This window comes from Fibrobacter sp. UWT2 (assembly GCF_900142545.1).
Taxonomy (GTDB): Bacteria; Fibrobacterota; Fibrobacteria; order Fibrobacterales; family Fibrobacteraceae; genus Fibrobacter.
Genome location: NZ_FRBF01000016.1, coordinates 1 through 57,671 on the forward strand (window position 1 = coordinate 1; position 57,671 = coordinate 57,671).

Annotated in this window: 50 protein-coding genes and 1 other RNA gene (1 of these 51 running past the window's edge); 22 read left to right on the forward strand and 29 right to left on the reverse strand. The window is 50.1% G+C overall.

The genetic code is table 11. The features are described 5' to 3' along the window. Positions 1-444 precede the first annotated feature (444 nt). Positions 445-1,536 carry a DNA cytosine methyltransferase gene (locus BUA40_RS10875; RefSeq protein ID WP_072800805.1) on the forward strand — a complete coding sequence of 364 codons (1,092 nt, stop codon included), beginning with the start codon at positions 445-447 and terminating at the stop codon, positions 1,534-1,536. A 90-nt stretch (positions 1,537-1,626) separates the two neighbouring features. After that, positions 1,627-2,472, forward strand: a complete 846-nt coding sequence (locus BUA40_RS10880) for a DUF4928 family protein (protein WP_218588193.1) — start codon at positions 1,627-1,629, stop codon at positions 2,470-2,472. A gap of 220 nt (positions 2,473-2,692) precedes the next feature. Here the strand turns inward: BUA40_RS10880 and BUA40_RS10885 are convergent, their stop codons facing one another. Further along, the gene (locus tag BUA40_RS10885) at positions 2,693-3,070 is read right to left on the reverse strand and encodes a hypothetical protein (RefSeq protein WP_072800807.1); all 378 of its coding nucleotides are present in this window, start codon (positions 3,068-3,070) and stop codon (positions 2,693-2,695) included. 44 nt (positions 3,071-3,114) lie between these two features. Between BUA40_RS10885 and dnaX the strand changes: the two genes are divergently transcribed. The 8 genes from dnaX (at position 3,115) to BUA40_RS10925 (ending at position 15,531) form a co-directional block, all read left to right on the forward strand. Next, on the forward strand, positions 3,115-4,872 hold the full coding sequence (gene dnaX / locus BUA40_RS10890; RefSeq protein ID WP_083585372.1) for a DNA polymerase III subunit gamma/tau: 1,758 nt from the start codon (positions 3,115-3,117) through the stop codon (positions 4,870-4,872). Between the two features lie 44 nt (positions 4,873-4,916). After that, on the forward strand, positions 4,917-5,225 hold the full coding sequence (locus BUA40_RS10895; RefSeq protein WP_072800809.1) for a YbaB/EbfC family nucleoid-associated protein: 309 nt from the start codon (positions 4,917-4,919) through the stop codon (positions 5,223-5,225). Between the two features lie 174 nt (positions 5,226-5,399). Beyond that, positions 5,400-6,809 (forward strand): TolC family protein, encoded by a 1,410-nt coding sequence (locus BUA40_RS10900; RefSeq protein WP_072800810.1) that lies wholly within the window; start codon positions 5,400-5,402, stop codon positions 6,807-6,809. A 20-nt stretch (positions 6,810-6,829) separates the two neighbouring features. Beyond that, positions 6,830-7,873, forward strand: a complete 1,044-nt coding sequence (locus BUA40_RS10905) for an efflux RND transporter periplasmic adaptor subunit (protein WP_072800812.1) — start codon at positions 6,830-6,832, stop codon at positions 7,871-7,873. A 13-nt stretch (positions 7,874-7,886) separates the two neighbouring features. After that, entirely contained in the window at positions 7,887-11,033 is a 3,147-nt protein-coding gene (locus tag BUA40_RS10910; RefSeq protein WP_072800815.1) for an efflux RND transporter permease subunit, read from the forward strand. A gap of 112 nt (positions 11,034-11,145) precedes the next feature. After that, positions 11,146-12,411, forward strand: a complete 1,266-nt coding sequence (locus BUA40_RS10915) for a GspE/PulE family protein (protein ID WP_072800817.1) — start codon at positions 11,146-11,148, stop codon at positions 12,409-12,411. Positions 12,412-12,471: 60 nt separating this feature from the next. Beyond that, a complete protein-coding gene (locus tag BUA40_RS10920) occupies positions 12,472-13,479 on the forward strand; it encodes an MlaD family protein (protein WP_072800819.1) in 1,008 nt (335 codons plus the stop codon). 27 nt (positions 13,480-13,506) lie between these two features. Then, positions 13,507-15,531, forward strand: a complete 2,025-nt coding sequence (locus BUA40_RS10925) for an ATP-dependent DNA helicase RecG (protein WP_255369290.1) — start codon at positions 13,507-13,509, stop codon at positions 15,529-15,531. Position 15,532: 1 nt separating this feature from the next. On the opposite strand, the gene BUA40_RS10930 is transcribed toward BUA40_RS10925, so the two are convergent. Further along, entirely contained in the window at positions 15,533-15,838 is a 306-nt protein-coding gene (locus BUA40_RS10930; RefSeq protein WP_072800823.1) for a hypothetical protein, read from the reverse strand. A gap of 159 nt (positions 15,839-15,997) precedes the next feature. Between BUA40_RS10930 and BUA40_RS10935 the strand changes: the two genes are divergently transcribed. Beyond that, a complete protein-coding gene (locus BUA40_RS10935; RefSeq protein WP_072800825.1) occupies positions 15,998-17,461 on the forward strand; it encodes a hypothetical protein in 1,464 nt (487 codons plus the stop codon). Positions 17,462-17,518: 57 nt separating this feature from the next. Here BUA40_RS10935 and rnpB read toward each other — a convergent pair. From rnpB to BUA40_RS10975, 8 genes are all read right to left on the reverse strand, one after another. Continuing rightward, positions 17,519-17,890: RNase P RNA component class A (gene rnpB, locus BUA40_RS10940), an RNA gene on the reverse strand. Between the two features lie 66 nt (positions 17,891-17,956). After that, positions 17,957-19,288, reverse strand: a complete 1,332-nt coding sequence (locus tag BUA40_RS10945) for a carboxylesterase family protein (RefSeq protein ID WP_072800827.1) — start codon at positions 19,286-19,288, stop codon at positions 17,957-17,959. A gap of 59 nt (positions 19,289-19,347) precedes the next feature. After that, a complete protein-coding gene (locus BUA40_RS10950; RefSeq protein ID WP_072800829.1) occupies positions 19,348-19,665 on the reverse strand; it encodes a hypothetical protein in 318 nt (105 codons plus the stop codon). A gap of 18 nt (positions 19,666-19,683) precedes the next feature. Beyond that, entirely contained in the window at positions 19,684-21,372 is a 1,689-nt protein-coding gene (locus BUA40_RS10955; protein WP_072800831.1) for a pectate lyase family protein, read from the reverse strand. Then, positions 21,365-22,309: a TIGR02147 family protein gene (locus BUA40_RS10960; protein ID WP_083585374.1), complete on the reverse strand. Its 945-nt coding sequence runs from the start codon at positions 22,307-22,309 to the stop codon at positions 21,365-21,367. The genes BUA40_RS10955 and BUA40_RS10960 overlap by 8 nt, the downstream gene beginning before the upstream one ends. A 124-nt stretch (positions 22,310-22,433) precedes the next feature. Continuing rightward, positions 22,434-22,994 (reverse strand): deoxycytidylate deaminase, encoded by a 561-nt coding sequence (locus BUA40_RS10965; RefSeq protein ID WP_072800833.1) that lies wholly within the window; start codon positions 22,992-22,994, stop codon positions 22,434-22,436. Positions 22,995-23,097: 103 nt separating this feature from the next. After that, positions 23,098-24,576: a ketol-acid reductoisomerase gene (gene ilvC / locus BUA40_RS10970; protein ID WP_072800835.1), complete on the reverse strand. Its 1,479-nt coding sequence runs from the start codon at positions 24,574-24,576 to the stop codon at positions 23,098-23,100. Between the two features lie 158 nt (positions 24,577-24,734). Then, the gene (locus BUA40_RS10975) at positions 24,735-25,718 is read right to left on the reverse strand and encodes an FISUMP domain-containing protein (RefSeq protein WP_255369291.1); all 984 of its coding nucleotides are present in this window, start codon (positions 25,716-25,718) and stop codon (positions 24,735-24,737) included. Between the two features lie 392 nt (positions 25,719-26,110). Here BUA40_RS10975 and BUA40_RS10980 point away from each other — a divergent pair, with 392 nt between their 5' ends. Then, positions 26,111-26,620 (forward strand): DUF6169 family protein, encoded by a 510-nt coding sequence (locus tag BUA40_RS10980; protein ID WP_072800839.1) that lies wholly within the window; start codon positions 26,111-26,113, stop codon positions 26,618-26,620. Between the two features lie 65 nt (positions 26,621-26,685). Here the strand turns inward: BUA40_RS10980 and BUA40_RS10985 are convergent, their stop codons facing one another. Further along, complete coding sequence (locus tag BUA40_RS10985; RefSeq protein ID WP_072800842.1) at positions 26,686-28,257, reverse strand: fibrobacter succinogenes major paralogous domain-containing protein; 1,572 nt, start codon at positions 28,255-28,257, stop codon at positions 26,686-26,688. 66 nt (positions 28,258-28,323) lie between these two features. Here BUA40_RS10985 and BUA40_RS10990 point away from each other — a divergent pair, with 66 nt between their 5' ends. Beyond that, positions 28,324-28,866: an N-acetyltransferase gene (locus BUA40_RS10990; RefSeq protein ID WP_072800844.1), complete on the forward strand. Its 543-nt coding sequence runs from the start codon at positions 28,324-28,326 to the stop codon at positions 28,864-28,866. 3 nt (positions 28,867-28,869) lie between these two features. Here the strand turns inward: BUA40_RS10990 and BUA40_RS14240 are convergent, their stop codons facing one another. Next, on the reverse strand, positions 28,870-30,108 hold the full coding sequence (locus tag BUA40_RS14240) for a fibrobacter succinogenes major paralogous domain-containing protein (protein ID WP_083585376.1): 1,239 nt from the start codon (positions 30,106-30,108) through the stop codon (positions 28,870-28,872). A gap of 135 nt (positions 30,109-30,243) precedes the next feature. Between BUA40_RS14240 and BUA40_RS11005 the strand changes: the two genes are divergently transcribed. From BUA40_RS11005 to fliB, 6 genes are all read left to right on the forward strand, one after another. Next, on the forward strand, positions 30,244-31,509 hold the full coding sequence (locus tag BUA40_RS11005) for a hypothetical protein (RefSeq protein ID WP_072800936.1): 1,266 nt from the start codon (positions 30,244-30,246) through the stop codon (positions 31,507-31,509). A 12-nt stretch (positions 31,510-31,521) separates the two neighbouring features. Continuing rightward, positions 31,522-32,121 carry a hypothetical protein gene (locus tag BUA40_RS11010; protein ID WP_143149784.1) on the forward strand — a complete coding sequence of 200 codons (600 nt, stop codon included), beginning with the start codon at positions 31,522-31,524 and terminating at the stop codon, positions 32,119-32,121. A gap of 170 nt (positions 32,122-32,291) precedes the next feature. Next, positions 32,292-33,710: a vWA domain-containing protein gene (locus BUA40_RS11015; protein WP_072800852.1), complete on the forward strand. Its 1,419-nt coding sequence runs from the start codon at positions 32,292-32,294 to the stop codon at positions 33,708-33,710. A gap of 141 nt (positions 33,711-33,851) precedes the next feature. Further along, complete coding sequence (locus tag BUA40_RS11020; RefSeq protein ID WP_072800855.1) at positions 33,852-34,502, forward strand: hypothetical protein; 651 nt, start codon at positions 33,852-33,854, stop codon at positions 34,500-34,502. Between the two features lie 70 nt (positions 34,503-34,572). Further along, positions 34,573-35,328, forward strand: a complete 756-nt coding sequence (locus BUA40_RS11025) for a fibrobacter succinogenes major paralogous domain-containing protein (protein WP_072800857.1) — start codon at positions 34,573-34,575, stop codon at positions 35,326-35,328. Positions 35,329-35,378: 50 nt separating this feature from the next. Further along, on the forward strand, positions 35,379-36,332 hold the full coding sequence (gene fliB / locus BUA40_RS11030; RefSeq protein WP_072800859.1) for a flagellin lysine-N-methylase: 954 nt from the start codon (positions 35,379-35,381) through the stop codon (positions 36,330-36,332). Positions 36,333-36,336: 4 nt separating this feature from the next. Here the strand turns inward: fliB and BUA40_RS11035 are convergent, their stop codons facing one another. Genes BUA40_RS11035 through BUA40_RS11050 form a run of 4 tightly spaced genes read right to left on the reverse strand, consistent with a single transcriptional unit; the run spans position 36,337 to position 40,727 of the window. Continuing rightward, complete coding sequence (locus BUA40_RS11035; RefSeq protein WP_072800862.1) at positions 36,337-37,764, reverse strand: MATE family efflux transporter; 1,428 nt, start codon at positions 37,762-37,764, stop codon at positions 36,337-36,339. A gap of 43 nt (positions 37,765-37,807) precedes the next feature. Continuing rightward, complete coding sequence (locus BUA40_RS11040; protein ID WP_072800864.1) at positions 37,808-38,161, reverse strand: MetQ/NlpA family ABC transporter substrate-binding protein; 354 nt, start codon at positions 38,159-38,161, stop codon at positions 37,808-37,810. Between the two features lie 10 nt (positions 38,162-38,171). Then, positions 38,172-39,353: a hypothetical protein gene (locus tag BUA40_RS11045; RefSeq protein ID WP_072800866.1), complete on the reverse strand. Its 1,182-nt coding sequence runs from the start codon at positions 39,351-39,353 to the stop codon at positions 38,172-38,174. Between the two features lie 33 nt (positions 39,354-39,386). Continuing rightward, the gene (locus tag BUA40_RS11050) at positions 39,387-40,727 is read right to left on the reverse strand and encodes an alpha/beta fold hydrolase (RefSeq protein ID WP_072800868.1); all 1,341 of its coding nucleotides are present in this window, start codon (positions 40,725-40,727) and stop codon (positions 39,387-39,389) included. A gap of 183 nt (positions 40,728-40,910) precedes the next feature. Between BUA40_RS11050 and ffh the strand changes: the two genes are divergently transcribed. Further along, positions 40,911-42,275 carry a signal recognition particle protein gene (gene ffh, locus BUA40_RS11055; RefSeq protein ID WP_072800870.1) on the forward strand — a complete coding sequence of 455 codons (1,365 nt, stop codon included), beginning with the start codon at positions 40,911-40,913 and terminating at the stop codon, positions 42,273-42,275. Positions 42,276-42,318: 43 nt separating this feature from the next. On the opposite strand, the gene BUA40_RS11060 is transcribed toward ffh, so the two are convergent. The 8 genes from BUA40_RS11060 to BUA40_RS11100 form a co-directional block, all read right to left on the reverse strand. After that, positions 42,319-43,158 (reverse strand): hypothetical protein, encoded by an 840-nt coding sequence (locus BUA40_RS11060; protein WP_072800873.1) that lies wholly within the window; start codon positions 43,156-43,158, stop codon positions 42,319-42,321. 109 nt (positions 43,159-43,267) lie between these two features. Next, a complete protein-coding gene (locus BUA40_RS11065) occupies positions 43,268-44,164 on the reverse strand; it encodes an NAD(+)/NADH kinase (RefSeq protein WP_072800875.1) in 897 nt (298 codons plus the stop codon). Between the two features lies 1 nt (position 44,165). Continuing rightward, positions 44,166-45,536, reverse strand: a complete 1,371-nt coding sequence (locus BUA40_RS11070; RefSeq protein WP_072800878.1) for a 3-phosphoshikimate 1-carboxyvinyltransferase — start codon at positions 45,534-45,536, stop codon at positions 44,166-44,168. Beyond that, positions 45,536-46,678: a prephenate dehydrogenase/arogenate dehydrogenase family protein gene (locus BUA40_RS11075; RefSeq protein ID WP_143149785.1), complete on the reverse strand. Its 1,143-nt coding sequence runs from the start codon at positions 46,676-46,678 to the stop codon at positions 45,536-45,538. Before BUA40_RS11075 ends, BUA40_RS11070 begins: the two co-directional genes overlap by 1 nt. Continuing rightward, complete coding sequence (locus BUA40_RS11080) at positions 46,678-46,932, reverse strand: chorismate mutase (RefSeq protein WP_072800883.1); 255 nt, start codon at positions 46,930-46,932, stop codon at positions 46,678-46,680. The genes BUA40_RS11075 and BUA40_RS11080 overlap by 1 nt, the downstream gene beginning before the upstream one ends. Positions 46,933-46,968: 36 nt before the next feature. Further along, positions 46,969-48,534 carry a glycosyl hydrolase 53 family protein gene (locus tag BUA40_RS11085; protein WP_083585377.1) on the reverse strand — a complete coding sequence of 522 codons (1,566 nt, stop codon included), beginning with the start codon at positions 48,532-48,534 and terminating at the stop codon, positions 46,969-46,971. A 156-nt stretch (positions 48,535-48,690) separates the two neighbouring features. Continuing rightward, positions 48,691-49,557, reverse strand: a complete 867-nt coding sequence (locus tag BUA40_RS11095; RefSeq protein WP_072800890.1) for a peptidase associated/transthyretin-like domain-containing protein — start codon at positions 49,555-49,557, stop codon at positions 48,691-48,693. 59 nt (positions 49,558-49,616) lie between these two features. Then, positions 49,617-49,919, reverse strand: coding sequence for a type B 50S ribosomal protein L31 (locus tag BUA40_RS11100; RefSeq protein ID WP_072800891.1), 303 nt, complete (start codon positions 49,917-49,919; stop codon positions 49,617-49,619). A 91-nt stretch (positions 49,920-50,010) separates the two neighbouring features. Here BUA40_RS11100 and BUA40_RS11105 point away from each other — a divergent pair, with 91 nt between their 5' ends. Then, entirely contained in the window at positions 50,011-50,604 is a 594-nt protein-coding gene (locus BUA40_RS11105) for a hypothetical protein (protein ID WP_072800892.1), read from the forward strand. Positions 50,605-50,632: 28 nt separating this feature from the next. Further along, on the forward strand, positions 50,633-52,237 hold the full coding sequence (locus BUA40_RS11110) for an FISUMP domain-containing protein (RefSeq protein ID WP_072800894.1): 1,605 nt from the start codon (positions 50,633-50,635) through the stop codon (positions 52,235-52,237). Positions 52,238-52,315: 78 nt separating this feature from the next. Here BUA40_RS11110 and hisB read toward each other — a convergent pair whose 3' ends face one another. From hisB to BUA40_RS11135, 5 genes are all read right to left on the reverse strand, one after another. Beyond that, on the reverse strand, positions 52,316-52,900 hold the full coding sequence (hisB, locus tag BUA40_RS11115) for an imidazoleglycerol-phosphate dehydratase HisB (RefSeq protein ID WP_072800900.1): 585 nt from the start codon (positions 52,898-52,900) through the stop codon (positions 52,316-52,318). Positions 52,901-52,909: 9 nt separating this feature from the next. Then, positions 52,910-53,920: a helix-turn-helix domain-containing protein gene (locus BUA40_RS11120; protein ID WP_072800902.1), complete on the reverse strand. Its 1,011-nt coding sequence runs from the start codon at positions 53,918-53,920 to the stop codon at positions 52,910-52,912. Next, positions 53,920-54,492 (reverse strand): Maf family protein, encoded by a 573-nt coding sequence (locus BUA40_RS11125; RefSeq protein WP_255369292.1) that lies wholly within the window; start codon positions 54,490-54,492, stop codon positions 53,920-53,922. Before BUA40_RS11125 ends, BUA40_RS11120 begins: the two co-directional genes overlap by 1 nt. A gap of 79 nt (positions 54,493-54,571) precedes the next feature. Next, positions 54,572-56,998: a putative LPS assembly protein LptD gene (locus BUA40_RS11130; protein ID WP_255369293.1), complete on the reverse strand. Its 2,427-nt coding sequence runs from the start codon at positions 56,996-56,998 to the stop codon at positions 54,572-54,574. A 120-nt stretch (positions 56,999-57,118) separates the two neighbouring features. Then, on the reverse strand, positions 57,119-57,671 hold the 3' portion of the coding sequence (locus BUA40_RS11135) for a PDZ domain-containing protein (protein ID WP_072800906.1). It continues 260 nt past the right edge of the window; the window shows 553 of its 813 coding nt (coding positions 261-813); its start codon lies off the right edge, out of view; it ends in the stop codon at positions 57,119-57,121.

Here is a 57,671-nt window from a genome sequence, read left to right on the forward strand (position 1 = left end):
GTCTAGGACCCTCTGCCATTCCTCTTCTGTGTGTATTTTTGTCATGCAAACCTCTAAAGTTGTGTCCAACTTTTGGGGTTTACGTCACGCCTAGGGGCCCGCCCCTAACACCCCGCTTTATATTGCAAAACAATCAGGATTTACACATATGAACTAGTTCCAAAATGGAACTAATTGATTCCATCAACACGTAACACATGAGTCATACACCCTTTCTTTTTTCATTAAAATCTAACATTTCCACCAGATGACATCTTTTGACAGGTGCTTGATTATATATTTAGCGCATTGAATTTACAAATATCCATAACACCTAAAATTCAAAGCACTTCAAAAGCCAGTTCAATCACAAGGAAACGCACCTACAAAAAAAATAGAACCAACATCCAAAGCAGATTTTTTTTCAACAAATAAACCAAGACCAAAAAAATTATATTTAGAAGGATGAAAAAGAAGATGATTCCCGCCTCAAAAAGCACATTCTCTACCCCATGGCAAATGCACGAATTCTTTGCAGGCAGTGGTTTGGTGTCCTATGGATTAAAAGAAATGTTTCATTGCGTTTGGGCAAATGACATTAGCACTCAAAAAGCCGCAGTTTATCAAGCAAATCTTAACCTAAAACATTTTATACTAGGCGACATCAAAGATATTCAGGGAAAATCTCTTCCTAAAGCACATATGTCATGGGCTAGTTTTCCATGTCAAGATCTATCTCTCGCCGGAGCAATGGGAGGAATACATGCATCAAGAAGCGGACTTGTATGGGAATGGCTACGTATCTTAGACGAATTGAAGGAAAAACCCAAAATTTTACTTCTTGAGAACGTAATTGGCCTTTTATCAACAAATCACGGAAACAATTATCGCGCCATACACAAAGCAATTTCTGAGCGCGGTTATAAATGCGGAGCAATAGTTTTAAACGCTTCTTTATTCGTTCCCCAATCTCGACCACGAGTATTCATTATTGCGGTAGATAAAAAAAGTCATATTCCCTCAGAACTTACCGGCAAAGGACCTTGTTGGCTTCACAATTCATCTGCTATAGAACTTGGCAACTCTCTACCAAATTGGATTTGGTGGAAAACGGATCGTCCTTCCAAAAGAACAGTGACTTTAAAAGATATTGTTGATCCCACAGTTCCTTTTGACAAAGACAACGTATTAAAGCTAATTCCACCAAAACATATCGAAAAACTCAATAAATTCGATTTCATTTATGCAACCGGGTATAGACGAACTCGCAACGGGAAACAGCAATTAGAGATTCGCTGCGACGGAACTGCAGGTTGTCTCAGAACACCTGAGGGTGGAAGCAGTAAGCAATACCTCATTCTAAAAAACAAAAATGAAATTCACGCTCGTCTTCTCACCATTCGTGAAACAGCACGTTTGATGGGTGCTCCAGACACATACATTCTTCCTGGATCCTATAACGATGGTTATAAAGCAATGGGAGACGCAGTAGTCATGCCGGTAGCCAAATTTATAGGCGAACGTTTTTTGGCAAAACTTGCAGAGGCGGTATACTAATGAAATATGAACAAAAATTGGGGGCTTTTCAGAAGTCAAAAAACATTATATCTAAAGGGGCTTTGGCTATTGTTATCCAACTAACCGCTGATGTTCGGACAAAAAAAATTTCCTTTAAACCCTGAAAGTTTTAAGACCCCTAAAGGAGGCCAAGTTGCAGGCCTAAGCGGGAAAAAGCTACAAAAAATTCTTCAGAGATACGGAATAAAACAGTCATTAGCTTCAGAAGCCGGACGAACAAGTCGTGGTTCTATACAATTAATGACAGACTATCTCAATTTCCTTAATGAATGGCATTCCAACGAAACTATTGATTTTGACAAGGTAGAACTATTTTGGGCTGAACAGATAAAGAAATTCTTCCAAAGTAAACCACTAACGTTGTCTGCCAACAACTCAAAAACAATAAGTGCAAATTTAAACGAGCTATTTCAACAAGCAAAAAACAGACAAGAGCATATCACCGGAACGCAATACATGGGAACAATTTTACAGCATCTAGTTGCTGCAAAATTAAAAGTCATTATGCCAAATGTTCCATTTGAAATTCATGGAGCATCCGTTGCCGATTCTCCGACTAACCGAGATGGAGACTTTGAAATCAATGACACCATTATCCATTGCACAACAAGTCCTACCGAAGCTTTATTAAATAAATGCGCAGATAACATTGACGCAGGAAAACATCCGATAATCATAACCTTATACGATAGAGTTGAGGTTGCCCAAAAACAGGCCGAAGACAAAGGATTATCTGATAAAATTGATGTATGGAGTGTTCAACAATTTTTATCTACAAATTTATGCGAGCACAGCCTTTTTAAGGCTGCAAACATCAATGATAAGATGGAATCCATTATCAAAGAATACAACAATATTGTAAGCGAACACGAGACTGATCCTAGCCTAAAAATTAATTACCTAGCAAAAAAATAGCCCCATTTCCGCGTTAGGGATAGTGACCCGTAAAGGCGGAGACTTGCGCTAGCAAGGCTCCGCGAGCGAAGCGAGTATAGCCCGACCCGGCGAGGCAAGGGAGATTCCGGGTCAAGCCCGGAATGACAAATGAGGCCGAGCCGGGGAACGTCCAAAAGCACAAAAAAAGCCCTTGCGGGCTTTTTTCATATAGTACTCTACCGCCGCAGGCGGTCTATTCTTATTCCAGCGCTTCTCTAATCTGCTGGATAAAATCCATTTCTTCAGGAGAGACGTTGCTCTGGTTATCGTCTTCGCGAGAGGCATTTGCCACGCGAAGCATGGATTCAAGAACCTTGCTCTTAAATTCGGGAGATTCATTCTTCAATGCCTCGACACAAGCATGGGCGCGGTCTTTAGCCGACTTGAACTTGGCGTAGGTATTGTTGAAATCGTCCCACGAAACATCCGGGGTCAGTTCGTCATGAATCGCATCCAGCGTATCGCTTTCGGCTTCCGTCGCCGAAGAGGAACCCTCTAGGAGTTTATCGGTCTCGTTTTCGTGGAAAAGACAAGCCACCTGCCAAGAAAGAATCAAAAGAGCCAAATTAGGATTCATAGATTACCTCATCGTTATGAAACAAATTTACTATATTCCCGCACATGGCATACGTAGCAATGGCCCGAAAGTGGCGTCCGCAATCTTTTTCCGACATGGTCGGTCAGGAACATATCGCAAAGACCCTTCAAAACGCAATTGAAGGCGGTCGTCTGCACCACGCATTCCTGTTCACCGGAACCCGCGGCGTCGGTAAGACCACCAGTGCCCGTATCCTCGCCCGCACGCTGAACTGCACCGGCGGAGACCCGCTACACCCCTGCGGACAGTGCGAAAGCTGCAAGGACATTTCGGGCGGCAACCCGATGGACGTCTTTGAAATCGACGCAGCCTCCAATACCGGTGTCGACAATATCCGCGACGTGATTGAACGCGTGCAGTACCCGCCTGTCATCGGCAAATACAAGATTTTCATTATCGACGAAGTCCACATGCTTTCGACGGGCGCCTTCAACGCGCTCCTCAAGACGCTCGAAGAACCGCCTGAACATGTGATTTTCATCTTCGCAACGACCGAAGTCAACAAGGTGCCGCAGACCATTTTGAGCCGTGTGCAGCGTTTTGACTTCAAGCGCTTGACCATCGAACAGATTCGTAGCCGCCTCCGCTTTATTTGCGAACAGGAAGGCATCAACGCCTCTGACGAAGCCCTCGACATTTTCGCCGAAAAAGCCGACGGTTCCATGCGCGACGGTCTCACCTACTTCGACCAGGCATATGCCTTTACCGGCAACGAAATGAGCGCCGACGCGGTCCGTAGCGTCCTCGGCATTCCCCCGGTGGAACTGTTCTTTACGCTGATTTCGGCTATCGAAGGCCACGACCTCAAGGGTTGTTTCAAGATGGTGGACGAAGCCTGCAAACGCGGCATCGAATTCACTCCGCTCCTGGACGGATTCGGCAAGTTCCTGCGCAACCTGCTTTACGCCCGTCTCGACGCCTTTACGCCTGACGCCCTGAACATTTCGGAAGAACTTTACACCAAGTACAAGAGTGTGGTTCCCGAGCTCAAGAATGGCGACATTCTGCGCATCAGCAAGCTTTTGATTGACCTGCAAGCAACGCTGCGCTACAGCACGAACCCGCGCTTGCTGGTAGAAACGACGTTTGCCCGCATGGCTTGGCTCGACAGGCTTACCGACTTAAGGCGAGCGCTTGCCGCCATCAACGACCCGAAAAGCGCCTCCGAAGAGGCGTTAAAAAAAAAAGTAACTGAAGTCCAAAATTACATTGACGCCGAGGAAGAAGCCAAGGCGTTACAGCAACGCGAAGAAAACCCCTTCGCGGCTTTGCAAAGTTCCATTGCGGGTCCAAGCAACGGCGAAGTCTACAACCGCTATGAGATTCCTTCCGTCTGGGGCTCCATCAAGTCTAAAATTGCTGATTCCGGCGATTTCGCCTTCTCGGTGGCCCTGAACGACACCGTGCTCGAAACCAGTGACCTGAAGGCCACCCCCTTCCCCATCGCGCTTACCTACCTGGGCGACAACGCCAGCGATGCCTGGGGCGTAAAACAGATGGAAGATCACCCCGAGTACATGGAGCGCGTCAAGCAGATGCTTGAGGACATGCTCCAGACTCCGGTAATCTTGACCCTTAAAACCCGCGCCTTCAACGAATCGGAACTCAAGATCCGCAAACAGGCCCAAATGTCGCCTTACCAGCTGGACCTTGAAAAGGAACCCGGACTCCAAAAACTCAAGGAACTGTTCCAGGCCGAACTGATTTACAGCCACAAGAGTAACCGCACCATGGCCCCGCAGCAAGCCGAAGGCTGCGACGTGGACAGCGACGAAAACTAAGCCCCTTTTTACTATATTACCGCTAAAACAACGAGGAAAATACTATGGATATGAGCAAAATGTTGCGTGACCTTCAGAAAATGCAGAGCAAGATGATGAAGGCCCAGAGCGACCTCAAGGCACAAAGTTTCGAAGCCGAAGCCGGCGGCGGAATGGTGAAGGTCGCCATGAACGGTAAGGGTGTCGTCACCATGATCAAGATCAACCCCGATGCCGTTGACAAGGACGACGTGGAAGCTCTCGAAGACCTGCTCATGGCCGCCATCAACGCAGCCGTCAAGAAGAAAGACGAAGCTACCCAGGAAAGCATCAGCGGCATTACCGGCGGCATGAAAATCCCCGGCCTGATGTAATTTCGGAATTGACACATTATTTTCAAAAAGATGCCTGCACAAACGGGCATCTTTTTAATTTGTAATTTCGTCCTGCAATAAATGCAATTCATCACCTAAAAGCCCCTGTCGCCCTTTTATATAGTGCAAGATTTTTTATATTTGTTGCGCAAAAAAGTGTATATAGGAGTAAGAATGCCCAGGCATTTAGCAGCATTATCGGCTATGGCATTGAGCCTCGTAGCCCCGCAATGGGCGGGTGCTACAACCTACACGCGCGACGAAGCCGTCAAAATAGCCCTTGAAAAGTCCTCGGACGTCAAAACTGCCGAAGAAGAAGTCATTTCGGCAAATTCCCAAGTAGATGCCGGTTACGGCAACGCCCTCCCGTCAATTGACCTTGACGCTACCATCACCCGTATTTTCGGTCTCGATGACGTCAAAAATAAAAAGCCCGTATACAACGCGCTGAACAACACGGTAGCTGAAGATGGTAGTGACCCGTCCGTCTATGACTACGTGAACGCAGGCGCCATCGACGGCCTTATTTACGGCATGTCCAAGCAGGGTTACCGCTGGCAATCTTCTGTGGGACTTACCGCGACCCAGATTCTTTACGCCCAGGGTAAGGTGGGTACCGGCATCGAAATCGCCAAGGCCTATAAGCACGTCAAGGAAGTCAACCTTGAAAACACGAAGGCAAACGTCCGCTACGACGTGGAAAACGCATTCGACCAGCTCATTTTCCTGGATTCATCAATCGTTATCCTGTACCAGTCCAAGGACATGCTTCAGGAAAACCTGAATTTCGTGGAACAGGGTCTCAAGAGCGGCATGATGACCGAACTCGACTTGATTCGCATACAGCTCAAGATGGACCAGCTGACCTCCCAAATCAACAGCACCGAAAAGAAGCGCGTGCTTGCCCGCAATGCCCTACTTAACACCATGGGCCTTGAATGGGATTCCGAAGTCAAGTTCCAGGGGGACCTCCGCGATCCATTGCAGGGCTACGCCTACCCCGATACCACCATGGCGAATGTGAAAAAGCGCCGCAAGGAACTGGTGATGCTCGAAGCAAGCGAAGAAATGCTCCAGAAGAATGTTTCTATCGAAGAAGGTGGCTACAAGCCGACGGTCGTACTCGTGGGTGGCCTCAAGTATGGCAACAACAAGAACCACTTCTACCAGTGGGACGCTCCGGATTGGGACGAAAACATCAGCAAGTACATCGCCTTGAACCTCAAGCTGAACCTCTTCAACGGCATGAAAACCAAGGAAGCGGTCGTTCAGGCAAAGTCCGACTTGCGTAGCACCCAAATCAAGAAAGAAACCGCCGAACGCGGCTTCCGCATGCAGATCGAGTCTTGCGCCAACACGCTCGAAGATGCAAATTCCCAACTTGAAATTGCCAAGCGCCAAATCGACCTGGCTCAAAAGAATTACGACCTGACCAACGACAGTTACAAGCTCGGAAGAGAAACCCAGCTGAACCTTCTCACTGCAGAAAACGACCTTCGTACAGCGAAGATCGGCTACATGCAAGCTATCGTGAATTGGAACCAGGCTTACAACGCCCTCCTTCAGGCCACCGGTGAATATTAATAAGAGAGACGAGGAAAGAAATGAACAAGACAGTTAAAACCCTCCTGACAATCGCTGTCGCATCGCTGATGCTTGTCGCCTGCGACAAGAAAGAAGAAAATGCCGAAAAGAAGGCATCGACTATCGAAGAAATCCAGAAAGAAAAAGGCAAACCCGCCCGCGTAGTCAAGGCTGCCACCTCGAAACTTACCGACGTGCGTAAGTTCAGCGGCACCATCCAGGGTATCAACCAGAACAGCGCCATCTGCAAGATGGGCGACCCGATTGCTAAAATCAACGTGCAGGTGGGATCCTCCGTCCAGAAAGACCAGGTAATCGCCGAATACCTGTTCACGGGCGACAACACCCAGTACCAGGAAGCACAAGAAAAGATTGCCGTTCTTGAAAAAGCAACTGAACGCATGCGTGAACTCCATGCCAAGGGCGGCATTAGCCAGCAGGACATGGATAGCCAGGAAATGCAACTCAAGGTCGCAAAGATGGGACTTGAAACCGCCCGCCGCGCTACCTTGATTCTCGCTCCTGAAGCCGGCGTGGTGACCGAAATCAAGTTCAAGGTTGGCCAGACTCCGGGACAGGGCGCTCAGTTTGCAACCATTGCAAAGCTCAACAAGGTTATCTTGAAGTTGAACATCACCAGCAAGGACATCGGATTCTTCAAGAAGGGGGCATCTGCCAAAGTCACTGTCGCCGACGAAACGTTCACGGGTAAGGTGACTCTGATTCCGCTCGCAGCGGACCCGACAACCCACTTCTTCCCGGTTGAAATTACGTTCGACAACAAGGCCAAGAAGCTCCTGCCCGGCATGTACGTGACCGCAGAACTCGACGCCCGCCAGGTGGAAGGCATCGTGGTTCCTGCCGAAGCAATCGTTTACCGCAACGGCATTAACGTCATCTGGACTGTCGATGCCGAAGGCAAGGCCCTCCGCAAGATCGTGAAGCTTGGCGTGCAAACCAAGAACGATGTGCAGATTACAGAAGGTCTTGAAGGTGGCGAAACCGTGATTGTCGAAGGCCAGTCCAAGATGAACGACGGCGACAAAGTGCTGATCGTTGAATAGGAGATGATTCTGAATGATTAAGGCCAGTATCTATAAACCGATAACCATGCTCATGGTCATTTTGACCGTGGTGGTTTTCGGTCTCTACACCTACAGCATGATGGTGGTGGACCTGATGCCGAAATTCGACGTCCCCGTGGTCACCGGTACCATCATCTATCCGGGTGCAAACCCCGAAGAAATCGAAACGACCATCATCAAGCCTATCGAAGAACAGGTGGAACTGGTGGACGGTATCGACTACGTGCAGTCGATATGCCTTGAAAACTACGGTATCGTGGTCGCCATGTTCAACATGGGTATCAACGTGGACGTGGCAGCAAACGACGTGCGTTCCAAGATTGAACTTGCCGCAGCCGACTTCCCGGATGCCGTGCAGGCCCCGATTATTTCGAAGGTGGACATTAACGGTGCCGCCATCATGTCCATTTCGTTTACCGGACCGCTCAACTCCACGGAACTCCGCCAGAAGGTGGAAGACGAAATCGAACCGCTGTTCACCTCTGTTCCGGGCGTGGCAAGCGTTGACCTTTTCGGTGGTACCACTCGCCAGATTTCCATTGAACTTGACAAGGACAAAATGATTGACCGCAATGTAGACATTGCGACCATCATGGGAGTTTTCGGACAAGCTAACGTCAACAACCCGATTGGTGAAGTCATCGGCAAGCACAAGAATACGACCGTGCGTACCGCAGGTAAGTTCACCAGCCTCGATGAAATGCGCGACCTGGATATTCCGACCCAAACAGGCGTGATCAAGCTTTCTGAAATCGCCGACGTCAAGGACACGATTGAATCGATTACTTCTGCTTCTCGCTTCAACGGAACGAACTCTGTTTCACTCGATATCAAGAAGCGTTCCGACGCTAACGTGGTTGAAGTTTCAAGAGGCGTGCTCAAGCGCATGGCCCAGATTCAGCAAACACTCCCCGAAGGATTCGAACTTCACCTGGTTTACGACAAGTCCGAAGCCGTGAACGAAGCTGTCGATAACGTGATTCAGAATATCGTTATCGCAATCGGCCTTACGGCTGGACTTTTGCTCTTGTTCCTCGGCAAGTTCTCGACCATGTTCATTGCGGCCCTTACGATGCCGATTTCCGTGATTGGTGCATTTACCCTTATGTATTTTGCGGGCTTTGGCATCAACATGATGTCGCTCATGGCTCTGTCGAGTTCCGTGGGTCTGTTGGTGACGAACTCTATCGTGGTGCTTGAAAACATTAACGAAAAATTAAAACTTGGACTTGACCCGAAAGAAGCTGCTTACCGAGGCACCAGTGAAATCATGGTCGCCATCATGGCTTCGACACTCACCAACGTTTGCGTGTTCGTGCCGATTGCCTTCATGAAGTCCATTGCCGGTATCTTCTTTAGAACGTTCGGTCTGACCATGGTGTTTGCAACCTTCGTGTCGCTCTTGGTGACTTTCACCTTGACACCGCTCATGGCAGCCTACTTGTTCAAAGGCAAGAAGAAAGACGAAAACGGAAACATTATCGAAGAAAAGCCCTCGATTCTTGACCGAATTTTGTCCCTTTTCCCTAAGGCCCTGAATGGGATTCGCTTTGTATACCTCAAGACCCTTTCGTTCTGCCTTTCTGTTCCGGGTGTTATATTCCAAGTCGTTGCACTTGGCGCAGGAATTTTCTTTGTGGGTGTTCTTGCGAAGAACTTCTTGACCGTCGAAGTGATGCCGAAACAGGACCAGGGCATGATTTCGGTGAAGCTCGAAATGCCTGTGGGTACTAACATCGAAACCACCGACAGCATAGCACGTATTATCGAAGAGCGAGTCAAGGGTGTTCCCGAAATTGTGCACTACAGCATGAACGTGGGTGGTTCTGACGGTTTTACGACCGTAAACCAGGCTACCATGCGTGTAAAGCTCTTGAAGGACTGGGAAGGCCGTACTCGTAGTACCGACCAAATCGTCGATTCGCTACGCCCTTACCTTGCAAATATTCCTGATGCATTTATTTCGATCAAGTCTACTTCCGCTTCTGAAATGCAGAACAACTCCGCTGGCGACGTGGTGCTCGAAGTGAGCGGTCTGCATGCAGACTCCGTGGTGAAGGCTTCCGAAATCGTGATGGATAAAATCAAGGAAACCATCGAAGGTGTCGTCGACGTGAAGATGAGCTACGAAGCGGGTAAGCCCGAAATTCGACTTCTCCCGAACCGTCAGGCTCTCGCCGATTATGGCATTACGCTCAAGACAGCCGCCAACTACAACTACATTGCAGTGAGCGGTTATGAAGCAGGCCAGTACACCGACGACGGCGAAGAATACGATGTCTATGTGCGTATGATGGAAAAAGACCGTCAGAGCCACGTAGACATCGAAAACCTCCCGATTTTGACCCCCAAGGGTTATGTGAACGCTAACGAACTCTTCTTTATCGAAGACGGTGCAGGCCCGACCCGTATTGACCGTAAGCGCAAGATGAGACGTGTTGACGTTTCGATGAACTTGTTGCCTGGACACACGACTGGTGAAATCATGGGCAAGGTCGGAGCGCTCGCCGCAGAAATGAAGGACCAAGTTCCCGAAGGAATTTCGTTCGGCTTTGGCGGTAACGCAGACATGCAGAATGACATGGTGGACGAATTCAAGACGGCTATCTTGATGGCTATCATCCTCACCTACATTTTGCTGATTGCATTGCTCGAAAGCTTTGCCCAGCCGTTCATTATTATGACGACAATCCCGATGGGTGCTATAGGCGTGATTCTTTCCCTTATCGTTACCGGCAAGGCACTTTCGATGATTGCCTTGATGGCTATCGTGATGCTTATCGGTGTGGTGGTGAACAACGCTATTCTATTGCTTGACGAAGCAAACCGACTGCTACGAAGTGGCGCGATGGGCAGACGATCTGCCATTATGACCGCAGGCGAAACCAAGTTCCAGCCGATTGTACTTGCAACGTTTGCATCTGTGGTGGCTCAGCTTCCGCTTGCGTTCGCTCTCGGTGGTAACGTGGCTGCTATGACCCAGCCGATGGGTATTGCCTCTGTGGGTGGTTTGATTGTGTCTGCAATCCTTACCATGTACCTGGTGCCGACCTTCTTCTGGCTCCCGAACGCCATCTTCCACAAGGCGAAAAAGAAAGCCGGAAACATCAAGAAGAATTTACAGCGCCACAAGGCATAAGATTTAGACAATAGAGAGAGAAGTAAGTCTCGGTCGCACGACCGGGACTTTTTGTTTTTTTTGCAATCACGTGTTTGCACGCTTGAGCGGGAATGTTTTTTATTTTCGCGGTATGGAACCTTTACTTTCTACGAAATGGTGTCGCGAGCACAATGTCGCCTTACTCGGCTACTTGAGCGACTCGCATCAGCCCTTCCCTATTGCAGTCACGGATGACAGCGACGATTTCTTGTTGCAGAAGGTGCGAACGGAGCTTGGCGAGCCTATACAAGCCTGCATCAGGAGCAAGGCCGAAATTCACCAGATTCTTAGCCAGAATACGGACGGCCTAGAAGAGGTTCTTTTGAAGCCCGAGAATGCGCAAAACGCCTCTTGGGAATCCGAACCGATCGTGAATTTGGTCGACAACCTGATAGAGCAGGCCATTGATTTCAAAGCCTCCGATATTCATCTGGAACCCTCCACGGAATCCTTACGAGTACGCTTAAGGCAAGACGGTTTACTGAAAGACCATAAAAGTTTGCCCTTGTGGATTCAAGAACCCATTCTGGTACGACTGAAGATTCTCGCCGACATTGACATTACAGACAAAAGAATTCCCCACGACGGGTCATTCACATTTAACGGCTTTAGGCACAGCGCCAACATTCGTGTGAGCACGCTCCCCGTACAAGGGGGCGAAAAATGCGTTCTTCGAATCCTCCCGACTTCGAGCCATCAAGCACCTAAGTTATCGGCATTGCATTTAAGTCCGGCCAGCGAAGCGTTCTTGAAGAACGTTTTCAACAGTCCGCAGGGATTGTTCTTGGTAACAGGTCCAACAGGCTCCGGAAAGACCACCACGCTCCATGCCGGTTTGCAAGAGATCTTGCACAAGCAGGTGAATGTGACAACGATTGAAGACCCGGTAGAATACCCACTGGATGGTGCCGCCCAGGTGCAGGTGAACGAAAAATGCGGATTCACCTTTGCCGTAGCGCTCCGGGCCATATTGCGCCAGGACCCCGACGTGATCATGGTAGGGGAAATCCGCGACAAGGAAACGGCGCAAATCGCCCTCCGCGCTGCGCAAACCGGTCACTTGGTCGTCTCAACGCTTCACACGAATTCAGCCAAGGCCGGTTTCACCCGCCTCAAAGACTTGGGCGTTTCGCAAACGGCCCTGCAGGAATCACTTCTGGGCGTTATGGCGCAGCGCCTTTTGCGGTGCCGTCCGGCCCAAGGACTTCCTTATTCGGGTCGGAGGGCGGTTGTAGAAATCCTCAAGCCCGACGGAACTTATGTTGACGGGACACTCCGGGAAAACGCCTTGAAGCTAGTTGAAGACGGTTTCACCGACCAAGAAGAAATCCAACGTGTAATTGGCCCTACTCCCTAACCACAGCCCACTTCCTACAGTCTACTTCCTACTGTCTACTATTTTACTATATTCTCGGCCATGAAGATTTCCGACCGTGCATTGGGTTACATTTCACTGATAGCGTTGTTTGGGCTATTTGCCATCATCGCCTATTCTATGTGGGATGCCCATCACGAGGCCACCACCATTATCCAGGTCGATTTCGATGAACTGGGCTCCCTGCAGCCCGAAGACCAGGTAGTGATTCGCGGATACACCGTCGGAACCATCGGCAAAGTCCAATGGCTTGGCGACCGCGCCCGCGTAGAAATCAAGTTCAACCAGCCCATCGTAATTCGCGAAGGCACCCAGTTCAACAACACCAATTACGCCATCATGGGCCAGCGCAGGCTGGAAATCATTCCTTCCAAGACGGGAAAGGTTCTCCCCGACAGCTACATCCATCAGGGTCACTTTGAACCGGGTATTGCCGAAGTTTTGCGCTACATCGAAAACGTGAACGACCAGGTGGAAACCATTCGCCAGATTATCTACCTGGTGACCAACGGAGACTCGGCACACCGTTCCGCCAGCGACCTCGTGGAATACGTCCTCAAGAACGTCGAAGTCACCCTCAGCAATACGGAACGTGCGCTCCAGACTTTACAGCCCGCCCTGAACAATCTCTTTGCCCAGGCCGATGTGGCCAGCAAGAATCTACTCGTGATTACCAAGCAGGCCGATTCCGCCATAGTCACGGTTACCAACACCGTCAACGAAAAATTGGAACTGGCCGAAAACGCCATGCAGAGAATTTCTGAAGGGGCCGAAAAGACCAACGACATTATCAACAGCATCGAAGCAGATCCCTTCTACAGCAAGATCCTTTATTCTTCTGAAACGGTGGACAAGGTGAACGAACTGGTCACCAAGCTCAACGAAATCGTGCGAGCCATCGACACAAAGGGCATCAAGATGCTTGACGAAAACGGCAATCCGGTCAAGCCCTTCGCTTGGAAGAACCTGAACCTTGTCGGAAAGACCGCCCGAGAAAAAGCTCGCGAACGCGCCGAAAAAGCCAACGTCAATAAAGCCCAGAGCGAGTAAGCCATGGACTTAAGCAACCTTCCCAAAATGGGACCGAAAAGCCTTGAGGCTCTCAAGTCTACAGGCATCGTTTCGCTTTCGGATTTTCTGTACAATATTCCGCGCACCTACCTGGACCAGACCAAGGTCAGTTCTATCGGAAACTTGCATGTAGGTGAACGAGCCGTCGTTATCGGTAAGATCATTCGTGGAGGCATCATTCGCGGCCGAGGCAGCCGTTTTGTAGCGACCCTTGCCGACGGAACGGGTGAAATCACCCTGACATTCTTTAAGGGAGCCTCGTACCAGAGCAGACGCCTGCAGCCGGGTTCGCGCTGGCTTGCCACAGGAGTCGTAGGCGAATATCGCGGGCTCCAGATGACGCACCCCGACATGCAGCCCATGGACGAAGACGAACAGTTCAGCGGCCAAATTCTGCCGGTATATTCCATGACCGAAGCAATGGTCAAGGCCCGCATTACGCAGAAGGCGTTACGCAACTGGTATAGCGTCATCTTTCATTTTCCGGCTCTGACGATTTCAGGAATTTGCCCCAAGGAACTGACAGACTATTTGCATTTTAACGCGGTGCTGAACAACCTGCGCGTTCTGCACAAGCCCGCCGATTTTGAATCCATTCGCAAGTCCAAGCGAGAACTAAAAGTTTTGGAGCTGCTCCCCTTCTGCCTGCGCATGGTGAAGCGGCGCGAGAACCAGAAGGTTCGCGGGCACGAAAGGCAAATTGACTTGGGCCAGGTCATGCTCGCCAAGTCGAGGCTTCCCTTTAATTTAACGGGCGGGCAGGACGCGGCGCTGAACCGCATCATCGACGGTCTGAACGGCAAGAAGCAATTCCACGCCTTACTGCAAGGTGACGTAGGCTGCGGCAAGACGGTGGTCGCCCTGCTCGCCATGCTGGCCGTATGCGGCGCTGGCGAGCAATGCGCATTGATGGTGCCGACCGACATCTTGGCACGCCAGCATTTTAAGCAGATGAAACCCTTCTTTGAGGCAGCAGGAATGCGCATTCAACTTTTAGTTGGGGCGACCCCCGCCGCCGAAAAACGCCAAATTCTGGGCGAACTCCAGATGGGACTTTGCCAAGCCGTGATTGGCACTCATGCGCTTTTCTCGAAGGATGTAACTTTTGCGAAGCTCGGCTTCGTCATTATCGATGAACAGCACCGCTTTGGCGTGAACCAGCGCGAAGCATTACTTTCGAAAGGCGAATACCCTGACATGCTCGTCATGAGCGCCACGCCGATTCCCCGAAGCCTCGCCATGACCTTATACGGCGACTTGCAAGTCATTTCGATCAAGGAAAAACCTGCAGGCCGAAAGCCCGTGAAGACTCGCCTCGTCAGCCCCGACAAGCGTAACGACATGAAGAAATTCATCTGCAGCGAGGCGAAGGGCGGAAATCTTTGCTACTGGATTGTAAGCCGCGTCGGTAGCGACGACGAAGGCAATTCCCGCAGCGTCGAAGATGTGGTGAACGAATTGCGCGCTTTTGATTCCAGCGTTGTCGTGGAAGGCATTCACGGCCAAATGGACGAAGAAGAACGCGATGGCATTTTAAAGAGATTCGCCGCCGGAGAAGTCCATATTCTTGTCGCAACGACGGTGATTGAAGTCGGCGTGAACGTCCCCGAAGCAAACATCATGGCGATCGACCAGCCCGACCGTTTCGGGCTGGCGCAGCTGCACCAGTTGCGTGGACGCGTGGGTCGCGGCGATGTGCAGGCCTGGTGTTTCTTGATGATGCCCGATGGCGAAGCTGCCGCAAATTCACTGGAACGCCTGACTCAATTCAGCCACACCGACGACGGTTTCGAAATCGCAGAACTCGACTTGCAGACTCGCGGCGCCGGCAACCTGGAAGGCAACGAACAGAGCGGCAGCTGGGTATTCCGCTGGTTCGACTGGATTGCCGACCAGGAACTCATCGCACAAACCCTGCAAATGGCCGAAGCCATCTTAAAAGACAAGGACTCCTTCGATGAAGAAGCCCGTGAAAGAATCCAGCTGTGGTATAGCGAAAAGAAATCCGCCAACGAAGACGGCGTTCACTAATTTACTCTAGCATCGGGGCCACCGTCAAAATGACAAGCCCGATCAAGACCACGTTCAAGAAGAAAAAGGAACGGCGGACAATTTTATAGAACAGCGGCAACCAGTGAAACACATGGTCGCTAGGCTGCACCAGTTCCTTGAAACCGAGAAATACGCTGATAGCGCCCGTGACAATCATCATCATGGCGCCCACGAAATAGCCCTCGTTCCACACGGCAACCGTAAGGATCGTTCCCATGAGCATGGCGATTACACCAACGGCAGCTTCGATGCGCAGAATCAATTTGTTCAATTTTTCTTTATTCAAGGTTTTCCTCAGCTGTAGAGTTGCAAATATAAAAATTAATCCGGGCCGTAAATTACAATGTTGATACCGATTTGCTACCGTAATAACAACGGAAGTAAAACATAATAACGATTTTTTTACAGTGTTTCTAATTTTGGGTCGCCTCAATTAGGAAACCCTATGAAAGCCCACAAAATATTCGTGATTACGGGAGCAATCGCAGCCAATGTTATGGCCGGCGGTTTAAATACCAACACCAACCAGTCCATCGCCTACCAGCGAAACGTAGCACGCTACGCAACGACAGAAAACGATGCGCCCTATTTCAACCCTGCTGGGACCGCATTCATGAAAGACGGCTGGCACTTATCCCTGAATTCCCAGGCATTCTGGCAAAGCCGCAGCACCGTTACAGAAAGCCCGCTTTTCGATGGCGACGGCGAAAAGAAGTTTGAAGGCAAAGCCCAGATTCCCGCCATGCCCAGCATTCTCGCCACATGGCACCGCGGCAAGCTGGCCATTTCCGGCTATTTTGGCATTCTAGGCGGAGGCGGAAAACTGAACTACACTAAGGGCATTCCCTCCTTCGAAGCAGCAATTGCGCAGATTCCGGGACTGTTGTCCCAAAGCGGGCTCGAAACCTCTGCATACGATGTTGACCTTTCCCTTAAGGGAGCCTCGTACGTGTACGGCATCGGACTAGGCGCCGCCTACCAAATCAACGACATGTTCTCGGCCTACTTGGGCGCCAAATTCTGCTACGCCACCAACCATTACGAAGGCAAGCTCAAGAACGTGCAGCTCAACCCGAAAAATGCACAACTAGGATTGAATGGCGATATGGTCAAGGCCGCCGCCACATTCAACGCCATCTCTGACGGCTTGGCGGAAAAAGCAGAACAAGCCGCAGGGGCCGCCAAGCAATATGCCGCAGCCGGCGACATGCAAACTGCAGCCCAATACGAGGCCCAAGCAAAAGAACTCACCATCAAGTCCAAGACCTTCGAAAGCGTTGCAGAACAGGTCTCCGACCGAGAACTTGACGTGACTCAAACCGGCTGGGGAATCACACCCATCGCAGGCATTGCGTTCAAATACAAGCGCTTGACCGCAGGCATCAAGCTAGAATACAACACCTCTATCGAAATGGAAAACGACACCAAGGTTAACGAAGTCGGCCTTTCCAACTTCGATGACGGCGTCAAAGCCCACAGCGACATTCCCGCCTCGGTTTATATGGGCGTCACCTACGCTGTCCTAGACAATTTCCGCGTCAGCGCCGGATACGGCCACTGGTTTGACTGGTACGCCGATCTGCCCGGCAACCAAGAAGAGCACGCCGATGGAACCGACGAATACTTGGCAGGCATGGAATTTGACTTCCTTTCCCGCTGGACAGTTAGCGGCGGCGTGCAGTATTCCAGATACCATCTGGATGACGACTACCTGAGCGACATGAACATCATGCTGGACAATGTCACCCTCGGCGGCGGCTTCGCCTTCCGCGCCACAGACTGGGTCAAGTTCAACGTCGGCTATTTCCACACCATTTATCAGGACTGGACCGAAAAAGAATCCTACGGCAAGAACACCTACAAGCGCACAAGCCGCGGCATCGGCATCGGCGCCGACCTGGATTTCTAACCCGCTCCGTAAAACTTAATGAAAAGGAGAAGGCTCCCGCGTCTTGCGGGAGCCTTCATTAAAGGGGCAGTTGTAAGCCGGGTTTTGTTCCTTCTTGCGAAGGCGATGGCCATCTCTCTGGACGAATCGTTACCGACCGCCTCAAGCAACCTACCCGAATTCCAGCTGGTGCGGGCCGCCCCAGGTTCACTTGCGTGAACGGAATTCTGCTTGGTCTTGCACCGGATGAGGTTTACCGTGCCACTCCTGTCACCAGGAGCGCGGTGAGCTCTTACCTCGCCATTTCACCCTTACCTGCCTTGCGGCCGGCGGTTTACTTTCTGTTGCACTTTCTGTCGTGTTTCCACGCCTGGACGTTATCCAGCATCCTGCCCTGCGGTGCCCGGACTTTCCTCCAGCATTGCTGCCGGCGGCCATCCGCCACCCCACCCCAAATATAGAAAAACGCCCTTTGAAATGAAAGGGCGCTTTGGAAAGTTTAGAAATTGTCGTTTTTTAGCGAGAAATGCCGAATCGGATGGCTCGTTCACCCTTCACGCGAAGCACATACACACCGCGTTCAAGGCCTGCAAGTTCCACGGTTTCACCCGCAGAAACCACGCCATTCTTCACCATACGGCCACGCAAATCCGTCACGGCGTAAGCGAGATTGCTACCCTTCGACACCGTAAAGCTCAGGTTGCCTTCACCCATTCTGAGTGCCGAGGGCTTGACCAAGGCAAGCACGATGCGTTCGGCAGGCTTCTGAGTCAGGCCATAAAGGAAGGTGAATACCTTTTCCTGCACCTTTACGTCGTAGTCTTCGTAGTCGTAGAATTCGTGAGGCTGGCCATCCACGAAATAGGTTTCGTGTTCCACATTGTTTGCCGTAAGCACGGAGTCAATCACGTAGCTACCGTAAAGAGTCGGAGTCGCCACGTGGAATGCAAGCGCGCCAACCGATGCCGCAGCCGCAGGCATCAAGTTTTCAAGAACGGCGGCAATGTTACTCAGCGGGCGTCCTGTCTTCCAGACGACCGTACTGTCGGCTTTACCATGAACCAAGAGAACCGGCTTTTTCACGTCTTCGATAATTTTCGGATCATGCACAGCGCCCCACAAGGCTGCCACGGCATTGGCCTGGGAATAGGCACCCGCAACGCCATAAGCATCGAGACCACCCAAATCCGGGGACTTCTTGGCGGCTTCAGGAATTTCAGATTCCTTGTCCATGTAGATATTTTCGAGCGAAAGAATGGCGCCGGCACTATTGCCGATCAAGTAAATACGACCCGGATCAATGCCCAATTCATCGGCATGGGCTCTCACGTAACGAACCGCCGCACGGACGTCCTGAATTCCGCGATAAACCGTTCTCGAAAAGTCAAGGCTATCGATGGTCAGGGCCTTATCCTTGATAACGGCCGTAATGCCCAAGCGATACTGCACCGCTGCAGTCACGTAACCACGAGCCGCCAGGGAATCGCAATAGGTAACCGTATGCTGGTCGGTATCGTCCTTTGCACCGGCTGCAAACGCACCGCCATGCATCACCAACACCACCGGGCGATTCTTTTCGGTATCGTTTTTCGGCTTATAAATATCCATCTTCAAGTCGACTTCGGTCAAGTCGATTTCGTTGTCGTAAAGGTAGACCGGCATGCCATCGTTCAAAGCGGCATACGTAATGAGCGCCGTCGAAATGGAATTGAGGGTTTTAAGGTGTTTGACCTTTGATGCATAGGTGACGTTCTTCTTGACTTCGACGTCAAACATGCGGTCTTTGTAACGTTCAGCGGCGCCGGCAAAGGCTACCGCGCAGGCTAAGAAAAGGGCAATTTTCTTCATATAATCTCCTTACGCACAAAATATAGCTAAAGGAGATAATTTTGTCTGCAAAGGGCCTTTTAAGTATTAGGCTTGTTTTCGGAGGCTTTCTTGGCTTCCAGTTCCTTTTGCCTACGCAGGATCTGTTCGCGGGCAAGTTCGGCCTTCGTCTTCTTTTCTGCAAACAAGTTATCCAAGGCAGACACGGCCTTGCCGTCGGCATCCTTGGCACGGGAATTGAAGAATACGGCCAGCAGGAAAAAGACTACCAGATAGCAAGCCACCGCCGACAAAAGCGCCACGATTTCGGAACCCGAGGCCGCCTCTACCTTGAGGTAGAGGACAATCGACAGCGGGATTGCAAGCATGAACAGGAAAGCCGGGAGTTTTTCTTTCATGACCGCTAAAGTAGAAAATTACTGGGCTCCGCTTTGCTTCTTGACTCTTAAAGCAAGCTCTGCATCAGCGGAATCAGCCGTATACTTGTAGTCGGGCTTGTAGCCGCGAGCATCGGTAATGAAATCTTCGCCGCCGGCGGTATGCCAGTTGGATTCCATGTCGGCAAAGCCCACCGTAGAATCCACCGGAGCACCGTCATCGTAATACCAGCGGTATAGCGTCACGGGCATTTCGTTATTGAAGATGTTCTTTTCTATCAGGCAGGTAGCGGAATCTGAACATACCACACCCGACAAATCTAAAGAGTAGAAGAAGTTGTTGTAGGCATGAAGTTTGCCTCCATGTGCAAGAATTCCGTCGCGAGAGAGCCCCTCGAAGTAATTGTGATGCATCGTCAAGCTTTGGGCTGTATCCATAATGATATCGCCGGCAAGTCCGAACAGCACACCCGTCTGAGCATTTTCAAAACGAGACCAAGAAATCGTGACATTATGCGAGCAGCGCTTCACATCGAATTCCACCAGCGGGTATTCCTCGAAGGTGCAATGGTCCACCCACACATGATGCGTACGGTTATGGATCGAAAGGGCGCGGCGAGATGTCGTATCTTGCGCTGTAATAGACGGCGCCGTAAAGGTCAGATTTTCAAAGATCAAGTTGCTTGAAGCATCGGTAAGCACACCCATGCCCGAAATGCGGATATCGCGACCGCGGCCATCGAATGTCTTGTCGGACTTCAAACGGAGCGGAGCCTGCAGGTTATAAGTGCCATCTTTTTCGAACAGCACCCATACCGGGCCTTCCTTATAGGCACATTCACGGAGCGACCCCGGTGCAATCACCGCCGTCGTTGACGCAGAATCCGTACTGGTCGTGTCTTCGACAATAATGTAGTCTTCGGTTGTGGTCACAATACAGACTTCGCCCTTCTGCTTGCTGATATTGCCCGCAGAATCGGTAACGCCCGCAGCACCGAGCACGCCTACAGCATAGCCGTCGGCCAACTTAATCAAGGCATCGTGTTCGTTCCAGTCGGCATCGGGATATTCACTTGCTGCCGTTTCCTTAGGCTTGACCACATTAATGCTTGAAGTGGAATCAGAGCAGTCTACATACAAGGTATCGCCCGTCGTCGACTGCACCTTGGCCGAATAAACCTCTTGCGGGTCGCCGATTTGCACGTCAAAATCGCCCACCGGGAGCGAGTCAATCACAAAGTGACCCGTGCTGTCCGGAATCACGTAGCGGTCAAGGCCCGCAATACGGACCACCGGCATCGAATCACCGAGCATCACGTAGCCTTCGATCGAAGAAAGTTCACCGAGCTTGACCGTATCGATTTTAGCGGCCGACTTTTTCTCCAAGTCTACGCTGCGGATAGCGCCTGTTGCCACTGTTCCATCGACATGGCGAGCCTCCACCATGTAAGAACCCGGTTCCATCGGAATCTTGACAAAGCCCGAATCATTCGTTTCGAGCCAAGGCACCACGCGGTTGCCTTCGGGTAAAAAACCTTCCGGGAGCGCACGCACACGGCTATAAGCGGCTGGCTTACCGCTTGCCAACTGAATCTGCAACGCAATCGTCGATTCGGCTTCGGTACCGCCCGCGACATCGCGACGTTCAGAGCAGCCCACAAAGCTACTGCAAAGCATTCCCGCCACCACGGGAGCCAGAACTGCATATAAAGATTTTCTCTTAAGCATTGTCCGCACCCCCTTCGGCATTTTCACCAGCGATATCATCACCGGCAACTTCTAATTCGTCGCCGTTCGTCATTTCCATACCGCGAATACGGCGCTTGCGACCGCGGCGCTGCGGAGGCGGATACGGGTCCGAAAGCGGAAACAGCTGCATGCCGAGCTGGAATACCCGATTGGGCTTTGCGCACTGCCCCACCTTCGCCAAGACTTCGCGCCTAAAGCGGCGCACCATCTCGACCAGTTCCTTGTAAGTCGGCTCATCACAAGCAAAGGCCAGCGTCGACAAATTGCGTTCGCTGCGGTCAAAGCGGTCCATGGCGTCTTGCGCCACATTCAAGTTCTGCTGGATGTAAGAGTTGACCGCCGTACTGAACGACTCCGAACCGCTCGAAATCAGGCCCTGCGTCTGTTCGTAAAATCCTGTTGCCTCGTTCTTCTTGATCATCGAGAGGCGTTCCAGCAGCGCAATCGAAGACTTAACCTGCGAGGCCGTAATCGGCGGACGCACCATCAAGCCGAGTGCCGCGTCATCACCCACATACGGATAAAAAGTCACCAGTTCACGAATCACCGCATGGTACCAGTGGTCAAAGTATTCGAACTGGTCCTTGGCCACATTTTCGACCTTGCATTCCTTGGTGGCCACCAGCTTTTCCAGGTACTGACGGCTTTCGGAATGGTTCTTCGCCTGGTTGAACGCCACCATGTCGGCAAAGTAGGCCTTTTCGCGGTCATCATTGCAAAAGATATCGGCAAACACCGAAACCAGACGGCTGGTCAAGTTGCGCTTGCCCTGCAGAATCTTGTTGAACATCGACGCATCGAACCCGGCACGGTCGGCAATATAGCGATGGCTAAAACGCCAATCGCCCTTATGGCGCTCTTCATAGGCGTCACGCAAGAATTCGCGGTAGTTCAAGTATTCAAAAAGATTCACCATATTAAAAATCCATAAAAAAAACCGAGCGCAAATTGCTCCCGGTTATCAATATAATAAATATTTCGCCAAAAAGTCTACATTTTGACAAAAATTTATGTCCACACTTTTCGGGGTGTGATAAAAACTACTTTTTCGGCTTCGAAACCACGGGGCGAATGCGCTTACCGCAAAGCGTCACCACGATTCCCGCCTGAGCAAACATGTAGTAGGCCGTGTCGCGGCTGTTGTTCAGCGTAGACTTCGGGTCATAATCGTCCTTGGTCACGAACACTTCGGCAACGCCCGAAAGGCTCACATCCAGGGCGCAGCGTTCGCACGGAAAACCAATCACATAGAGCTTGGATCCCGGAGGCACCTTGCCGCGGGCATAATGCAGCGCGTTGATTTCGGCATGCACCATGAACGGGTACTTGTTCGCTTCGAACTCGTGGTGGCTCAGCAGCTCGCCCGAATCGGCATCCAACAAATCATAAGCCAGCAACTGCTTTTCGCGGGTGTACGGCACCGTTTCGTCATCAAAGCCAGCCGGAGCGCCATTGTAGCCCGTGCTGATCACGCGACCGTCGGCACTCACCAGCACCGCCCCCATCTGGGTATTCTGGTCCTTAGAAAGGCGCGCCTGCGCGCACATCATCTGGGTATAGACTTCGTCACGAAGCTTGCTGCGAGATTGAGAATTGTTCATGTGGGACAATATAGATAGACGAGAGACGAAAGACGAGAGACGAAAGAAAAAAGTCTGCCGTTTCCAGCAGACTTTTTAAAATCGTCAATATGACAGGGTGCGATTACACAACCTTGGTCATACCGCTCATGCGTTCACGGAGCCAAGCACCAACTTCTTCAACCGGATGCTGACGGATGTTCTTGTTCACCTTGATGAGTTCTTCGTTATCCACAGCGGTGGTCTTGCCTTCGCCGTAGATAGCGCCGATGTCGTCCTTCTTCACTTCGTTCTTCATGAAGTCGGCGAGCAGAGGCACGCACTTGTTGGCGAACAGGTAGCAACCGTATTCGGCGGTGTCGCTGATTACGCGGTTCATTTCGTACAACTTCTTACGAGCGATGAGGTTGGCGATAAGCGGAGTTTCGTGGAGAGATTCGTAGTAGGCGCTCATCGGCTTGATGCCCACGGAGCACATGGTTTCGAAAGCGAGTTCCACACCGGCCTTGATCATGGCGGTCATGAGAACGCCGCGGTCGAAGTATTCCTGTTCGGTGATGACCTTGTCGGTAGCTTCGACCTTTTCGAATTCGAGCTCGCCCGTTTCGCCACGCCACTTGAGCAAATCCTTGTCGCCGGCTTCCCAGTCCACCATCATGGTGCTGGAGAACTTGCCAGAGATAATGTTGTCCTGGTGTTCGCAGTAGAGCGGCTTCATGATCTTCTTCATCTTTTCGGCGAGTTCCGTGGCGCGGATCTTGGCCGGGTTGGAGAGACGGTCCATCATGTTGGTGATGCCGCCGTGCTTCAGGGCTTCGGAAATGGTTTCCCAGCCGTACTGGAGCAGCTTGACCGCGTAAGCCGGTTCAACGCCGAAATCCTTCACCATCTTGTCGTAGCAGAGGATGGTGCCGGTCTGGAGCATACCGCAAAGGATGGTCTGTTCGCCCATGAGGTCGGACTTCACTTCGGCAACGAAAGAGCTTTCGAGAACGCCCGGACGGTCGGCATGGAGGCCAGCGGCGTAAGCCTTGGCGTAGTCCCAGCCCTTACCTTCGGGGTCGTTTTCCGGGTGCACGGCGATGAGGCAGGGCATACCGAAACCGCGAACGTATTCGCTACGGACTTCGGAACCCGGGCCCTTCGGGGCGACCATGATCACCGTGATGTCCTTGCGGATTTCCTGGCCTTCTTCCACGATGTTGAAGCCGTGGCTGTAAGAGAGGGCGGCGCCCTTCTTCATGAGCTTCATGATGGCCGGGATCACGTTGTGGTGCTGCTTGTCCGGTGTGAGGTTGCAAACGAGGTCTGCATCCGGAATCATTTCTTCGTAGGTACCGACCTTGAAGCCGTTTTCAGTAGCGTTCTTCCAGGACTGGCGCTTCTGTTCGATGGCTTCCTTGCGGAGCGTGTAAGAGACGTCGAGGCCGCTATCGCGCAGGTCAAGACCCTGATGGAGACCCTGGGCACCGCAACCGACGAACACGATCTTCTTACCCTTGAGGGCTTCAACACCACGGCTGAATTCAGAATGTTCCATGAAACGGCAGTGGCCAATTTCTTCGAGTTGGCGACGCATAGGGATAGAATTGAAATAATTCATTTTTTTGAACCTCTGTTAAATAAAATTGTTCCGAGGGCAAAGATAGCAAAGTAGACGGTAGGAAGTAGGAAGTAGACAGGAAAAAGATTGGTTTGAAGGGGGAAGAATTCCCCGAAAACCCAAAATCAAATAAATGGGTTCAAAATTCAGGGTAGGAATCAGTCCTTGATGCAACGGATAGAAAAAGCATCATTCATTTTACTGTAAAACGATAACATATAGTCGTTTTCGTAAGACAAACCCACATAGAAAGCATAGTCAGCTTCGTAATCATCGGAACTCCAAAAAACCGCAGATTCACCATCATCATTTTCAAAATTACCATAGCCATCCCTAGCTCCAACGGGCCGAGCATTAAACCCATAGGCATCCGTACCATTTCCGTTTTTATACCAGCCATTTTGAGACTTTAACATCTTACAAGCTATATTTCTACCTCCTACAGCATCATACAGGGTGCCCCACTCAATCTGCTTTGGCATGTGCCAGCCGCTAGGGCAAATGCCATGAACAGAATCCATAAAATACAGGCCACAGGACTTGCTGCCATAACCACAATGCAACGGTTTCTCACCTTCGGTAGTCCATCTCATTGAATCAATGGCCGCAGCCCATGTGTATAAGCGACCATACATTTCACAATAAAAAGCACTATCATTATAGCACCAACTTTTACCATTTACGCTTAAGTCTGAAGAATCATAGTAGTTCAGATTTTCAGCCATCCACCACTGACTACCTATTTTCACCGTCTTGTAAGTTTGACCATCACGATCGTCAAGCAAAGTTCCATATTCGCATTTGTCCTCAGTTTCTGTCTTGCACGGAATCGCTAAAGTCACTGAACTCGACGAAAACACATCCTTGCCCGCGAAACTGCTACTAGACTTCACATTTTGTTTGGACGAGCTAGACCCATTCGACTCCGCATTGTCGCTGCTAGAGATAGCGTCGTCATTACACTCCTCGCAGCGTAAATCGCTAGAATCGGTCAATTTTTTTGTTGAAGATGAACTTACTTGCCCTTCAGCGCTACTCAAGGTCGTAGGATCATCATCGCTCGGATTTGTGGAATTGCCACCTTCCCCGCTACACGCCGCCAAGAACGCAACCATGCACAACGCCACAAAAATCTTTTTCATAAAACCTCCGGGAATCCCCAACAACTTAATTTTTCCGGCGGAAATATAATTATTTTCACATACTCTGTTCATTTCATGTGAATTGCTGACAACAATGTGCGACATATCCACACACAACAAAAAAATCTGTTGATAGCAGCAAACAGTTGATTGCAAAAACAAGGGGGTTCTCGTTTTTTGCAATTTTTAATTGTAGATTTGCACACTCAACAACTTTTAGGACATTGACTCGTCCATGGTATTTATTTATATTTATGGAAGGTCATCTAATATGAACACAGAAATCAAAAAAGACATCAAAAAGCTGATGGACAAATTACCCGAGGTAATTGCCGCTAAGAAGCGTATGTCTGCCCATATTAAGGAATATGGGTCGTTAGAATCATTTAACGATGACCACATTAAGTTCGTCAAGCCGCTATAGTTTAACCGAATCCCCAAATGGTTATATCTTTACAACAGATTATGGCAACGAATATCTCGTTACCTTTTCGGACTTAACAAGTATAATCAACCTGAAGGGTTTAAAAATCTACGATTTCGGGATCGAAGTCATTAAGCGAAATTCGGTAAAAAATGACAAGTTTAACGGGAAACTGAAAAATACTATAGCAGCATTACTTTCCCAGTTGTTCTTCAAGCAACCCGAATGCGCGATTTTGATTATTCTAGACACTACAGACAATAAACATCAAGCACGCTATAGGATGTTTCTTTCGTTAAAGCATAATTCTTGGTTCAAGCAATTTAACAATGGTGTGCTAGAAATAATTGACCTCCCCCTATGCGAAAAAGATTTTGAAAACGTCTGCTTTTTACTCATCCGCAAACAAAATCCCCATTTGCAAGATATTCAATCAGCCCTTACAGAATACCTAAATTTATCCTTTGGGAATGATTAAAAACAGGGCAACAATTAAGGACTCCCTTGGAGTCCCCGCGTTTCTGTACCACATTCGCCTTGCGGTCAGTCCTTTACGCAACGGACTGAAAACCCGTAGTACTTAGTGGAGTTGCCCAGGCCCACATCCGCGTAGTAGTAGTCCATAGCCACGTCGCACGCGCGGGAGCGATCGTTCTCAGTTGAGCACCAAAAATACGCGAGCCAGCCGTCATAATTGAAAGCATGATTCCATAAGCCAGCAGGCAAGACTGCAAAACCAAACGCATCCGTACCTTTGTTCTTATACCAGCCACTCTGCGACTTGAGAACCTTGCCCGCACTGGATTGGCCGCCCACTGCCGTGAACAGGACATCCCATTCCGTTTGCGATGGTAAGTGCCAGCCCGTGGGGCAAATGCCCTGCACCGTGCCGGTCAGATCGCAAAATTTGTCGTAACCGCATTCAAGCGGATTATCGGCATCATTTGCCAGTTTCACCGAGTCGATCGCCGCGGCCCAGGTGTAAAATCGACCTGTCACATCACAGTTTGCAGGTTCATCGTTGTAGCACCAGGACCAATCATATTTATCCTCACCCGAGCCTCCCTGACCAGGGTCAAAGTTCAGGTTTTCCGCCATCCAGGTTTGTTCACCAATTTTAACCGTCCTGTAAACCTTGCCATCACGAGTGTCCGTAACAGAATCATACTTTATTTCAGGATTCAAGTAAGTCTCTTTGGGTAAACCCCAATCAAAGTCTTTCAAAGAACTTGATGATACTTCGCTTACACTGCTGCTAGACTCGCTACTACTAGACTTTGCCAAACTGCTACTGGATTTGGCTGAACTACTTGATTTTACACTACTACTGGACTGCATTGGGGCATCCGAATAGTCCTTGAGACAACGGACGGAATACCCGTTGTACTTATCGGTATAGTCCAGGTCCGCATCATCGTAGCCGTAGCCCATGAGCACGTTGTACACGCCATCGAATCCGCCCTCCGTAGAACTACTCCAGAAGTGCGCGACGGTGCCCTCGTAGTCGTAACCCCAATCACCGTAGATTCTGACGCCAGCAGGCAACGCCGAGAACGCATAGGTGTCCGTGCCGTTGCCACTTGCCCCGTGATTATCACTCCAGCCGCCGGCGGACTTGAGCATCTTGCCCGCTATTGAATCTCCGCCAACCGCTGTGAAAAGCGTATTCCATTCATCGTCGCTGGGCAAGTGCCAACCAATGGGACAAGCTGTTGCCGCAGCAGCCCATGTGTAAAGGCGACCGTAGTTGGAGCAGTTGGATGGATCGTCGTCATAGCAGTAAGAGTTCGTCGTTTCATAGTTCAGGTTTTCCGCCATCCAAATCTGCGTGCCGATGGTAACAGTCTTGTAGGTCTGGCCATCGCGGGAGTCGATCATCACCCCCATAACTACAGTCGATGGATCAACAACACTCGATGACGAACTCTTCGCCTTTTCACTGCTAGATTCCGGGTCGCCGCCCGGAATGACGGAGGAGGAGGATTCGCCTTGCTCAACCGAAGAAGACGATTCAACACCCGGTTCTTCATTCGACCCTGCAGACGCCGACGAACTGTCATCGCACCCGACAAAAGCAAATGCCACCAAACCCATCGTCAGAAGAATCTTTTTCATAAAACCTCCGGTAACCCGGTAACACTAATCCAAGGAACAATGTAGTATTTTATATTTAGCGCAACCATGCTCCAAATTTTCGAAGTGACAAAAGATTCTCCGTGGTTGCCGCAGGTGAAGGCGCTGTACGAGTCAGCGTTTCCGGCGAACGAGCGGATTCCAATGAAGCAGTTGTTGAACAACAAGATTCAGCGGGAATTTTGTGCATTCGTGGATACGATTGATGGCACACCCACATTTTGCGGGTTCTCGAATTCGATTACACGGGGCACGATTACCAACATCGTCTATTTTGCAGTGGAGCCTACGCTACGCAGCCGCGGTTATGGTTCAGAGATCCCGAAAACCATCCGCGAACAGCACCCCGAGACCCGTCTGGTGGTTGACATCGAGGTCGAAGAAGATTCCAAAGACGCCAAGGAGCTTAAGCTTCGGGAGCGCCGCCGCAATTTCTACCAGCGCAACGGTTTTGAAGCCTCCCCGTTCGATTACCTATGGCAAGGCGAACATTACCGATTGCTCACGGTGGGCGGAACCGTTACCGAAAAGGAATTCCGCGATTTTTGGAAAGAAGTCCTCAAGGTCATTCCCGGCGCAAAATACCCGTAAAAGCTAGTTCTTTACGCAGCGAACTGAATACCCGTTAAACTTGTCGAATTCGCCCAAGTACGCATTCTCGTAGTCAAAGTACAAGTCTATATAATATGCGACGTCGCTATCGAACTCTGTAGAGCTCCAGAAGCTCGCGTGTTCGCCTTCGAAAACGAAGTTGCTATTGCCAGCAGGCAACGCAGAAAAGCCGAAAGCATCTGTGCCGTTTCTTTTTTCGGTCCAGCCGCTCTGCGTTCTGAGGACCTTACCCGCAGTTGAATCGCCGCCAACCGCCGTAAACAAGGCGTTCCATTCGTCAGAACTGGGCAAATGCCAACCCGGCGGGCAAATTCCGTACACCGTATCGGGCAAGGAGCAGGTCTTGCCAAGGCCGCAATTCTGCGGATTGTCCACATCGTTCGCCAATTTCACCGAGTCAATGGCTGCAGCCCAGGTGTAAAAGCGTCCCGCCACATCGCAATTTTTCGACTTGTTGTCAAAGCACCAAGACCAATCATATTTGTCTTCACCCGAACCTCCCTGACCGGGGTCAAAGTTCAGGTTTTCAGCCATCCAAATTTGGTCGCCAATTTTCACCGTCTTATAGACTTTGCCATCGCGAGAGTCCGTAATAGAATCGTACTCTATTTCTGGATTCAGACGCAATTCTTTAGGAACTTTCCAACTCCAGTCTCCAGAATTAAGCAAGCTGCTGATAGACGTGGTATCAGGTTCGTCGCATAGGATCCAGTCCCCCTGTTCACACCTAGCATAATAAATTGGCGTACGCCCTGGTGCATGATTCGCCGCATACATATACGACCATGGCTTCACCAAGCCTTCATTTTCAGCACTACATACCCAATCATCTGGAGCAACGCGAATCACGTCCCCGCCCCCTTCCATTAATTCTTCCGGAGATGTTGGAAAAGGTCCAGACCATTTACCACTTCCACATTTATAAAAATCTGTTGCGATTATAAAAGACGTACCCATGACATCTAGCACTTCCGTGTACTGCCGCATTAAGAATTTGCCCTCGTACTTTTCATCGCAAGTACGATATTCCCCCGGATTAAAGGGTTCTTGCACAGAAGAACTTGAGGGAGGCTCTTCCGAGGAACTTGAAATGATTGCCTCAGAAGAAGACGAATTCACAGAATCCACGGAATTTGCAATAACGGATTCAGAACTGCAGGCGCCCAATAAAGAAACGAATCCGACTTCAGCCACCCAACGCACAATAGAAAACTTTTTCATAAAACCTCCGGCAACCCGATATAAAAAAGCTATAACAAATGTAGATAATTCAATGCTTAATTTATTTTATGAAAATATAATTAATACAAATCTTTACGTTCGACATTTGTTAACTTTGTATAAACTGTAATGAACATGAAACGATACGAGCTTGACACAATCGGACAAATCTACGGACCCACGATTACCAAAACGTGGAGTCCCACGTTCAGAGTGCAGGTTACATTGCACGAAACTGTCGACCCCGCATTGCTTCAACAGGCGACCGATAATCTCAGAAGTCGTTTTCCCTACATTTTTGTGGCTCTGAAAAAAGGCTTATGTTCCTATTACTTTGAAGAAACCGACGAGAATTTGCAAGTTCAGCCAGATGGCGAACATATGCTTGCCTATTACGGCATGGAAGAGGCTGCGCATCATTGTTTACGCGTCATTTATGGGAAAAAGCATATTGCCATCGAAATTCTGCATGTATTGACAGACGGAAATGGAGCAAACGTCATTCTGTTCACGCTTCTGCACCGCTATCTAGAACTGCGACACGGCTTGCCAGAAGTTCCAGCGAATTTCCGGCACAATTTGGTCTATTCCTTTAACGACAAGCCAATAGACGAAGAATCTGAAAACGCCTTCACAAAGAACGCTGGCTCAAATCCCATCAATTTGAAGGAGCCGAGGCCCTACAAGTTGCAAGGCAAGCGCCTTACGGACAAACAAGAGATTTACACCATAGGCGTTATCGATACCGACGCCCTCGTCGCCAAAGCGCATAGTTGCAAAGCAACCGTTACCACATACCTTTCCGCTGTTATGGCCGAAGTTATCTGCGAACTTCAAAACGAGCAATGCCAAAAGAAAGCGGTCGCCATCGGCGTTCCTGTCGACCTCAGGAAGGTTCTTGCTAGCAAGAGCATGCGCAACTGTGTCGCCCAAAAGAATCTGGTACTTCTTCCCGAGCAACTAAATTACAGTTTAGAGCAAAAATGCGATTTGCTAGGCCAGCAGCTGAACCATTTTAGGCAAGACAAGGAATTGGTACGGAATCTGATTGCGGCCTACGTGACTCCATTGGAAAATCCACTAGTAAAGCATATTCCCTGCATCGTTAAGGACAGGGTTATCAGCTACCTGTACACCAGAGACGCCGATGCGGTCATGAGCATCAACCTTTCGAATCTTGGCGAAGTAAAAGTTCCCGAAGAGATGCGCCCTTTCATAGACCGAGTCTATTTTATTTTAGGGCAAGAAAAGACTATCCCCAACACTTGCACCGTCATCAGTTTCAACGGAAAAACATCCATCAATTTTACACGAAACATTCAAGAATCCGCTGTCGAAGACAGATTCTTCAGACACCTTAAGGAACTGGGTTTGAATGTTGACGTAGAACAACTTAAATAAACAGGAGGATATATGAAAAAACTCTTATTGCTGTCCCTTGCCCTACTGCTTGCAAGTTGCGCCCCCAGCCGCGTGGAGCCCACTGTCACAACTAAGGGTTTTTCTGCATTCAACGGGCTATACACAAAAGTAACCAGTCGCACCCTGAGCACCCCTGTGCCTAAGCCTATTTCCGTAAAGTTCGACGGTGACTGGGATATTCAAACCTCCTATTTTTCGCTTGAAAAGAATCTCGCCTTCTTCATGTGCACCAAGGAACCGGAACACATCCAGTTCAGGGGTATGCGCATTGACGATCTCTACCGTGATGCAACTTTCACTGTAGACAGGAACGCCCCCGAAGAAACGTTCATCAAATTCTACTTGCAATGGGATCACGACTTCTGGACCACCAAACAAGAAATGATGAAACACGGTGACGCCTCCAGCCCCAAATACAACAGCGAAAAGAAATACGGCACCATCAAGACGGTCAATGGAGCATATCAGCGTTGTGTCCTTGCCGCTGTCGTTGAAGACGCCCTTTTCATGATGACCGGCGAAGCTGTAAACTCCGACAAGGACATTTGCGAGACTGAAGCCGAAATTTGGGAAAGTCGCGAATCGTTCTAAAGGCGATTGTTTCGGGCTTTTAACCCGTTTTTGCAAGAATTTGTGACGTTCAGCATGCGTTTTTGCATGTTGTTTTTTGGGCATTCTTTTTCCCCGGAAAAGAATTATTTTTGTACTCGTAAGGGTCTCGTTATGAGGCCAGGTTATCTTTTTACGACAAGAGGGGTCCTATGAAATCCAGATTCTTTTTGACCGCAGGATTTGCAATCAGCTTATTGTGCGCAGCCTGCAGTGACGACAGCAACAGCCTGAAAGCTAGCGACGCAGGCAAAGACGATGGTCATGTCGCAGATAAGACCACCCCCGAAAACCCAAACGTTGAAACGGCAGACGGAGCCACCTTCGAAACTAAAGGAAATAGATCTTACCACGTCAACGACTACAGTTCCATCGAAGAAGCATCAGTCATGTACGACTCATACGATGTCAAGATGATTCGCACATTCGATGAAGTCTATACCACCGTTGAAGCGCCTTCTGTCGCCCCCGGAGGTGTCGTAGAAGACGTTCCCGTAGACTATGCTCCCGGCGGAGATCCCGGCGACGATTATAACGGCAGAACTTATGGCCTGCTCACCGCCTCCGAATGGAACGATTTGGACAATTGGAATGCCTGGAGTGAAATATTGGCAGGAGAATTTTCCGATAAGACGGCCTACTGGAAATTCTACCCCTCGACTCTCGCCGCGGTCAAGGTCGTTGACGAAAACGGCACCGGTTTAGCCAACGTTTCCGTAGAACTCCTTAACGGCAACGACATAGAATTCGCAACCAAAACCGACAACTCGGGCCTCGCCTACTGCTGGGTCAAATTATACGAAGATGCAATCAAAGAAACCGTAAAGGCAGAAGACTTCTCGTTGAAAGTCAACGGCAAGGTTTCCGAAGCCCCCGTCGAGTTTTCGCTCCTAAGCGGCGAACTCAAGGTCAATACGATTACAAGCGACGCCAAGCAGGCAGATGCCAAGGCAGATGTCGCATTCATCGTTGACGCCACCGGCTCCATGGGCGACGAAATCAGATTCCTCCAATCGGACCTCAGCTATATCATTGACCACGCCCACTCGGAAACTAACGTTGCTTTACGTACGGCAATCGTATTCTATCGCGACGAAAGCGACGAATACCTCACCCGCGGCAAGGACTTTTCCACTGATGTCGCGAACACCCAGGCATTCATCGCCGAACAGTATGCTAGCGGCGGCGGTGACTACCCCGAAGCCGTACACTCTGCACTTGAAGCCACGCTGCAGAATTTCTCCTGGAACGAATCGGCACGTGCTCGTATCGCCTTCCTGATTCTTGACGCTCCCGCCCACCATCAGGACGACGTCATCGAAAGCCTTCAAAGTTCCATCCGCTTCTACGCCAAGAACGGCATCAAGCTGATCCCCGTAGCGGCCAGCGGCGTCGACAAAGATACGGAATCCATGTTGCGCTTCTTTGACATCATCACGGGCGGCACCTACGTATTCCTCACCGATGACAGCGGCATTGGGAATTCCCATATCGAAGCATCCGTAGGCGAACACGAAGTAGAAACGCTTGCTGACCTGATGATTCGCCTGATCAAGAAATACGTGGAATAAGAAGATTCAAATTATCACCCTAAAAAAGCGAAAGGGCGGTCGAAAGGCCGCCCTCATTATTTTGCACGCTTGCAGTCCCCCCTAAAATAAGGTATATTCGGGGCGTATAAAGATAAATTAAAGAAAAAAGGAGAAAATACAATGAGCGAATGCAAGTCTGAAGATATGGATAAAGTTTGGATGAAGAGAATCCGTAATCTGGCAGGCCTGATGGGAATGATTCTGCCTTGGGTTTCCTTACTCGGCGCCATTCTCGTTGCTCGCACCAAGGGTTTCCCTAATGATTTCTGGAGCCTTCTGTCCATTTCGGAAACTTACTATGTGACACCTCCGCTGGTAGGCATCTTGACGACAGCAGCTGTCGTGTTGATGTGCTATAAGGGCTATAGCACCAAAGACCATGTGATTTCCGCCTTGGCTGGCGTTTTCGGTCTGATGATCGTCCTGTTCCCGTGTAAATGCCCTGCCGCCGAAGAAATTGTTGGATTTTTCCAGTTGCCTGTGAAAATCTCAGATATTATTCACTGTGCCTCTGCAGTCGCCTTCTTTTTGCTTTTATCGTACATGAGCTTGTGTCAATTTACTCAAGGTAAAAATGACACGCGTAACAAGCGCATCAAAAATATCATCTTCAAGATTTGCGGCATCGGCATGTTGGCCTCTTTGGCCATGATGGTCATCCCGGTCGATTTCTTCGCAAAGACATTCGTCGTCGAAGCAATCGCACTAACCTTCTTCGGCGTCAGCTGGCTTGTGAAAGGTGAATTTCTCGGATTGTTGTCCGACGACTAAAAATTAAAAAAAAATGTTCATCGAAATAAAAAATATATTACTTTTATGAAGTCCTCAAAAAGGAGAAAATATGAGTACATCCTTTATCGTTTTTAATATCATCGGTCTTGCAATCGTCATCATTGCAGCATTCCGCATCGGCATGCAGGTGAGCAAGGCGGCTAAGTTGGAAGCCCCGGAAGCGCAAAACAACAAGTCCTATGACGAATGCCTAGCCAAAAACAATACAAGCTTTAAATACGGTTCCTTTACCGATGCACGCGATGGCGAAACCTACCGCACCATAAAAATCGGCAACCAGGTGTGGATGGCCGAAAACCTGCGCTATAAGACAGAAGACAGTTTCGCCCCCGGCAACGAAGAATCCAACGTTGCTCAATACGGCAGGCTCTATAAATGGACTACCGCACTGAACATTCCTGCAGAATACCAGGAACAGTCCCCAGCAAAAGACATCAACATGTATCGCGAAATCAAGGCCGACAACTACCAGGGCATCGCTCCGGAAGGCTGGCACATTCCGAGCATTAAGGAATGGGAAACCCTCATGGAAAACCTCCCCGCCAAGTCCAACGGTGTGGAATTGCGCAGTGAATGCATCTGGCAAAAGCCCGGCACCGACACTTTGGGATTTTTCGCACTCCCTGCCGGTTACCGTTTCGACAACGGAGCCTTCTGCCAGTTCGGCAAGCGTGTTCGTTTCTGGTGCAAGGAAGAATACGGCACGGCCAATGCCTACCGTTTTAACCTTACCGAAGACTCCATGGACATCGAAGGTGTTTACAGATCCGACGCCATTTCTGTCCGTTGCGTAAAGAACGCCTAATTTAAACTTTCACAGGAAATCCTTCATGCCCCGCATGGAGGATTATATTTATGATTCTCCGCAAGCCTGATTTTTATGACCAGTTCAAATGCATTGCCTCGCGGTGCAGCGACACTTGTTGTGTCGGCTGGGAAATCGATATTGACGAGGCGACACAAGAGGTTTACCGCAAGGTGGCGGGAGCCTTTGGCGAGCGGCTCCGCGCAAACATTGAAGATGGGCATTTTAAAATGCTCCCTCACGACCGTTGCCCGTTTTTAGACAAGGACAACCTCTGCGAAGTCTACCAGAACTTGGGCGAAGACGCCTTATGCGACATTTGCACCGAGCATCCGCGATTTGTCGAGGTCTATGGCGATATTATGGAGCGGGGACTCGGGCTCTGCTGCGAAGAAGCCGCGCGCCTGTTGCTTGAAGGCGAAGGCCCGTTGGCCTTTACCAGCGAAGAATGCGACGAACCCGAAGACGAATTGGATGACGATGACCGCGAAGTCCGCAACGAAGTGCTTTACATGCGAGAAAGCTTCTTCAAGACGCTAGCGGACAGTTCCATTTCTCTCGGCAACAAGCTCTATCAAGTTTTCGGATACACCGGCGAAAACATATTCGAGCCCTTTGAAAGTGCCTGCGCCATGTTGGAGCTTCTAGGAAAAGCCGAAAGCTACGGCCCGGATTGGGACGCAGCCTTCGCACGCATCAAGGCCCGCGTTGAAGCCGCCGATGCGAAGCCCCTTTCGGATCAAGGATTCTTCACCGAAAACGAAAGTTGCCGACTGCTCACCTATCTGATTTATCGACACTACGCCAAATGCCTTTTTGAAGGCCACGAACAAGGCAAATTAAAGTTCGCCTTGTTCTTCTGGAACTTGGCAAGATTTTTCACTCGGGAGCTTGCAGGCAACGCCCCCGGTGACATCAAAATCAACGCTGTCAAAATCCTTTCGAAGCAGCTAGAATACTGCCAAGAAATTATGGAACTCGTTGAAATTTCTCTAGACGAATAAAGGGCTAGGCCGCTAGGCGATCTTTGTCCATCACATGCTTACGCCATTTGCCGCTCTTCCAGCGAATCCAGAAAATAAGCGGAGCCGTACTGTACACGGCAACGACCGTAATCCAGGCGTATTGAGCCGGCAGGTGGAAAATGTAAGCTGCCACATACAAGGCTCCCGCCACGCACCAATTCATAATGGCACACGCGAACATGACCCACACGGTATCGCCCGCACCGCGAAGTGCACCCGCATAAATCACGAGCAAGACTTCTACGAAAATGTAGAAGGTCGCAATTCGCAGCATGAAAATGCTCATAGGCCGCGCCGCCGCGAAAATAGCTAGCGCCTCGGCAGATGCTTCAGCCGCATCGGGCTTGAATATATCCGTGAGAATACCCGGCAAGAAAATAAAGAAAACACCCATCAGCAAGGAATATCCCCAGCCGAGTTTGAGGCCGGAATAAGTCGAACGCGTTGCCGCGGCACCGTCGCGCGCACCCACGTAACGCCCCACAAGGCTTGTAGAGGCTACTTCAAGGCCCATCAGCGGAACGTAGGCCACCATGTCCCAGTTGAACATGACCGAAGACGCAGTTGCCGATTCGGGCCCAAGCGCATGGAACATAAGAATCAGGAGCTGGAACGCCGCCATATTCAGGCACATTTCGACACCGGAAGGAATTCCTTTCTGCAAGAGTTCCTTGGTCAAAGGCCAGCTAAACGCAAACGCATAACGGGTGCGGAATCGGTCGTGGCAATTTTTGCCGAAGAATTTCGCAAACAAAATCACCGTCGAAACCAGGTTCCCAATCAGGGTACCGTAAGCGGCGCCCGCCACGCCCAAGGCGGGAATCGGGCCAAAGCCGTAAATCAAGAAGAAGTTGCAGACGACATTCACAATCATGCCGACAAAGGCTGCCTTCATGACAATCTTGGTTTCGCCGATACCGCTAAAGAAACACGGAGCCGCATTGCGCACCAAGTTAATGATGCCACCGAACATCAGAATGTTGAAGTAGGTCTTTTGATACTGCAGCTGGTCTGCCGGCAAATGTTCCATTCCAAAAGCCAAGTGCCCTAGCGGAATCGTAAGGTACAAAAGCGGCACCGAAACAAGCGACAGGTACACCGCCTGCATGAACACACGGGCACAATCCCAGCGCTTTTTGCCACCCAGGCGCTGCGCCACCATAGCGGTCGTGTAGCTGATGGCTCCGGTAAAGAACATGGTGAGCGCAAGTTGCACTGCCCCCGCTCCAAGAGCCGCATTCATTTCGGCCGGGCCAAGTTTCGAAAGGAACAGGCGATCAATAAAAGTCATGATCGTGTCGAAAGACATCGACATAAGCATGGGAAGTGCTACCACGAGCACATCCTTCACATCACCGTTTTTCTTGAATTTAGACGGTCTGTAGAACTTATTGAGTATTGCGTCGACCATATTGGGCGACAAATATAGAAATTTTTACAATTTATGCAAGTTTCTATCGAGCAACACTTTCAAGTTTCTTTTTTAAGGTTGAAAGGACTTCTTTCTTTTCGGTATCAGGGCGAGCCTGGAGGCTACCTGTATACAGGGCATCGACAAGCCCATTTGAAAGCGCTTCGGATGCCTTGCCCTGGTCGCCCAACTTTTTTACCTGGAGTTGGATTCCTTCGCTAGAAAGCGAAGCCGACACTTTTTTCAGCGTTGATTCATCTTCTGCATTTACGACGCCCACCGTCACGGTCACTGCCGTCACTTCTTTTTTGAGGGTTGCATGCTTACGGGCGCAACAGTCAAATCGAGCCGCAGCAAAAGAACTTAATAAAGCACATAATAAAAGTATTTTTTTCACAGTCCCCCCACTAGAAATCGAACATAACTTCGACGCCGAATATCAAAGAAGGATCGTTTTTATTGCCTTCGGACGGCCAATCTTTATCGTCAGGGATGTCGGCAAGAACCATCGAGATAATATTTATTTTGTAACCGGGAACATTAAAGTAGAACCGTCCACCGACGCGCCACGATTGCAAATCTTCATCTTTGTCTAAAGTATTCGTATGGTATTCAAGAGGGATACCAATACTTAAGGATTCCAGCAAGGCTACGCTCGGTTCTACCGCTACAAAAAAGTATTCCGGACGAGTTGTCATTTCCAAGAATGTACGTTCCGGGTCATCGATAACCGCATAGAACAGAGAACCTATGATGCAAAATCTCGAAAATTCAAACGACGGTTCAGCCAAGAATACATGATTCGACACCGCATCATCGCTAGCCAAGAAGACCGAATGATAGCCGTATAATCCATGCAAGGCAAAATGTTCCGACGAAAGCGAAATATCTAGCCCAGCATAAAGTTCATTAAAATCCTTTCGCTGATAGCTTTTGTAATCGGCATAAGGGCGAAATACCTGGCCTGCAATTTCAAAATCGTAAGCGGCATGAATTTCGTACGTAAGGCCTTCTTTGCAATCCATTCCCATGTATTCGCCGAACATATAGTGGTAATAGCAACTTTGGTCGTTACTTCCGCTACCAAAGCCGACATTGAGTTGCAAGCCATTCCACAAGAATTCAACGCCGCGAATAGACTTTTGCCTTATGCCCGCCGCATCGTCCCGAGGGTCGCCAAAATCATAATAATTTTTGAACAGACCTTCGAAATAATTTAAATCGCCAATACGAAAAGCCAAGTGTTCAGAAGGCGCATATTGAACATAAGCTCCGTTAAAAACGACAGTCGGGTGCACAGGATCCATGGTCGCATCATCGCCCATATCCATGCCTTCCATATCTTCCATTCCATCCATCGCCATTCCCATCGCTTCAATTTCGAGCCATGCAGACCAACGATCGTTAAAACGGACATCGAAATCCAAGTCTAGCATAGATTCATAACGATGCACAACGTTCGATTCATCAGTATTCCAGTCGGCATAAGCGTGAACCATAATCATTCCCGAAAGGTCCAGCTTAGGACGCTCAAAGGCAAGCGACAAACCGACTAATAGAAGGACATACAATAATATTCGTTTATTCATACAAATAAATTCTGGCACCCATCACTTACAAGATTACTTTTTCAAACTCTTAATAAATTCATCGATATAACCCGTTACCGTTTTCACGTCTTCGGCAGAGCCCCAATGGGTATTGTGGTCGGCACCTTCAACTTCGTGAAACACAACACTTTTTGCTCCAGAAAGTCCCTTTTGCAAGGTTTTCTGAGATTCGTTATCGAACAAGGCATCCTTGGTGCCCCATATGATTTGAACATCCGTCGCAATCGAAGAAAGACGCTTGGTATTATCAATTTTCAAAAGATTCTTGACCAAGTATTTCCACACATAGTAAGGCACTTGTTTCAAGTGTTCCAGATTGGCGGCCTGAAAATCCTTATCCGGATTCATGCTGTAGCCCCACGCCTGAATAAAGCTTTCAGGGAGTTTCTGGGTCGAATCGTATGCATAAATGCCATCGAACGATTCATCGTCGGTACCGTTCACAAGCCAATCCAGCGTGGCATTCTTCTCGTCAACCGAAGCACCTGAACCAATCAAGGTAATCGAAGAAACAAGCTCTGCATTCGTAATGGACAATTCCTGAGCAATAAAGGCTCCAAGCGAATGTCCCACAATGTGAACTTTTTTCAGGCCAAGTTTTTCGACAAAGGCTGCTATATCGCTTGCAAGTTCAGCGACAGAATACGAAGATTCATCAATCGGCTTGTCCGTTTTTCCATTGCCGCGGTATTCGGGTACATAAACGCGATAGCCTTTTTTGGCAAGCGACGGTGCCACCTGCGACCAAGAAACTCGACCATCGGTAAGTCCGTGAATCAATACGACCGGAGTTCCCTTTTCATCACCCGTCACTGTATAGGCCAAATGTATTCCCGTTGCAAGGTCAACCGATTTTTCTGTCCAGTCGACATTCTGGTATTCGGCAAAACTTTTTGTTGTAAAGGTATTATTCTTGCCCATAAAATGATGCCCGTTCACCTGAGCTTCATCTTCAAAGGCATAGACATCCGTATTGCTGCTCCCCACATGAACAACATCGGCACTTCCAGAAAAATCAACACGGCCAGAACGCTTGATGAGCAAATTTCCGGTCACCTTGACATTCTTTAGGACCGTTGCACCTGGCGTTGTCGTAGAAACCGTCAGCACACCATTGATTGTTGTATCTTGCAAGAAAATGAATCCATCCTGGATATCTTCATCTCCAAGCGTCAGGTCACCGACGCTAGGTTCTTCCATGTGATGGCCATGGTGCTCTTCGTGGGAAGTTTCTTCTTCGTGAGAAGATTTTTCTTCGGGGGCGCTACTTGAGTCATCAGAGCAAGCGGCAAAGAAAAGTGTAGAAGCAAGAATTGCTGCCGAGAATAAAGCAAAATTATTATGAATTGTCATTGAAGCCTCCGTTTGTATTCGTTTTAAATCGGGCTCAATATTAGATTTTACGGAGGTTTACGTCCAATACTATTTTTTCATGGCAATTGATAGCTTTTTTCTATAACAAGTTCATTTTATCGTGAGCAAACGGCTTACCTCAAATTCAAAGTCCAAGCAAGAAATTACTATATTTGACCCACTATGTTTTCACAGCTGACTGACTCTCTAGAATCTACTCTCAAGAACCTGCGCGGGCAGGGCAAGCTCACCGAAGAAAACGTCGCCGAATCGCTGCGCGAAGTGCGCCGCGCTTTCCTCGAAGCCGACGTGAACTTCAACGTGACCCGCGACTTTGTTAAGGCCGTCAAGGAAAAGGCCATGGGCTCCGAAGTGCTTACCTCGGTGACTCCCGGTCAGCAGATTGTGAAGATCATCCACGACGAACTCGTGGCCGTGATGGGTGGCGAAACCAAGGAAATCAACCTGTCGGGCCCGGCTCCGGTAGGCATCATGATGGCTGGCCTGCAGGGTTCCGGTAAGACGACTTTCGCCGGCAAGATTGCCCTTTGGATGCGCAGCAAGAAAAAACGCAAGCCCCTTCTGGTGGCCGCTGACGTATACCGCCCCGCCGCTATCAAGCAGTTGCAGGTGCTCGGCAAGTCCATCGGCATCCCCGTTTATGACGAAGGCCAAGGCGATCCGGTGGAAATCATCAAGCACGGTTACCAGTACGCCAAGGACAACGGTTTTGATTTAGTCATTTACGATACCGCAGGCCGTCTGCAGATCGACGAAGAGTTGATGCAGGAACTCGAAAAGGCCAAGGAAGCTGTTCACCCCGACGAAATCCTGTTCGTGGCAGACGCCATGATCGGTCAGGAAGCCGTGAACGTGGCCGAAACCTTCTGGCAGCGCCTCTCGTTTACGGGCGTATGCCTTTCCAAGATGGATGGCGACACCCGCGGCGGTGCAGCCCTCAGCATCAAGAAGATGACGGGCGTGCCTATCTGCTTTATCGGCGTCGGCGAAAAACTTTCGGATATTGAACTTTTCCACCCCGACCGTATGGCCAGCCGAATCCTCGGCATGGGCGACGTGGTCAGCCTTGTGGAAAAAGCGCAGCAGGTCATCGACGAAAAAGACGCCAAGGACCTGAAGAAGAAGATTCTCAACAACACCTTCGACCTGAACGATTTCTTGAACCAGTTGCGTACTATCAAGAAGCTCGGCCGCATCAAGGACATTCTGAGCCTGATTCCGGGTCTGAACAAGCTCCCCATCGACCAGATTGACGAAAAGGAACTCGTTTACGTAGAAGCCGTGCTCAGCTCCATGACCCCGAAGGAACGCAAGAAGCCTGATATTTTGGACGGCAGCCGCAAGGCTCGCGTGGCCAAGGGTTCCGGCACCGAAATCGGTCGCGTGAACGCCGTGCTCAAGCAGTACGAGACCATGAAGGAAATGTTCAAGAAGGTCGGCGACATGGCCCGCAGACAAAACAACGGCGGCCAAGTAGGTTCCAACTACACGCCGCCTAAAGACAAGAAGAAAAAGAAGAAGAAATAAAAGTGAAGCCCGGTCAACCGGGCTTTTGCTTTAACAAATCGCTTTAGTGATTTTCGAGCTTGCTTAAATCTGTAGAAAGCATTTTCCAGAGGCGGGACGCGAAAGGTTCCGCCCATTCTTTTTCGGGTGCCACGCGACTGGTGGTCGCAGCGGTGAATTCCGAATACACGAGGAACACAAGTTCCCCGTAGCGGGCGTCCCATAGCGTCCAAAGCGTTTGCCAAGTATAGCCACCGCTCTTGCCGAGGTCCGTATCCATACGCACATTCAGCACTACCGGAATGGACACATAGCGCAATTCGTAGCGGCTAGCTAAAGCATTCAGCAAGTTCTTGAAGTCCTTGGAAAGTTCACGGGAAATATCCTGCTCCACCCCGTCGCGTTCCAGCCACGGGCTCATATCGCTCAGCTTTTTACCGTCGGCAAAGATGGAGCCTAGCAGCATGTTCGAAAGGCTATCCACATAAGCGGAATCCGCATCCGGCAGGCGCATGCCCGGGAGCATGAGTTCGCGGCGCATCTTGGGGAATGCCTTGACCATCAAGGAATCTTCGACGCGGGCCAAGTCAAAATCCAGAGCGTCTGCGCTGTAGCTGTGGCAGAACTTGCATTTTTCGGGGCGGTCAGCCTTAATCGAAAGCGACGGAAAAACGCCCCATACCGCCGTTGAATCCATGCGGCTATACGCCTTCTTGTTCCACTCGCGGTAGAATTTTTCGTTCGTGATCTTCAGTTCGATATCGCCGCGGGTTCCGCATTCCTGACACGGAGCGTCCTTCATGCTCGCATCACCCGAAGCATCATCGCCGCCTTGGCTGCCTGCGCAACCAGCGAAAGCCAACATGCTAAAGCAAACTAAAAATGCGATTTTCAATCTTTTCATATAGCTCCCTTAGATTCTTCGACTCCGTGCTACGCACTTCTCCACAAAGAGGATAACTCAACTTTAGAACTAAAGTTCTTAGTTTCGCATAGCTCAGAATGACACTTTTCTAGACCTGCCTCGGTTTTCCCGTCCAACCAAGCTTTTCGCGAAGCGCACCCACAAAACCCGTATGGCGCATGCGAATAAAGGTCGTCACCGACTTGCTTTCGGCGAGAGTCACCACATCATTAGGCTTCAACACCACCGTGGTACGGCCATCGAACACCAAGTCGAGTGGGCCATCGACCGCAGACTTCATCTGAAGTTTCTTGGAAGAAAGCGAAAGCACCAGCGGACGCACCGAAAGGCTACTGGGAGCCACCGGAGTCAACACCACCGCAGGCGTTGCCGGGTGAATAATGGGACCGCCTGCCGCCAAGTTGTAAGCGGTAGAACCCGTCGGAGTTGACACGAGCAGAGAATCGGCCCAGTAATCGGTCAAAGCCGTTCCGTTGTATTCTACGCTCACATTCACCATACGCTCGGGCGCGTGCGCACGAACGTGCACCTCGTTCAACACCGTCTGCTTGGCGACTTGTTTCTTGCCATGGTAAACCACAGCTTCAATCATCATGCGCTCGCGGGTCGAAAAGTCACCGGCAAGCAAGCTATCCAAAGTCTGCGAAAGGCCTTCCACGCGAGTCTCAGCCAAAAAGCCCACACGACCCGCGTTCACGCCCAGAATGGGCGTGTCGTGCCCGAGCGCCATATGCGCCGCCGAAAGCACCGTACCGTCGCCGCCAATGGCCAGGAGCAAATCCGACTTGCAAAGCACATTTTCCTTGACAACCTTGATGGGCTTATGTGCCAAATCCTTCAGGTTATCCAGAACGCAGAAGGTGACCTGCGGATGCTCCACCGCCCACTTGGAAATCATGTCAAGCGCAAGAGCCAAATCCGGATTCTTGTCTTTCCAGCCCACGATGCCAATAGTCTGGAAATTCATTTTTCCATTCTTCTTCATCTTAGGTTTCCTCCGGCTTTGCCGTGGCCTGTTCCAACAAAAGCTTTAGCTTCTGCAATACGCCCGGATAAGTCGCTTCGACCAATTCGGAATTCGCCACAGGTTCATCATTTTCAAGAGCTATGGAAAGCACGGAAAGAGCCAGGCCATTCTGCGGCACCTCTCCCCCGTCAAAGTCGCTTCCGTTCACAATCGTTTCTAGCCCGCGAATCACAAGGCCGTCATCGTAGACGCCCACTTCGGCGCCCGTCTTGCGCAAGTTTTCTGCCAAGGCTTCGTTCGTGGGGCGCATTTCCTTACGCAGTTCCTTGGGAATGCGCAGAATCGTTTCACCTTCGGCAAAGCAAGCTGCTACGGCCAAGAAGGGATATTCCTCGATACCCGTCGCAATGGTATCTTCCGAAAAGCGACGGCCCTGCAGACGCTTGCCCGAAGCCAGCGGGTAAACCATGACATCGCCATAGACATCACCAAAACGCTCGCGGCGGCTCACCGTTTCGAAGTTTCCGCCCATACGCTTGAGGCATGTAAGGGCTCCCGCACGGGAACTGTTCAAGTCCACATTCTTGAGCGCCACTTCCGTATTCTTGGGGATGCTCGCAATCGTCGCAAGCAACGCCAAAGCCATGGCTTCGGTGGTATCGCCCGGAACATAGTAGTCGCGGCCCGTAATCACCGGCGTTTCAGAAATCTCGGTAAACTGGGTGCGTTCAATTTTCTGGCCGCGAGCCATCATCATGCGGCGTTCCAATTCCGTCAGCTGTTCCATGCCGCGAGATTCATACTTCAACGAAACGCCAAAGTACATGAGCATTTTGGTCCACTGATCATGAACCGAGCCCTTTTCTTCGAAAGACAGGTATTCGCCACGAATCAGCGTACGCAACAGCAAGCGGTTGCGCATCACGGTCGCCACATTGCCGAGAGAATCCTTCTTGATCGCCGGATCTTCGGCAGCAAAAGTAAACGTAAACTTTGCCGGTTCATCGGCGACAGGCTTCACCTTGAAATACTTCTGCAAAAGTTCCTTGGCGTGTGCGACCTTTGCAATTCCCGCTTCGTCATTTTCGGCAGCGAATGTATAAATCTGCTCAACGTCTTTTGAAGCCAGAGTCCAAAGCATTACAGAGCGGGACTCGCTCATATCCATAGGGAGCATGTCCGGCAAGCTATACTGAAAGCCCTTGCCTTCGAGTACCAGCTGATGGCCCTGTTGCGTATAATTCAGGCCAAATTCCTTGAGTGCCTCGGCAAAAGGTTCTACACCAGCAGCAAAAGAAAAGTCTTCAAAAACGGTACGACCATTCACAAGCAGCGCCATCACCAGCGCAAGCTCCATACGTTCGCGGTCGGGGTTTAAAACAAATTCCATTAGCGTTCCTTTACGTCGTAGCCAAGTTGCAACAGAATCTGCATGGCACGGCGGGCCTCTTCAGGGGTCTTAAACGCAAGCAGCAATGTGCCTGCAATATTTTCGCGGACTTTCATCAGTTCAATATCGCGAATGTTCAAATTGTTGTCGGCAAGGGGTTGCAGCACCTGCAACAGCGCACCCGGTACATCTTTCAGGGGCACCGTAATTTCAGAGAAGGCGGCTGCGGCATTGCGGCCCGGCGCAAACAGGCTTGCACGGCCATCGTTACCGGCCTTGAAAACCGTTTCCAACGCAGCAGAGCAATCATCGCCCGCGGGCTTGCCATCGCAAACCACCTTTAGGCTTTCCATGGCCTCGACAGTCTTGTCGATTCCGGCGCGCACTTCTTTAAGCGCAAGCACCGTCTGATCGCGGTTCGTGACGGCTATATCGTGCCACATGTTCCAGCCAGAGGCGGCAATGCGCGTCATATCTCTAAAGGCGCGACCTGCGTAATGCTGGTAGTTGGGCTTCACCAAGCGCTCCGGCATGCTCGCCGCCAGCGTTGAAGAAAGCATCTGCGGCATGTGCGACACCCAAGCCATGGTGCGGTCATGATGTTCCGGCGGGAACACCACGGCATTTGCGCCCACAAAAGAAATCAAGTTCAAGAGCGGTTTGTACACCGATTCATCTACGCCTTCGGGCGGGCATACGAACCAGTAGGCATTCTCAAAAATCGAAGGATCGTTGTATTCGAGCGTACGCTTTTCGGAGCCAGCCATCGGGTGGCTGCCCACAAACACAAACGGCTTCGGGAGCTTAGCCCCTGCCTTGCAAATTTCCACCTTGGTCGATCCGATATCGCTCACCAGAATCTGCTTTTGAGCATCCAGCAGAGACAAATCCATCTGCGACAAGTTTTCAATCGTCTTTAAGATATGGAGAATCGGAGCGCAAAGCAAAATCACGTCGGAACCAGGAACCCAGTCCTTGATTTCGTCGTAGCCGTAAAATTCATCGGCAAGTCCCAGTTCTTTTGCACGAGCAAGCGTGGCAGGGCTACTCACCGCACGCACCACCGTCGGCAACTTCGCCTGCTTAATGGCTGCGGCTACCGAACTTGCCAAAAGTCCAAAGCCAACAAAAGTAAAGCGCACTACTCCTCCACCTTTCGGGTTTCTTGCATAATGACGCGGAAAATATTCTTGATGGATTCCGGCGAAAGCGGGCCCTTTGTCAGGGTCGCCACTTTTTCGAGAACGGCATCTTCCCTACTGGCATCGAAAACAGGGAGACCCTTTTCTTTCTTGATTTTTCCGATTTCAGTCGCATAGGTTGCCCTCTTGTTCAAAAGGGCAATCAGTTCATCATTCAGTTCATCAATACGGTTGCGCCAGTCTTCAATATTCATAGTGTTGAATTTAGAAAAATGGCTCCTTGGTGTCGCTTAAAACTCCACCTTGTACTCGTCAAAAGCCTTCTTATTGGCCTTCATGTTCGGGCCATCCCAGTCAAATAGCGACGGGCCCCAGGCCCCGCTCAAAGTGGGTTCCCAGAAAAAGGCGCCAATCCAGCGGTCTAGTCCGCGAACCATATCGACAGCCTTCTTGCGCGAACCATCATAAGAATACGTGTTGTCCGATTCACCGCCATTGTATTCGGCCACAATGAATTCCAAATTCGAATAAGTCGAAATCAAGCTTTTGAACAAACTATTCCACTTATCCGGCTTATCGTCACCGTAAGCGGTGTACGCCGAGAATCCCATCACATCAGCAGGAACCTTCTGGTTCTTGAAGATTTCTTCCATCCACCAGTTGACCGTGTTAGTCTTGCGAATGCTTTCGATATGGAGAACCGTCTTGATATTTTGCGACACCGCCTTGACAGCACGGATGCCCGCCTTAAAGTACTTGCCCGCATTGGCCTTGCCGGCACTTGTACCCATATCGCCATTGATTGCAGTAGACGCCTTATCTACCCCATTACCCCAGCAATCCGTCTTGCTGTTCGGCACATGAATCAAAATGCCCGGCGTGGTTTCGTTACCGATTTGCACCATTTCCGGAGTCGCATTCACTTGCTTAAGCGAATTAATCAAGTCGTAAGTGTAGTTGTACACGGAATCCGCCATGGCATCGGAGCTTGTCACATTACGCCAGCGGCTCGGGATAATCTGCTTGCCAGGATCCGCCCAGTTGTCGCTGTAATGGATGTCCAGCAAGAAGGCCATGCCTGCCGCCTTAATCTTTTTCGCATACGCAATAATGTGGTCCTTGTCGGCATAACTTTCGGCATCATGATCGCAGCCCGACGCCGCATAACCGTACTGCGCCTTCGGACTCACAAAAGTCTTCAAGCGAATCGCATTGAATCCGTGGTCTTTCAGGAGCGTAAAGATGTCTTTTTCGGAGCCGTCGACATCGTAGAACTTGGTACCCCAGCGCTCGTATTCCTGCACCGTCGAAATGTCCGCACCGTTATAGAAGCTAAAGTCAAGCGCAGGCCCCTTGCTCGAAGAAGAGGGCGGCTCCATTCTAGAAGAAGATTCCGGAGGAGGTTCCATCTTGGAAGACGAGGAACGCGGCGGCCTCGAATCCGAAGACAAATCGGGAACAATTCTCGACGAAGACGATTTCGGCAATATAGCGCCCGAAGACATTTCCGCCGACGAAGAACCCGACATCACACCACCCGATGACATTTCTATATCCGCAGAAGAAATCGGCAGTTCCGTACCCGAAGACTCCGGTACATTCGATTCCGACGAAAGCAGAGGTTCAAATGCAGACGAGAATTCCAAGCCGATTGAATCGCCACCGAGGCTCGGCGAACTATAATCCGGCTGCTCGACACCAGGTTCCACATAAAAAGTATCTCTCTGGACACTACTCGGCGAAGAATCAACCACCTCGTAATCAAACTGGGCGGCATTATCCGAATCGCCACCGCAAGCGCTCAAGGTAAGCGCACCAAACACAAAGCCAAATGGTAAAAGCTTATTCAATCCCATGCCTCTAATCTATACAAAACGCCCTTAAAAATCAACAAACGAATTCTTTACACTGGGCCTTGCGCGGCAAATATAGCGCCATATACAGCAAAAGGCCCCGCAAAGCGGAGCCTTTCGCTAAATTCAACAGACAGGGCTAAGCCCTATGCCGTAAAATTACTTGACCTGGAAATAGTAGGTCTGCAGAGTCTTGCCATCCTGGGAGAGCTGGAGAATCTGCTTGCCAGCCGGGAGGTTACCCGTAATCTGGAACAAGTTTTCAGCCTTGTATTCCACGTTCAGAGCAGTGCCCTTGTCCTTGTTGACAAAGAGACCGGTCTTTTCGTCAGCACCGAAGCCCTGGCAGTCGGAGTGGTCAGCGACCTTGCCTTCGACGGCGGGGTAAGTGGTGGCGACCAGCGGAGAAGTCACGGAGCTAGCATTCACGTAGAACACGTTGATGGAAGCGTCCACAGCCAACGGAGCCGGGAGGTTAGAAACCTTGGCAGCGCCCTTGTCAGCCTTCTTTTTCTTCTTCTTGTCAGTCTTCTGGCCAGGAACCTTGCCTGCATCGGTGTTGATCGGCATGGTCAAACGGTAACCGGCAACAGATTCGCTGCAGCTCGTGGAGTACACGACCCACTGGTTATCAATCTTTTCAGGACCTTCGGTAGTACCGCTCTTGTAGAGACCCGGCTTGATCTGGTCGCTGTATTCGTACAGAGTCACAGAGAGGTTCGGGTTCTTTTCGTCGGTAGCAATGTTCTGCTGGCCGAGAATGTACTTGGAGCGACGAGCCTTGATCAGGTAGTTGCCAACGGGCACCTTTTCGAACTTGAACTTACCCTGCTGGAGATCAGTCTTGTACGGGTACTTCGGGTTCTGGGTACCGAAAATGGTAGAATCCATCCAAACAGTGGGCATTTCGATAGCCTTGCCGGTAAACGGATCAAGAACGACACCTTCGATAGTACCAGTCTTCTGGCAACCGGTCATAGCCATAGCCACGAGAGCGGCTGCACCAATAAAGAGTTGCTTTTTCATAAGAGTCCTTTTTAAGAAAAGGCTCCCTTTTTATAGGGAGCCAATTCATTTATCTGTAATTATTCAGCGTCTTCAGCCTTGGCAGGAGCAGCCTTGCGGGTCTTACGCTTTGCACCAGTGATGTTGCCAGAGAAACGCTTGTTGAAGCGGTCGATACGGCCAGCCGTATCCACGCGATGCTGCTTGCCCGTCCAGAACGGATGGGTATCAGCCGTAATTTCGAGAGAAATTACGCTATATTCAACACCATCGATAGTCTTCTTTTCGGCGGAAGACTTCGTGGAGCGGGTGATGTATTCTTTACCCGTATTCGCATCGACGAACACGACCGGTTGATAGTTAGGGTGGATACCTTCTTTCATTTTTAAACTTCCTATTGAAGCAGTTAATTTTGAGAGCCTAAATTTAGAAGAATTCGGCCATTTTGGCAAGGGAAATAGTATTTTTGGGAGTATGAACAGTTTTTTTAAGGCATTTTTTACAGTTATTCCCGCATTTTTGATGGGGTGTGGCAACGACAGCCCCGTTGCAAAGATCATCGTCACCGACCAAAAAATGCCCCTTACCGAGTGGCCCGACAGCGCCTACATCGCCGGTTTGGACTCTATTTTGGCACTGGAGCCCATTAAAAAGGGCGCAGACGCCGAAGCCAAAATCAACATGAATGTGTTCGAAGCCCCGGTTTTCAAGCTGCCAGGCTCTGTCACGGGCAAAAAAGACGCAACCCCGAAGGCGAACCACGCAGGCAAGTCCGCGGGGGCAAAACAGGCAAATACCCCCAAGGCCGACAATTCCGCGGAACTCTTTGCAGACCGGTTCGCGACAGCGCTTTCCAAGTTGCAGTCCGATCCCTCTAACGCAAGCCTGTATAAAACGGTCACCGCAAACGACGGCGACGACCTGTTCAAGCTGTTAAAGCGTACCTACGGCGCCGGAGTCCAAGGACTCCCCCGCTTTTACGTGCTTTCGGCCCTGCAATCCGTAAACGCCGGCGTCATGCTAGAGCATTTAAACGCCGGCGATAAAGTCCGCGTCCCTAAGCTCTAAGGGGTATTGACATTTTAAAGGAGAGAACATGAAAAAGATCTATTTATTGCCCCTACTGTTGGCCCTATTCGCTTGTTCCAATGAAGACACCATGGTACAAAAAGTAGACCTCGGGCAAGACTCACCCAACGACCAGGAGATTTCGTCATCTTCCGAAACAGCTATAGAATCGTCATCCTCCAGGGAGGCTTCGACAATCGAGTCATCTTCTGACGCTCTCCCTGAATCTTCGTCGAAAGAACCGGAATCTTCATCCGAAGCACCGGAGTCCTCTGCAGCCGAGGCACCGGAATCTTCTAGCAGCGAACGCGTCGTTATCAATTTCGATTCACTGCCAAGCTTTGTCGATGCAAGAGATTCCCAGTCCTACAAGTACATCACCATTGGCGAGCAAGTCTGGATGGCCGAAAATTTGCGCTACCGCAAGGGTTTCGATTCGTTGAACCATATCAACGACTGGTGCTACAACAACCATGACGACAGATGTGCCGATTACGGAGCCCTCTACACTTGGAGCGGCGCCATGAACGTCGATGAAAAATACAATACGGAACGCCTTTGGCGCAAGCGACCGGATGCTCCTGTTCAAGGGATTTGCCCCGAAGGTTGGCACCTGCCCACCACAAAAGATTTCGAGGTCCTGCAAAAATTAAGCGGCAACACCAACGCCTACGAAAAACTGCGCGCCCCCTATAGTTGGGAAAACGGTACCGTAGGCACAAACGAAGTAGGATTTTTCGCCGTCGGTTCAGGATATTTAGAGCACCGCACCCCCACTTTTACCGACAGTCTGAACATCACAGGTTTCTGGGTCGCTAGCGACATTTCCTACGAAACGGCCGATGTCTTTGCAATTATCACACGAGTCATGTACCGTTCACCCACCAAGGACAAGCGAAACGGATACTCAGTCCGCTGCATTAAGGGCGAAGGCGAAGTTCTCGACAGCAGCAACATCTATCACAAGCCCCTCTGGGACGATATGAAAGAGCGGATTGATTACGGTCTGTTAATTGACGAACGAGACCATCATTTCTACAGAACCGTTAAAATCGGCGAACAGACCTGGATGGCCGAAAACCTGAACTACGACGGAAATTTCGGCGGATACTGCCAAGACGACTTAGAAGAAAACTGCGACCTGTACGGAAGGCAATACTTCTTTACGCAATTGCTCGAAATAAGCAAGCCGACCGTCACGGTACACTATTACGGCGTCAATTTGCCCGCACAGGGCGTTTGTCCCAACGGCTGGCATATTCCTGACTCCACGGAATGGAATACCTTGATTGCATTTGCAAAAAGCGCCCGCGGAAACGAATTCCCCCACAATTTGGTTGCTAGGAAATCGTTCAGACGCATCAACGGAGCCCAAGACTCCGTCAGTTTCTGGGGGTACGACACTTACGGTTTCAGCATCTTCCCCTATTATAAGGCAAAATACTATTCAACCGGAGAATTCGGCATAGGCGCAGTATTTGCATCTAGCATCCAATACTCTGGAAGCATCAGCGGATACCACTCCTACCAATTCTGGGCAACTCCTATATCTGAGGAAACAGGCGTTACGTTCGAAGCTATAGGCCGTTCCGTAAAAGATTTTGACGCCCATGTCCGTTGCATCAAGAACTAGCAAGTACGACAAGTTCTAAATATGAAAAACGCTCCTGGAATCAGGAGCGTTTTTTAAACCAGATTTTCCAGCGAGGGATTAAAGCACGCCTTTGCTACTCGGAATGCCCTTCACCGTGCGGCTCGGGGCAATCGCCATCGCCACAGCGCGAGCGAATGCCTTGAAAATCGATTCCAGACAATGGTGATTGTCATTGCCGTAGAACAGTTCCACATGCAAGTTCATGCGGGCGTTTTCGCAAAAGCTCTTGAAGAAGTGTTCGAACATGCTTGCTTCGATACCGCCAGCCATGGCAGCCGGGAGCTTTACGTTCCACACAAAACCGATGCGGTTGCTAAAGTCAATGCACACGCGGCTCAAAGCCTCGTCCATCGGCACAAAGTAAAAGCCGTAGCGTTCAATGCCCTTCTTGTCACCGAGGCATTCCACGAAAGCCTGACCAAGCACAATGGCAATGTCTTCCATGCTATGGTGCATATCCACGTGGATATCGCCCTTGCAAGTCAAATCCAGGTGAATGCCACCATGAATTTGGAACAAATTAAGCATATGGTCCAAGAAGCCGTTACCGGAATCGATCTTGCCCGGAGTAGAATCATCCAGGTTTAAAGAAAGAGCGATATCGGTTTCGCCAGTCTTGCGAGTGAGATTCGTGCTACGCATATTGAACCTTTACTTTACGATTCTGCCACCGTACACGCGGAAGCGCGTCACGCGGCCAAACTTCATTTCAGGCAGCGGAGTTTCCACGCCGTTCAAGAGCATCTTGGCAATTGCAGTCGGATCGCCAATCGTTACGCACAGGGTATCGCCGGTGTTATAAACCATGCGAACACCGGCTCTAGAAATATTGGCTTCCTTCAAGAATTCGTTTGCATCTTCACGACGCTTGAGGCCGACCCAAGAAAGAGCTTCGCCAGAACCGATCAACACGAAATTTGTCTTGTTGGTTTTCGGAGCTTCTTTTTCTGCAGCCTTTTCTTCCTTCTTGGAATCAGACGAAATGAAAATCGTTGCAGAAGCGGGCAAATCGGATTTCTTCACCGCTTCGTCAACAACAGCCTGGCTAACCGTAGCATCAGCCTTCTTGGCAGAAGAATCCTTCGCCGAGGAATCCTTTGCAGCCGTAGAATCCACAGCCATGGAATCTACCGGAACAGCTTCAGCGCCATCGGGAATTTCCTGAGTACCGACAGATTCTTCCTGGGCCACCGGAGCCTTTTCAGCCGGCTGGGAATCCTGCGCCTGCTTCGTCGCAATGGATTCAAGATCCAGGAAATGAGAAGCGACTAGGAATGCCAGTACGAGAATGACAATAACAACCGGAACGGCGTAGCTTTTCTTCTTGATTTCATCTTCTTTCAAGGGAGAAAGCTTGATCTTTTCAGAAGATCTTGTTTCAAAAAACGGCTTAGAAGGACCGCCACATTCGGCGCTATAGGCTCTAAGCATCTGGTCCACGTCCATATTGAGCTTATGGCCAATAGAACGCAAGTAACCACGCACATAAGCGGCAACCGGGAAAACTCTCCAGTCGCTAGCTTCAATAGCCTTTACATAGGAAACACCAAGCTTGATTTCATCAGAAAGCTGTTCAATCGTCATTCCGCGAGCGGCGCGGACTCTTGCAATAAAGTCACCCAACTTTTCTTCGGGCAGCATCTCTTCTGGCTGAATAGACATTATACCTCTACCTTCAAATCTTCCAACATCCCGAGCATCCGTGCCACAGGCAAACCCACCACGTTGTAGTAGCACCCCCGAATTTCCTTGATAAGCCTTGCACCACCGGTCTGAATTCCGTAGGCGCCGGCCTTATCCATCGGGTCCTTAGAATTTACATAATTTTCGAGCTCTTGACTGGAGCAGTTTCTAAAAACGACCTCTGTTTCTTCACATTCCGCTTTAATAATTTGTCCGCCATGGGCGATTGCCACGCCGGTTATTACTTTGTGCGATCTCCCGTTAAGCTTTGTAAGCATTTCTAAAGCTTCCGCTTCGGTATGGGGCTTGCCCAGAGGCTTGCCGTCCAGGAACACCAAAGTGTCAAAGCCCAGCACAATTTCTGAAGGCATCTTGCGAGAAACCGCCAAGGCCTTGATAGAGGCATTTTCTTTCGGGAAATCCAGCGGATTGGTAGAAGAGGGCTTTTCCTCTTCGTTAGAAACCACCACCTCAAAGTTCACGCCAATCAACTGCAGAATTTCTCTGCGCCTCGGCGAACCACTCGCTAAAATCACTTTCGTTTTTCCCATCATATCATCCTTTTTTACTCAGAGGGAGCTTTCTGCGACCGACCTCACTGCTCAAAGCACCGCAGGTGCGCCCTCATCGCTAATTCGTCTCCGTACTACCCGCATTAAGTTTGATATCCGGCAAATCTCTCACGTAAATCGAGAAGCTCCAACCAGCGGCAGGTCCCGTAGGCGTCCAGCTAAAGTCAAGTTGCCAGCAATGCAGTACACGGTTAAAGGTAAAGCTGTGAGTCACAAAGCGACCTTCGTTATAGTTATAGCGCGTGCTATAAGTCATTTCCCAGTTCTTGGTGGGCTGCAAGCTTGCGCTGATTCCCGTAGAATGGGTAACGCGGTCCTGGAACAAGTCGCGTGCCACACGGGTACTGCTAAAGCTATAGCTGTAATCGAAGCCGAATGTCCACTTGAGCATTTCGTACTTGCCCATCTGCGAGGGCAAACCACCATTAAAATCACCACTCCAATTAAAGCGCTTCGAAAAATCGTAGCCCCAATATGTGAGTTCAGGAACCTGAACCTTATTGGGATTCTCGGTGAACTTATGGTAAACGCTATGACGTGTATTGATCGTGAAAAGGTAATCCGGCAAAATCTGGAAACCGAACGAAGACGTAATATCCGAGAACTGCAGGGAATCGGCGGCAAAGTTATAAGACACGTTATGGCGTGTCGTCAAGAGGCGTCTGGTACCGTACTGGTCTTCTACCGCGCGGCCTTCTTCGCCCTTGGTCGTATCGGCCGCATGGCCCACCACTTTCAAGTACTTGATATCAAAGTCGTTGTTAAGGCCAAAGCCCACCGTTTTCTGCTTAATCTGGTAAGGAGTCTGTCCCAACAGCGGGTGCGGTGCGAACTTTTTCACCGTATCGATTTCAGGAGCGTAGGTGTAAGACACGCTTGGAGAAAGCACATGCCGCGCACCCGTAAAGCGTCCGATTTCAGGAACCCAGATACCATAGAGTTTCGTATCTGCGGTAATACTATAGTTGTGGTTGTATGCGACCTGACCGTATTCGTCATGTTCGGGATCAAGGCTCATGTAACGCTTGCGGTACTTGAGGGAATCTTCAGGGTTAATCCAGCCCGTTCCAGTCCAGTAGCCTGTAAAGCTCGCACGCGGCGTCAAGTTGATGACATCGAAAATCGAGGTTGAATAATCCAAGGAGTAGGTACCCGTGTAACCCACGTATTCTGCCGTCGTATCTACCGCATTCACCGTGTCGCGGGCTCGCTTGGTGTAATAGTTGAAGCGGTTGTTAAAGTTGTAGTTGAACTTTTCCAGGTAACTGATAAAGGAGCCGTCTTCATAAGCTTCTTCGTCTTCATCCAGTTCGAAGGTGAAGAGCTGGCCACTCATACGGTACTGGACATCCGGGATTTCGCGTTCCATCATGTCCGTCACCAAGTTATGGCTCTGGCGGGCCTTCACCGTAAGGCTCTTGTTCGTTCCGAATCGGCCCGAGTAAGTCAACTGAGCATTGGCCTGTTGGTTCAAGATGGTTTCCGCATCAAGGGCTTTATCTTTACGGATACTTTGGCTACTGACGAACGAGCCCGAGCCGCTCAAGGTCTGCTTGCCGTCGGGAGTCAAGTTCTGGTTATGCGTAAAACGAATATCGTAACCGCTGTTGGCCATATCGAATTCTTCGAGATACGCCGTATACGACAAGTTTCCATCCAGCACATAACGCTTCTTGTAGCGCACTTCGCCCGTCAAGGTAGAACGTTCGAATCGGGCTTCGTCACCTTCGATAATGTCGCCCTTGACCGTTGCATCCCAGTAATCGTTTGCCGCATAATAGAAGCCGAGGTTACTCATGTAGTAGCCCTGCTTCTGGTCGCCACCGAACTTGGGAGTCAAAAGACCCGACTTACGTCCGCTCTTCAAAGGAGCCACAATCATAGGCAGCACCGCCACAGGCACATCGGCAATGTTCAACACCACGGGGCGCGCCGTAATGGTTTCCTTGGGCTTCACCACCATGCGTCGTCCATAAAAATAAAAGTGCTGGTGCGTAGAATCGTTACAGGTACTAAAGTCGCCGCGGGCAATCTGAATTCGCTGGTCCGGAAGTCTGCGAACTTCCATACCATTCAATTGCTGGTTGTCCTGGTAAGTCGTGGCGTAATAGATTTCACCGATGCGGCTTTTCATATTGTACTTGAGCCGCATCCCCGAAAGGGACGGATTCTTGGTCTCACGGAGCACCGGGTCGCCCGTCGCCGCCAAAATACTGTTTTCCTGATCGAACAGAATCGTGTCGGCATCCAGAGTGGCCGAACGGTACTTGAGCTGAGCGCTATTATTCAGATTGAAAGTGGATTTATCGACATCGTAAACAAGGTCTACGGCACGGTATTCAATGGTATCGACACCGCTCGTGTCACTCATCCAGTCCACTTCGGTGGTATCCTCTTCTTCTTGTACCCGCTCTTCGAGTTCAAAGCGAGTCATCTCCTGGCCGAAGGCGACCGGAGCGGCGATGGCAAAAATCCATAATGCCAAAAAAGCCCACAGAAGACGATGGGTTCTAGATAAAATCACGTTGCGGATAATTTAGAAAAATGCAAAAAAAGAAACCCCCGATTTTGTCGGAGGTTGTAAGAAAAACGATCTGCGATCGAATTACTTCAGCACAGCGTTCTTGCCGGAGACAGAGCCGTTGTGGTCAATACGAACAAGGTAACGACCGCTCGGAATGTTTTCACCGTTCCAACGGAGCGTATTGAAGCCCGGCTGAGCGTTTTCGGCACGGAGCGTTGCCACTTCAGCACCATCGGAATTCAAGATGGTGACGATTGCAGTACCGGCAGACTTCAAGTCAAAGCTAATGGCCTTGCGGGTAAAGCCCTTGAGGCTAGAAGAAGACTGCTTGGCAAGCTGCTGCTTGGGTGTCTTGGGCGCAAACTCGTCGGCACGTTCGATGTAGATGCCGTTCAAGTTCGTAGCCTTCACCTTGGCGTCAGAGGCAACCAGCGAGCCCTGTTGGAGCACGGCAACCAGCTGTTTGCTGTTGCTTTCGGTTGCGCTTGCGTAGGTTTCAAGTTCCTGAGCGTTGAATTCAGCCTTATTGTACCAAGATTCCACCTTGGCGCTTTCCAGATCCTTCACAGTAATCTGGGCACGACGGATGGTAGCGGTATAGGTTTCGCCTTCACTCACGTACGTGATTTCAAGC

What these genes read in the sequence shown, in the direction of transcription:
- BUA40_RS10875 (WP_072800805.1), top strand. Translation starts at nt 445, where the DNA reads ATGAAAAAGAAGATGATTCCCGCCTCAAAAAGCACATTCTCTACCCCA.
- BUA40_RS10880 (WP_218588193.1), top strand. Translation starts at nt 1,627, where the DNA reads ATGTTCGGACAAAAAAAATTTCCTTTAAACCCTGAAAGTTTTAAGACC.
- BUA40_RS10885 (WP_072800807.1), bottom strand. Translation starts at nt 3,070, where the DNA reads ATGAATCCTAATTTGGCTCTTTTGATTCTTTCTTGGCAGGTGGCTTGT.
- dnaX (WP_083585372.1), top strand. Translation starts at nt 3,115, where the DNA reads ATGGCATACGTAGCAATGGCCCGAAAGTGGCGTCCGCAATCTTTTTCC.
- BUA40_RS10895 (WP_072800809.1), top strand. Translation starts at nt 4,917, where the DNA reads ATGGATATGAGCAAAATGTTGCGTGACCTTCAGAAAATGCAGAGCAAG.
- BUA40_RS10900 (WP_072800810.1), top strand. Translation starts at nt 5,400, where the DNA reads ATGCCCAGGCATTTAGCAGCATTATCGGCTATGGCATTGAGCCTCGTA.
- BUA40_RS10905 (WP_072800812.1), top strand. Translation starts at nt 6,830, where the DNA reads ATGAACAAGACAGTTAAAACCCTCCTGACAATCGCTGTCGCATCGCTG.
- BUA40_RS10910 (WP_072800815.1), top strand. Translation starts at nt 7,887, where the DNA reads ATGATTAAGGCCAGTATCTATAAACCGATAACCATGCTCATGGTCATT.
- BUA40_RS10915 (WP_072800817.1), top strand. Translation starts at nt 11,146, where the DNA reads ATGGAACCTTTACTTTCTACGAAATGGTGTCGCGAGCACAATGTCGCC.
- BUA40_RS10920 (WP_072800819.1), top strand. Translation starts at nt 12,472, where the DNA reads ATGAAGATTTCCGACCGTGCATTGGGTTACATTTCACTGATAGCGTTG.
- BUA40_RS10925 (WP_255369290.1), top strand. Translation starts at nt 13,507, where the DNA reads ATGGGACCGAAAAGCCTTGAGGCTCTCAAGTCTACAGGCATCGTTTCG.
- BUA40_RS10935 (WP_072800825.1), top strand. Translation starts at nt 15,998, where the DNA reads ATGAAAGCCCACAAAATATTCGTGATTACGGGAGCAATCGCAGCCAAT.
- BUA40_RS10945 (WP_072800827.1), bottom strand. Translation starts at nt 19,288, where the DNA reads ATGAAGAAAATTGCCCTTTTCTTAGCCTGCGCGGTAGCCTTTGCCGGC.
- BUA40_RS10950 (WP_072800829.1), bottom strand. Translation starts at nt 19,665, where the DNA reads ATGAAAGAAAAACTCCCGGCTTTCCTGTTCATGCTTGCAATCCCGCTG.
- BUA40_RS10955 (WP_072800831.1), bottom strand. Translation starts at nt 21,372, where the DNA reads ATGCTTAAGAGAAAATCTTTATATGCAGTTCTGGCTCCCGTGGTGGCG.
- BUA40_RS10960 (WP_083585374.1), bottom strand. Translation starts at nt 22,309, where the DNA reads ATGGTGAATCTTTTTGAATACTTGAACTACCGCGAATTCTTGCGTGAC.
- BUA40_RS10965 (WP_072800833.1), bottom strand. Translation starts at nt 22,994, where the DNA reads ATGAACAATTCTCAATCTCGCAGCAAGCTTCGTGACGAAGTCTATACC.
- ilvC (WP_072800835.1), bottom strand. Translation starts at nt 24,576, where the DNA reads ATGAATTATTTCAATTCTATCCCTATGCGTCGCCAACTCGAAGAAATT.
- BUA40_RS10975 (WP_255369291.1), bottom strand. Translation starts at nt 25,718, where the DNA reads ATGAAAAAGATTTTTGTGGCGTTGTGCATGGTTGCGTTCTTGGCGGCG.
- BUA40_RS10980 (WP_072800839.1), top strand. Translation starts at nt 26,111, where the DNA reads ATGACCACATTAAGTTCGTCAAGCCGCTATAGTTTAACCGAATCCCCA.
- BUA40_RS10985 (WP_072800842.1), bottom strand. Translation starts at nt 28,257, where the DNA reads ATGAAAAAGATTCTTCTGACGATGGGTTTGGTGGCATTTGCTTTTGTC.
- BUA40_RS10990 (WP_072800844.1), top strand. Translation starts at nt 28,324, where the DNA reads ATGCTCCAAATTTTCGAAGTGACAAAAGATTCTCCGTGGTTGCCGCAG.
- BUA40_RS14240 (WP_083585376.1), bottom strand. Translation starts at nt 30,108, where the DNA reads ATGAAAAAGTTTTCTATTGTGCGTTGGGTGGCTGAAGTCGGATTCGTT.
- BUA40_RS11005 (WP_072800936.1), top strand. Translation starts at nt 30,244, where the DNA reads ATGAAACGATACGAGCTTGACACAATCGGACAAATCTACGGACCCACG.
- BUA40_RS11010 (WP_143149784.1), top strand. Translation starts at nt 31,522, where the DNA reads ATGAAAAAACTCTTATTGCTGTCCCTTGCCCTACTGCTTGCAAGTTGC.
- BUA40_RS11015 (WP_072800852.1), top strand. Translation starts at nt 32,292, where the DNA reads ATGAAATCCAGATTCTTTTTGACCGCAGGATTTGCAATCAGCTTATTG.
- BUA40_RS11020 (WP_072800855.1), top strand. Translation starts at nt 33,852, where the DNA reads ATGAGCGAATGCAAGTCTGAAGATATGGATAAAGTTTGGATGAAGAGA.
- BUA40_RS11025 (WP_072800857.1), top strand. Translation starts at nt 34,573, where the DNA reads ATGAGTACATCCTTTATCGTTTTTAATATCATCGGTCTTGCAATCGTC.
- fliB (WP_072800859.1), top strand. Translation starts at nt 35,379, where the DNA reads ATGATTCTCCGCAAGCCTGATTTTTATGACCAGTTCAAATGCATTGCC.
- BUA40_RS11035 (WP_072800862.1), bottom strand. Translation starts at nt 37,764, where the DNA reads ATGGTCGACGCAATACTCAATAAGTTCTACAGACCGTCTAAATTCAAG.
- BUA40_RS11045 (WP_072800866.1), bottom strand. Translation starts at nt 39,353, where the DNA reads ATGAATAAACGAATATTATTGTATGTCCTTCTATTAGTCGGTTTGTCG.
- BUA40_RS11050 (WP_072800868.1), bottom strand. Translation starts at nt 40,727, where the DNA reads ATGACAATTCATAATAATTTTGCTTTATTCTCGGCAGCAATTCTTGCT.
- ffh (WP_072800870.1), top strand. Translation starts at nt 40,911, where the DNA reads ATGTTTTCACAGCTGACTGACTCTCTAGAATCTACTCTCAAGAACCTG.
- BUA40_RS11060 (WP_072800873.1), bottom strand. Translation starts at nt 43,158, where the DNA reads ATGAAAAGATTGAAAATCGCATTTTTAGTTTGCTTTAGCATGTTGGCT.
- BUA40_RS11065 (WP_072800875.1), bottom strand. Translation starts at nt 44,164, where the DNA reads ATGAAGAAGAATGGAAAAATGAATTTCCAGACTATTGGCATCGTGGGC.
- BUA40_RS11070 (WP_072800878.1), bottom strand. Translation starts at nt 45,536, where the DNA reads ATGGAATTTGTTTTAAACCCCGACCGCGAACGTATGGAGCTTGCGCTG.
- BUA40_RS11080 (WP_072800883.1), bottom strand. Translation starts at nt 46,932, where the DNA reads ATGAATATTGAAGACTGGCGCAACCGTATTGATGAACTGAATGATGAA.
- BUA40_RS11085 (WP_083585377.1), bottom strand. Translation starts at nt 48,534, where the DNA reads ATGGGATTGAATAAGCTTTTACCATTTGGCTTTGTGTTTGGTGCGCTT.
- BUA40_RS11095 (WP_072800890.1), bottom strand. Translation starts at nt 49,557, where the DNA reads ATGAAAAAGCAACTCTTTATTGGTGCAGCCGCTCTCGTGGCTATGGCT.
- BUA40_RS11100 (WP_072800891.1), bottom strand. Translation starts at nt 49,919, where the DNA reads ATGAAAGAAGGTATCCACCCTAACTATCAACCGGTCGTGTTCGTCGAT.
- BUA40_RS11105 (WP_072800892.1), top strand. Translation starts at nt 50,011, where the DNA reads ATGAACAGTTTTTTTAAGGCATTTTTTACAGTTATTCCCGCATTTTTG.
- BUA40_RS11110 (WP_072800894.1), top strand. Translation starts at nt 50,633, where the DNA reads ATGAAAAAGATCTATTTATTGCCCCTACTGTTGGCCCTATTCGCTTGT.
- hisB (WP_072800900.1), bottom strand. Translation starts at nt 52,900, where the DNA reads ATGCGTAGCACGAATCTCACTCGCAAGACTGGCGAAACCGATATCGCT.
- BUA40_RS11120 (WP_072800902.1), bottom strand. Translation starts at nt 53,920, where the DNA reads ATGTCTATTCAGCCAGAAGAGATGCTGCCCGAAGAAAAGTTGGGTGAC.
- BUA40_RS11125 (WP_255369292.1), bottom strand. Translation starts at nt 54,492, where the DNA reads ATGGGAAAAACGAAAGTGATTTTAGCGAGTGGTTCGCCGAGGCGCAGA.